Annotated in this window: 53 protein-coding genes and 3 pseudogenes (1 of these 56 cut by a window edge); 26 read left to right on the top strand and 30 right to left on the bottom strand. The window is 61.6% G+C overall.

Annotation, left to right across the window (positions count from 1 at the left end; translation table 11 throughout):
* A protein-coding gene (locus tag AC1Q7Q_RS10180; protein ID WP_492374919.1) for an alkene reductase crosses the window boundary here: on the top strand, positions 1–540 show its 3' portion. 534 nt of this gene lie to the left of the window's left edge; the window shows 540 of its 1,074 coding nt (coding positions 535–1,074); its start codon lies off the left edge, out of view; the stop codon is at positions 538–540.
* A gap of 202 nt (positions 541–742) precedes the next feature.
* On the opposite strand, the gene AC1Q7Q_RS10175 is transcribed toward AC1Q7Q_RS10180, so the two are convergent.
* A complete protein-coding gene (locus AC1Q7Q_RS10175) occupies positions 743–1,249 on the bottom strand; it encodes a GNAT family N-acetyltransferase (RefSeq protein ID WP_492374927.1) in 507 nt (168 codons plus the stop codon).
* A 92-nt stretch (positions 1,250–1,341) separates the two neighbouring features.
* Positions 1,342–2,197: pseudogene (locus tag AC1Q7Q_RS10170) on the bottom strand (IS5 family transposase).
* A 355-nt stretch (positions 2,198–2,552) separates the two neighbouring features.
* Between AC1Q7Q_RS10170 and AC1Q7Q_RS10165 the strand changes: the two are divergent.
* Complete coding sequence (locus tag AC1Q7Q_RS10165; protein ID WP_492374918.1) at positions 2,553–3,494, top strand: LysR substrate-binding domain-containing protein; 942 nt, start codon at positions 2,553–2,555, stop codon at positions 3,492–3,494.
* Between the two features lie 35 nt (positions 3,495–3,529).
* Here AC1Q7Q_RS10165 and AC1Q7Q_RS10160 read toward each other — a convergent pair whose 3' ends face one another.
* The gene (locus AC1Q7Q_RS10160; RefSeq protein WP_492374926.1) at positions 3,530–4,774 is read right to left on the bottom strand and encodes a sensor histidine kinase; all 1,245 of its coding nucleotides are present in this window, start codon (positions 4,772–4,774) and stop codon (positions 3,530–3,532) included.
* Positions 4,775–5,244: 470 nt separating this feature from the next.
* Between AC1Q7Q_RS10160 and AC1Q7Q_RS10155 the strand changes: the two are divergent.
* Positions 5,245–5,539, top strand: a pseudogene (locus tag AC1Q7Q_RS10155) (transposase); the annotation flags it as partial.
* A gap of 982 nt (positions 5,540–6,521) precedes the next feature.
* On the opposite strand, the gene AC1Q7Q_RS10150 reads toward AC1Q7Q_RS10155, so the two are convergent.
* From AC1Q7Q_RS10150 to AC1Q7Q_RS10140, 3 genes and pseudogenes are all read right to left on the bottom strand, one after another.
* Positions 6,522–7,724: an MFS transporter gene (locus AC1Q7Q_RS10150; RefSeq protein ID WP_492374917.1), complete on the bottom strand. Its 1,203-nt coding sequence runs from the start codon at positions 7,722–7,724 to the stop codon at positions 6,522–6,524.
* A 65-nt stretch (positions 7,725–7,789) separates the two neighbouring features.
* Positions 7,790–8,099: pseudogene (locus tag AC1Q7Q_RS10145) on the bottom strand (gluconate 2-dehydrogenase subunit 3 family protein); the annotation flags it as partial.
* 88 nt (positions 8,100–8,187) lie between these two features.
* Entirely contained in the window at positions 8,188–9,066 is an 879-nt protein-coding gene (locus AC1Q7Q_RS10140) for an alpha/beta fold hydrolase (protein ID WP_416046926.1), read from the bottom strand.
* A 560-nt stretch (positions 9,067–9,626) separates the two neighbouring features.
* Here AC1Q7Q_RS10140 and AC1Q7Q_RS10135 point away from each other — a divergent pair.
* Positions 9,627–10,331: an alpha/beta fold hydrolase gene (locus AC1Q7Q_RS10135; protein WP_492374916.1), complete on the top strand. Its 705-nt coding sequence runs from the start codon at positions 9,627–9,629 to the stop codon at positions 10,329–10,331.
* 185 nt (positions 10,332–10,516) lie between these two features.
* Entirely contained in the window at positions 10,517–11,500 is a 984-nt protein-coding gene (locus AC1Q7Q_RS10130; RefSeq protein WP_492374915.1) for an MBL fold metallo-hydrolase, read from the top strand.
* Positions 11,501–11,803: 303 nt separating this feature from the next.
* Here AC1Q7Q_RS10130 and AC1Q7Q_RS10125 read toward each other — a convergent pair whose 3' ends face one another.
* The 4 genes from AC1Q7Q_RS10125 to AC1Q7Q_RS10110 form a co-directional block, all read right to left on the bottom strand.
* A complete protein-coding gene (locus AC1Q7Q_RS10125) occupies positions 11,804–12,367 on the bottom strand; it encodes an RNA 2'-phosphotransferase (RefSeq protein WP_492374914.1) in 564 nt (187 codons plus the stop codon).
* Positions 12,364–12,678 carry a hypothetical protein gene (locus tag AC1Q7Q_RS10120; RefSeq protein ID WP_492374913.1) on the bottom strand — a complete coding sequence of 105 codons (315 nt, stop codon included), beginning with the start codon at positions 12,676–12,678 and terminating at the stop codon, positions 12,364–12,366. The genes AC1Q7Q_RS10125 and AC1Q7Q_RS10120 overlap by 4 nt, the downstream gene beginning before the upstream one ends.
* A 42-nt stretch (positions 12,679–12,720) precedes the next feature.
* Positions 12,721–13,269 carry a hypothetical protein gene (locus AC1Q7Q_RS10115; RefSeq protein WP_492374912.1) on the bottom strand — a complete coding sequence of 183 codons (549 nt, stop codon included), beginning with the start codon at positions 13,267–13,269 and terminating at the stop codon, positions 12,721–12,723.
* Positions 13,270–13,450: 181 nt separating this feature from the next.
* Positions 13,451–14,326, bottom strand: coding sequence for a LysR family transcriptional regulator (locus tag AC1Q7Q_RS10110; protein ID WP_492374911.1), 876 nt, complete (start codon positions 14,324–14,326; stop codon positions 13,451–13,453).
* Positions 14,327–14,423: 97 nt separating this feature from the next.
* On the opposite strand from AC1Q7Q_RS10110, the gene AC1Q7Q_RS10105 reads away from it, so the two are divergent.
* A complete protein-coding gene (locus tag AC1Q7Q_RS10105; protein WP_492374910.1) occupies positions 14,424–15,827 on the top strand; it encodes an MFS transporter in 1,404 nt (467 codons plus the stop codon).
* 44 nt (positions 15,828–15,871) lie between these two features.
* Here AC1Q7Q_RS10105 and AC1Q7Q_RS10100 read toward each other — a convergent pair whose 3' ends face one another.
* Positions 15,872–17,278, bottom strand: coding sequence for a cation:dicarboxylate symporter family transporter (locus tag AC1Q7Q_RS10100; protein ID WP_492374909.1), 1,407 nt, complete (start codon positions 17,276–17,278; stop codon positions 15,872–15,874).
* Between the two features lie 33 nt (positions 17,279–17,311).
* Entirely contained in the window at positions 17,312–18,682 is a 1,371-nt protein-coding gene (locus AC1Q7Q_RS10095) for a class-II fumarase/aspartase family protein (protein WP_492374908.1), read from the bottom strand.
* Positions 18,683–19,474: 792 nt separating this feature from the next.
* On the opposite strand from AC1Q7Q_RS10095, the gene AC1Q7Q_RS10090 reads away from it, so the two are divergent.
* Positions 19,475–19,723, top strand: coding sequence for a Crp/Fnr family transcriptional regulator (locus tag AC1Q7Q_RS10090; protein WP_492374907.1), 249 nt, complete (start codon positions 19,475–19,477; stop codon positions 19,721–19,723).
* Between the two features lie 133 nt (positions 19,724–19,856).
* On the opposite strand, the gene AC1Q7Q_RS10085 is transcribed toward AC1Q7Q_RS10090, so the two are convergent.
* The 5 genes from AC1Q7Q_RS10085 to AC1Q7Q_RS10065 all read right to left on the bottom strand — a co-directional run bounded on the left by AC1Q7Q_RS10085 (position 19,857) and on the right by AC1Q7Q_RS10065 (position 26,803).
* The gene (locus AC1Q7Q_RS10085) at positions 19,857–20,213 is read right to left on the bottom strand and encodes a SpoIIAA family protein (RefSeq protein ID WP_492374906.1); all 357 of its coding nucleotides are present in this window, start codon (positions 20,211–20,213) and stop codon (positions 19,857–19,859) included.
* Between the two features lie 397 nt (positions 20,214–20,610).
* Positions 20,611–21,345: an MgtC/SapB family protein gene (locus AC1Q7Q_RS10080; RefSeq protein WP_492374905.1), complete on the bottom strand. Its 735-nt coding sequence runs from the start codon at positions 21,343–21,345 to the stop codon at positions 20,611–20,613.
* Positions 21,346–21,357: 12 nt separating this feature from the next.
* Entirely contained in the window at positions 21,358–22,713 is a 1,356-nt protein-coding gene (locus AC1Q7Q_RS10075) for a TolC family outer membrane protein (protein ID WP_492374904.1), read from the bottom strand.
* A 38-nt stretch (positions 22,714–22,751) separates the two neighbouring features.
* The gene (locus tag AC1Q7Q_RS10070; RefSeq protein ID WP_492374903.1) at positions 22,752–25,805 is read right to left on the bottom strand and encodes an efflux RND transporter permease subunit; all 3,054 of its coding nucleotides are present in this window, start codon (positions 25,803–25,805) and stop codon (positions 22,752–22,754) included.
* Positions 25,802–26,803, bottom strand: a complete 1,002-nt coding sequence (locus AC1Q7Q_RS10065; RefSeq protein WP_492374902.1) for an efflux RND transporter periplasmic adaptor subunit — start codon at positions 26,801–26,803, stop codon at positions 25,802–25,804. Before AC1Q7Q_RS10065 ends, AC1Q7Q_RS10070 begins: the two co-directional genes overlap by 4 nt.
* A gap of 487 nt (positions 26,804–27,290) precedes the next feature.
* Between AC1Q7Q_RS10065 and AC1Q7Q_RS10060 the strand changes: the two genes are divergently transcribed.
* Complete coding sequence (locus AC1Q7Q_RS10060) at positions 27,291–28,004, top strand: TetR/AcrR family transcriptional regulator (protein ID WP_492374901.1); 714 nt, start codon at positions 27,291–27,293, stop codon at positions 28,002–28,004.
* Positions 28,005–28,010: 6 nt separating this feature from the next.
* Here AC1Q7Q_RS10060 and AC1Q7Q_RS10055 read toward each other — a convergent pair whose 3' ends face one another.
* Complete coding sequence (locus tag AC1Q7Q_RS10055; protein ID WP_492374900.1) at positions 28,011–28,805, bottom strand: TetR/AcrR family transcriptional regulator; 795 nt, start codon at positions 28,803–28,805, stop codon at positions 28,011–28,013.
* 27 nt (positions 28,806–28,832) lie between these two features.
* Positions 28,833–28,967 carry a hypothetical protein gene (locus tag AC1Q7Q_RS10050; RefSeq protein WP_492374899.1) on the bottom strand — a complete coding sequence of 45 codons (135 nt, stop codon included), beginning with the start codon at positions 28,965–28,967 and terminating at the stop codon, positions 28,833–28,835.
* 266 nt (positions 28,968–29,233) lie between these two features.
* Between AC1Q7Q_RS10050 and AC1Q7Q_RS10045 the strand changes: the two genes are divergently transcribed.
* The 4 genes from AC1Q7Q_RS10045 to AC1Q7Q_RS10030 are packed head-to-tail and all read left to right on the top strand — an operon-like array spanning position 29,234 to position 32,763.
* The gene (locus AC1Q7Q_RS10045) at positions 29,234–29,872 is read left to right on the top strand and encodes a paraquat-inducible protein A (protein WP_492374925.1); all 639 of its coding nucleotides are present in this window, start codon (positions 29,234–29,236) and stop codon (positions 29,870–29,872) included.
* Positions 29,869–30,543 carry a paraquat-inducible protein A gene (locus AC1Q7Q_RS10040; protein ID WP_492374898.1) on the top strand — a complete coding sequence of 225 codons (675 nt, stop codon included), beginning with the start codon at positions 29,869–29,871 and terminating at the stop codon, positions 30,541–30,543. The genes AC1Q7Q_RS10045 and AC1Q7Q_RS10040 overlap by 4 nt, the downstream gene beginning before the upstream one ends.
* The gene (locus AC1Q7Q_RS10035; protein ID WP_492374897.1) at positions 30,527–32,158 is read left to right on the top strand and encodes a PqiB family protein; all 1,632 of its coding nucleotides are present in this window, start codon (positions 30,527–30,529) and stop codon (positions 32,156–32,158) included. Before AC1Q7Q_RS10040 ends, AC1Q7Q_RS10035 begins: the two co-directional genes overlap by 17 nt.
* Positions 32,155–32,763, top strand: coding sequence for a PqiC family protein (locus AC1Q7Q_RS10030; RefSeq protein WP_492374896.1), 609 nt, complete (start codon positions 32,155–32,157; stop codon positions 32,761–32,763). The genes AC1Q7Q_RS10035 and AC1Q7Q_RS10030 overlap by 4 nt, the downstream gene beginning before the upstream one ends.
* Before the next feature lie 202 nt (positions 32,764–32,965).
* Here the strand turns inward: AC1Q7Q_RS10030 and AC1Q7Q_RS10025 are convergent, their stop codons facing one another.
* Positions 32,966–33,118: a hypothetical protein gene (locus tag AC1Q7Q_RS10025; protein WP_492374895.1), complete on the bottom strand. Its 153-nt coding sequence runs from the start codon at positions 33,116–33,118 to the stop codon at positions 32,966–32,968.
* Positions 33,119–33,639: 521 nt separating this feature from the next.
* Here AC1Q7Q_RS10025 and AC1Q7Q_RS10020 point away from each other — a divergent pair.
* The 6 genes from AC1Q7Q_RS10020 (at position 33,640) to AC1Q7Q_RS09995 (ending at position 40,604) form a co-directional block, all read left to right on the top strand.
* Positions 33,640–34,779: a VOC family protein gene (locus AC1Q7Q_RS10020; protein ID WP_492374894.1), complete on the top strand. Its 1,140-nt coding sequence runs from the start codon at positions 33,640–33,642 to the stop codon at positions 34,777–34,779.
* A 26-nt stretch (positions 34,780–34,805) separates the two neighbouring features.
* The gene (locus AC1Q7Q_RS10015) at positions 34,806–34,979 is read left to right on the top strand and encodes a hypothetical protein (RefSeq protein WP_492374893.1); all 174 of its coding nucleotides are present in this window, start codon (positions 34,806–34,808) and stop codon (positions 34,977–34,979) included.
* 54 nt (positions 34,980–35,033) lie between these two features.
* Positions 35,034–35,762 (top strand): fumarylacetoacetate hydrolase family protein, encoded by a 729-nt coding sequence (locus AC1Q7Q_RS10010; protein ID WP_492374924.1) that lies wholly within the window; start codon positions 35,034–35,036, stop codon positions 35,760–35,762.
* A gap of 124 nt (positions 35,763–35,886) precedes the next feature.
* Positions 35,887–37,749, top strand: coding sequence for an acyl-CoA synthetase (locus tag AC1Q7Q_RS10005; protein ID WP_492374892.1), 1,863 nt, complete (start codon positions 35,887–35,889; stop codon positions 37,747–37,749).
* Positions 37,746–39,395 (top strand): bifunctional 3-(3-hydroxy-phenyl)propionate/3-hydroxycinnamic acid hydroxylase, encoded by a 1,650-nt coding sequence (locus AC1Q7Q_RS10000; RefSeq protein WP_492374891.1) that lies wholly within the window; start codon positions 37,746–37,748, stop codon positions 39,393–39,395. The genes AC1Q7Q_RS10005 and AC1Q7Q_RS10000 overlap by 4 nt, the downstream gene beginning before the upstream one ends.
* A 114-nt stretch (positions 39,396–39,509) precedes the next feature.
* Positions 39,510–40,604 (top strand): transporter, encoded by a 1,095-nt coding sequence (locus tag AC1Q7Q_RS09995; RefSeq protein ID WP_492374890.1) that lies wholly within the window; start codon positions 39,510–39,512, stop codon positions 40,602–40,604.
* Between the two features lie 83 nt (positions 40,605–40,687).
* Here AC1Q7Q_RS09995 and AC1Q7Q_RS09990 read toward each other — a convergent pair whose 3' ends face one another.
* Positions 40,688–41,155, bottom strand: a complete 468-nt coding sequence (locus AC1Q7Q_RS09990; protein ID WP_492376825.1) for an FMN-dependent NADH-azoreductase — start codon at positions 41,153–41,155, stop codon at positions 40,688–40,690.
* A gap of 455 nt (positions 41,156–41,610) precedes the next feature.
* Between AC1Q7Q_RS09990 and AC1Q7Q_RS09985 the strand changes: the two genes are divergently transcribed.
* The 8 genes from AC1Q7Q_RS09985 (at position 41,611) to AC1Q7Q_RS09950 (ending at position 48,468) form a co-directional block, all read left to right on the top strand.
* Positions 41,611–42,228, top strand: a complete 618-nt coding sequence (locus AC1Q7Q_RS09985; RefSeq protein ID WP_492376826.1) for a GbsR/MarR family transcriptional regulator — start codon at positions 41,611–41,613, stop codon at positions 42,226–42,228.
* A 4-nt stretch (positions 42,229–42,232) separates the two neighbouring features.
* Positions 42,233–43,612 (top strand): cytochrome ubiquinol oxidase subunit I, encoded by a 1,380-nt coding sequence (locus tag AC1Q7Q_RS09980; protein WP_416051818.1) that lies wholly within the window; start codon positions 42,233–42,235, stop codon positions 43,610–43,612.
* Positions 43,609–44,631 (top strand): cytochrome d ubiquinol oxidase subunit II, encoded by a 1,023-nt coding sequence (locus tag AC1Q7Q_RS09975; RefSeq protein ID WP_150986716.1) that lies wholly within the window; start codon positions 43,609–43,611, stop codon positions 44,629–44,631. Before AC1Q7Q_RS09980 ends, AC1Q7Q_RS09975 begins: the two co-directional genes overlap by 4 nt.
* 54 nt (positions 44,632–44,685) lie before the next feature.
* Positions 44,686–45,660 carry an oxygenase MpaB family protein gene (locus AC1Q7Q_RS09970; RefSeq protein ID WP_492387154.1) on the top strand — a complete coding sequence of 325 codons (975 nt, stop codon included), beginning with the start codon at positions 44,686–44,688 and terminating at the stop codon, positions 45,658–45,660.
* A 55-nt stretch (positions 45,661–45,715) separates the two neighbouring features.
* On the top strand, positions 45,716–46,336 hold the full coding sequence (locus tag AC1Q7Q_RS09965) for a 3'-5' exonuclease (RefSeq protein ID WP_253932072.1): 621 nt from the start codon (positions 45,716–45,718) through the stop codon (positions 46,334–46,336).
* A gap of 157 nt (positions 46,337–46,493) precedes the next feature.
* The gene (locus AC1Q7Q_RS09960) at positions 46,494–46,988 is read left to right on the top strand and encodes a hypothetical protein (protein ID WP_492376816.1); all 495 of its coding nucleotides are present in this window, start codon (positions 46,494–46,496) and stop codon (positions 46,986–46,988) included.
* A gap of 85 nt (positions 46,989–47,073) precedes the next feature.
* Positions 47,074–47,871: a YdcF family protein gene (locus tag AC1Q7Q_RS09955; RefSeq protein WP_492376817.1), complete on the top strand. Its 798-nt coding sequence runs from the start codon at positions 47,074–47,076 to the stop codon at positions 47,869–47,871.
* 36 nt (positions 47,872–47,907) lie between these two features.
* Positions 47,908–48,468, top strand: coding sequence for a hypothetical protein (locus AC1Q7Q_RS09950; RefSeq protein ID WP_492376818.1), 561 nt, complete (start codon positions 47,908–47,910; stop codon positions 48,466–48,468).
* On the opposite strand, the gene AC1Q7Q_RS09945 is transcribed toward AC1Q7Q_RS09950, so the two are convergent.
* The 9 genes from AC1Q7Q_RS09945 to AC1Q7Q_RS09905 all read right to left on the bottom strand — a co-directional run bounded on the left by AC1Q7Q_RS09945 (position 48,435) and on the right by AC1Q7Q_RS09905 (position 56,446).
* On the bottom strand, positions 48,435–48,719 hold the full coding sequence (locus AC1Q7Q_RS09945) for a hypothetical protein (RefSeq protein WP_492376819.1): 285 nt from the start codon (positions 48,717–48,719) through the stop codon (positions 48,435–48,437). The genes AC1Q7Q_RS09950 and AC1Q7Q_RS09945 overlap by 34 nt on opposite strands.
* A complete protein-coding gene (locus AC1Q7Q_RS09940; protein ID WP_492387153.1) occupies positions 48,720–49,565 on the bottom strand; it encodes a hypothetical protein in 846 nt (281 codons plus the stop codon).
* Positions 49,566–49,751: 186 nt separating this feature from the next.
* Positions 49,752–50,042 carry a barstar family protein gene (locus AC1Q7Q_RS09935; protein WP_150985393.1) on the bottom strand — a complete coding sequence of 97 codons (291 nt, stop codon included), beginning with the start codon at positions 50,040–50,042 and terminating at the stop codon, positions 49,752–49,754.
* Between the two features lie 122 nt (positions 50,043–50,164).
* Positions 50,165–50,614: a hypothetical protein gene (locus AC1Q7Q_RS09930; RefSeq protein ID WP_492387152.1), complete on the bottom strand. Its 450-nt coding sequence runs from the start codon at positions 50,612–50,614 to the stop codon at positions 50,165–50,167.
* 152 nt (positions 50,615–50,766) lie between these two features.
* Complete coding sequence (locus AC1Q7Q_RS09925; RefSeq protein WP_492387151.1) at positions 50,767–51,261, bottom strand: hypothetical protein; 495 nt, start codon at positions 51,259–51,261, stop codon at positions 50,767–50,769.
* Positions 51,262–51,620: 359 nt separating this feature from the next.
* A complete protein-coding gene (locus tag AC1Q7Q_RS09920) occupies positions 51,621–52,079 on the bottom strand; it encodes a DUF2846 domain-containing protein (protein WP_492387150.1) in 459 nt (152 codons plus the stop codon).
* A complete protein-coding gene (locus tag AC1Q7Q_RS09915; protein ID WP_492387149.1) occupies positions 52,076–52,486 on the bottom strand; it encodes a hypothetical protein in 411 nt (136 codons plus the stop codon). The genes AC1Q7Q_RS09920 and AC1Q7Q_RS09915 overlap by 4 nt, the downstream gene beginning before the upstream one ends.
* Before the next feature lie 91 nt (positions 52,487–52,577).
* Positions 52,578–52,880, bottom strand: coding sequence for a hypothetical protein (locus AC1Q7Q_RS09910; RefSeq protein WP_492376835.1), 303 nt, complete (start codon positions 52,878–52,880; stop codon positions 52,578–52,580).
* Entirely contained in the window at positions 52,880–56,446 is a 3,567-nt protein-coding gene (locus AC1Q7Q_RS09905) for a DUF637 domain-containing protein (protein ID WP_492387148.1), read from the bottom strand. The genes AC1Q7Q_RS09910 and AC1Q7Q_RS09905 overlap by 1 nt, the downstream gene beginning before the upstream one ends.
* Between the last annotated feature and the right edge of the window lie 324 nt (positions 56,447–56,770).

Here is a 56,770-nt window from a genome sequence, read left to right as displayed (position 1 = left end):
TACCTGATCCAGCAGTTCTTCGCACCGAGCGCGAACACGCGCACCGACGTGTACGGCGGTCCGGTCAAGAACCGCGCCCACTTCGCCCTCGAAGTCGCCGCCGCGATTGCCGAGGAAATCGGCGCAGACAGGACCGCGATTCGCCTGTCGCCCGGCACGACGCTTTGGGGTATCGACGAAGGCGCCGAAGGGCCGGATCTGTACCGCTACCTGGTCGCCGAACTCGACAAGCTGGGCCTGGCCTATCTGCACATCCTGCACCAGGGCAACGAGCCGCTGCTGGCCGACATCCGCAAGCTCTGGAATGGCACGCTGATCCTGAACCGGCCGAGCCGCCCGCGTGACCAGATCGGGGCCGACGTGGCATCGGGGCTGGCCGACCTGGAAGCCTACGGCCAGATGGTTCTTGCGAACCCGGATTTCGTCACCCGGCTGAAGACCAATGCGCCGATGAACGAGGTTCAACACAGTGCTTTCTTCGGCGGCACGGCGCAGGGCTACACTGATTACCCGACCTTGAGCGAAGCCCAAGGAGCCTGAGGCCACCACAATGTGCGCCGACCAACATCGGCGCCCACCAACCCGCCTGGGCGCGTATGCCGCCCTCGGAGTCGTCCCTCGCCGGCCCAACCACACATCGAATGGCGGCTAGCTGATCAAGCCAGCCATGGCAATGGCATTCCAACGTCCCGATGAATGGCCGTAGCCGAAAACGGGAATATCGAAGGCCGCTTCGTTGCGATCATCGCAGCTTCAGAAACATGTGCTGTTCGTCGTAGAACCGCCCATCCACCTGCATTGCGCGAGGTTCGACGCCGAAAGCTGCGAATCCCAATGATTCGTACAATTGCTTGGCCGCCGTGTTTTCCGTATTGACGCACAGATTGCACTGCGCGCTATCCCAGTTCTTTGACGCATGGGCCATCGCGGTATTCAACAGATCCCGCGCGATTCCCTTGCCGCGTTGGTTTGGGTCGACAAATACCCCCCAGATGGTCGCCTTGTGGCTCACCTGCGAGAGCGATTCGCGACGTACGCCAGCGATGCCAACCAGGGTTTCGCAAACAAACGCACCAAAAACAGCCTGCGTAGGCGTCGATTGAATTCGCTCTGCGACTGCACTGGCAGAGCGTGCCTCTTCTTCGACGCGGGTTGGCCAGATTGCCGTGGGAGCGTTTTCGATAGCGTGTAGACGGATTGCCTTGAAGATTGCTGCGTCAGCGGCGGTAAGAAGTCGGATTTTAACCAAGGAGGTGGTCATAAAACCTCAAAAATATGTGTTTTCGTCATTTGAACAATGACGTCTTTATTGAATGCTGCGGTTATAGCCCGCTCGATAATTCAAGGATGGGCATTCTGCGGGGCGATTCTACCTAGCGGCAACCCGCCCATTGCGGTATAGACCATGGCTTCGGACACATCAGGACGCCGCTCGTAGTCCCTGACAAGGCGACGCCAGCGAACCATCCAACCGAAGGTATGTTCCACCACCCAACGCCGAAGTAGCACCGCGAAACCAACTTGATCCTCGTGGCGGCGCACCACCTGCACGACGAAGTCGAGCGTCGCGGCTTTGTCCATCAACGTGCGACGACCGTATGCGCCATCTGCAAACAGATGCTTCAGTCCCGGCCAACGCTTCTTTAGGGCCTCCAGAACCGCCAACGCCCCGGCACTATCTGCGATATCTGCCGGCGTCAAGTTCACCATCAGCAACCGGCCATTCGTATCCACGGCAATATGCCGCTTGCGCCCGACGATCTTCTCTCCCGAGTCGTAGCCGCGCTCTTTGGCGGCTGGCGCTTTTACCGACTGGCTATCCACCACGCCCGCGCTTCGGCAAGCGCTGCCTGCCTTCCAACTCCCTGTCGAGCACCAGCACTACATCATGAAGCGTCTGGAACAGGAACCCCCGCATCAGTCAGCGAAACCACCAGTACACCGTTTGCCAGGCCGGAAAGTCCTTGGGTAGCATGCGCCAGCCACACCCCGAGCGCACCAGGTTTCGCAAGGTGTTGATCACCTCCCGCAGATCGGCCTTCCTTCGCCGCCCTCGCTGTGCGGGCCTCGGCAGCAGTTCCTCCATCGCTGGCCACTCCATGTCCGTCAGATCACTCGGATACCGCTTTGTCTTGGCCGCCATGCTTGCCTGCCGCTCTCGATGTTCTTTTATCCACGTCCGAACGTTAGAACACATCTGCGGCGAATTTTCAAACGGGCGCTTACTGACCCTGGAACCCGACCATTGCCAGCGTGACTACGTCTTATCGCAAAGCCTCGATCGCCTGCGGTTAGAATGCCCCATAAAGCACTAACGAGGTGCCTGCGTTTCCCACTGAACTAATCCCTGCCACAGTGCGCGCCTGGGTCCCCGTGTAAGAGGGCGGACTGTGTCCGGCGAGTCAGGGGGGCCGTCTACGTTGTGACACGCCCCTGCAACTCAGGGTTCGCTTCGCAGGTGGCCCCAGGACCCGTCGCCGCGGACCGTGTGGGAGCGATCTCTACCAGATTACCGTCCTCATATTTACAAATGCGTGTATAGGATGTCAGGAATGAAGACGACGATCGACGAAATGCTTGCCTTTACGGCCGTCGTGGACACGGGCTCAATTACGGCTGCCGCTGAACAGCTAGCTTTGACGGTGTCCGCCACCAGCCGAACATTAAGCCGGCTTGAGGAAAAACTACAGACTACGCTGCTGCGGCGAACCACACGACGACTGGAACTGACGGAGGAAGGGGCGGCGTTCCTGGAACACGCCCGTGCCATCCTGACGAGAGTCGATGAAGCGGAAGAGCAAATGGCGGCGAGACGGATGCGTCCGGTCGGGCGGTTACGGATTGACGCAGCGACACCATATATGGTGCACGCAATCGTACCGCTACTGGAAGGCTTCCGAAGCCAGTATCCGGAAGTAGAGCTGGAGTTGAACACGAACGAGGGCATTATTGATCTGCTTGAGAAGCGAACCGATGTGGCATTTCGTATCGGTCCGCTGAGAGACTCCACGCTGCACGCGCGTCCGATTGGTAGCAGTTCCCTTCGCGTGCTCGCGAGTCCTGACTATCTGAAACGCCACGGCACTCCGACCAAACCGGCGCAACTCGCGCAGCATTCCCTGCTAGGCTTTACACAGCCGGAGTCGCTCAATGAATGGCCGCTGCTCAACCATAACCAAACGATCATGCGCATTGAACCGACAATCGCCTCGTCAAGCGGCGAAGTACTTAGGAATTTGGCCTTGGCTGGTCAGGGCATCGTTTGTCTGGCAGACTTCATGACAAGCGATGATCGACAATGCGGGAGACTGGTTCAGTTATTCACGCAGCAAACACTCGATGTGCGACAGTCGATTAACGCAGTCTACTACCGCAATACGGCATTGGCATCCCGCATTATCTGCTTTGTCGATCACGTGGCCAGAGAGCTTTCTGTAAAATCACAGAACATTTTCCATAATATCGGCGCGAGCAAACTAACACATAAAAAATAATGCAATCAATCTGATTTTTAATGCATTAAATTTAATTAACCCGCAGGGAGAGAAGGTATTGAGAAATTAAAAATCGTTCCCGTCGGATTTCCTGAACTACACCAGAGATGTCCGCCATGTGCTTTGATTATTGAATTGCAGATGATCAGGCCCATGCCAAGTCCATTCTCCTTTGTCGTAAAAAATGGTTCAAACATTCGTTCATTTGCCTGTTGAGTAAGGCCCGCCCCGGAATCCTGTACGGAGACGATGACACCTTTCTTGCCGAAATTCCTCGAACGTATATGGAGGATTCGAGGCCGCTCCGTAATGCCTTTTAGGGCATCCAGAGCGTTCAGCGCCAGATTCAGGATCACTTGCAGTAGCTGGACCTTGTTGCCGCTAACAGGCGGAAGGTCTGGGCTTAGATCGGTCGTGATCGCGATCTGCTCTTCCGAAGATTTTCCTCTAACCAGCGTTAACGTCTCTCCAACGAGATCGTTCATCTGCAAGCGAGCAGGAGCGGATGGCGTTGTTTTCCTGAGAAGATCTCGCATCCCGTCTATGATTGCCGCTGCTCGGATCCCCTGAGAAACAATGCTCCCCAAGGACTCGCGTGTCTCATGGAGATTTGGCGGATCATGATCCAGCCAGCGGATCGCTGCGGCGGCGTTGGTTGTTAGTGCTGCTAGTGGCTGACTGAGTTCATGTGCCAGCGAAGATTGCAGAACGCTCAACGTCATGACTCTTGACGCATGTTCCAGATCGACTTGCGCCTTCCGAAGCGACTTTCGCTGCTGATCTACTTCTTCGATTAGTCTGTAGCTTTCAAGGAGGACTGCCAATAGCTGCGCGAAGAATCTGAGCACTGCGATCTCTTCGGGGACGCGATCTGACGTCGATAGCTGGCACTCAATATAAAGAGAACCGACAATTTTCTCATGCCTGATTAGCGGCAGACAAATAATCCGGCGCGTGCGGTGAATGGTTATATAGCGATCGTCTTTAAATGGCGCTACTGATAAAGCATTTGCGAGCACTAGCTCCGCACCCGTGTTCAATACATGGTGGATAACCGACTGAGGAAGTGCGATTTGTTGCGGCGTTGAATCGACAATTTTCGGCGACGGAGAGCCGACGCCCGCCATCACCACTGCAGCTACGCACTGCTCAGTGCCCTGAATGGCTACTACCGCCGCACGCGTCGCACCGGTCAGTTTCAAGCAGGTGTGCAACAGGACGTTTAATATTGCCTGGCTATGCACATCAGATGCCGCTGGCGGAAACGCTGTACACAGCATTGCCAATTTGCTCGCAATACCGATCCGATCACAGTCAGGAATCGGAGAACACGATGGCATCTCGACAAGATCATGTGCGAGGTGCCGGTGCGAGCGGAAGGAGGCTTTAAGGCGAGCAAACTGGTGTCGGCGCCGGGCGCCGAGAGCACTGGGCACCGCGGGCCGATTCTGGCTGCTTCCTGTCAGTGGTTTCATGCTCTTCCTCATACAGCGGCCGACTGGCGGCGCCATAAAAAAGGCGGATTTTCCCTCAGAGGGGGAGTTGCGCAGGCGCCCCCCGGGGCTGGATGACGGATATGCTAGTTGAGCAAGTCGCAAATGATCAAATCAAAACACTATTTACAAGGAATCAAGAATCGATGTCGGTCGCGCAACGTAACGCCAGGGGAAAACCCATTTAGTCCGCGTGGCAGTCATCGTTGAGTGGCTCGTAAGTGTTGTCATGTGTGTGTCCCGGAGATGAGCCAGAGATGAAGCGACAGTTCAGTTTTGCGAAAGCAGAGAAACCACGGCAAGAAGTGCGTGACCCGTCGCCAGCGCCTTCCGAACGAGATGGAACGCGTGGTGGCACGGCGGCGACTGCTGGCGGCGATTGAGCTGCCCTATTCCAAGCGACGATGTGGCCGGCCGCCGATTGGATTGGAACGGATGCGTATTTGCTTCCTGCAGCAGTGGTATGGACTGTCGGACGAAGCACAGGAAGATTCGCTGTACGACAACATAGCGATGTGCACGTTTGCAGGGATAGAGCAAATGACGGAATCTGGCGCGCACTGCAGGCAGGAGCAGATCGCCAAAAGATGAACGTCTCGGCGATTGTGAATGGCGCCTCAAGGTGGGCCGCAGGGATCGCGATCGAGGCGGCAGCGGGACTACGGGACAGGCGGAGTGAGATTGTCTGCCACCAAGGCTGAAAGCCGAAGCGACACAGTGAATTGAAGCCCGCCAACGCCGCCGAGCGGGACAGCAAGGGGAAGATTCCGTTCGCTGAAATGCAAAATCGGAGTACCGATCGCATTGTTCATGACCAGAGCACCTCGTCGGAGTGCTTCCACTCATGCACGATGCGTTGCGTAGAACTCGGTCTTCCGCTTTCGGATCAAGCGGGCTTGATCATATCCCGGGCATATGCGAACCCTGTTCCGTAGCCGCCGCCATGCCCTAGACGCCGACGTCGAGATCACGACTGGCACGCCGAAGGCAACTGCGGTCTTTGCTACCGCCAGGCCGTTACTGCGAAGCAATTGCGGGGCCTGATATCCCGCTGCGAAAGCGAGTCCCGCTTGTTCGTCGACAAGGACGAACGCACATTGAGTTGGTTCGTGCAAAGGTAGTTCCGACATGGGAAGTTGCTCCCGTTTAAGAACGGGATGGTGCCCCCGTAAAGCATCGTGCTCGCGCACAAGGGCATCGCCAGAGGACGACTCAGGCGCCGCTCGCCTCCCGACTTTCCTGGCGCGTTACGACCATAGGAAGGCAATATCATGCCCAACCTTGAGATAGTCTCCAGCCAGCACATCGACATCGCCTCAGCTTCCTGGATGGAGCGTCGCTCATCCTGCATCGCTACGGCCTCCACATGACGCCACTGTGTCGGTGCGGCAGAGTTCAGATGCCTGCGGCGAACTAGCGGGACTTTTGGACTTCGTTCGCCCTCAAGCTCAATTCGCAGGTCAGCGCCATGACATTCAATCTCCGCTCAACGTCTCCCGCATCGATGCGAAACGGACCGCACGCGAGGCATCAGTCATTCCCCTGATACTGCACGTTGTGCGGCCGCACGAACCCCGACGGTCGCGATCAGCGCTGAGCCCGCGCAGAGCATGCCAGCTATCGCCACGCCGTGCCATCCATACCGACCGGCTGCGAACGTCCCAACTGTCGACCCTGCGGCGCCGCCGAGGAAATAGCAAGTCATGAAGATCGTGTTAAGACGCCCGCGCGCCGCCGGAAGCAACGCATATAGCCTTGTCTGGTTCGCGACGAGATTCGCCCGGCTTCCCAGGTCAAGCACGACTATACCGGCGATTAGCCACGCGATTGACCATATCGAGCCAGCGACAAGTCCGAACGCCAGCATCACCAATATTGCGGCCCCGCCGACGACTCGTCGCCCACCGAAGCGATCCGCAATGCGACCGATGGTGGGCGACGCAAACATCCCGACCAGGCCGACAAGCCCGAAGAGCCCGGCCACCTCGCTGCCCCAGCCATAGGGCGGCCCGGCAAGCATCATGGCAAGCGACCCCCACAAGACGTTGAAGGCGCCGAACAAGAGAAAGCCGGTCAGACAGGCCTCGCGCAGAAGCGGCTCTCGTGCGAACAGCTCTACCATTGAACGGAGCAAGCGTACGTATGACAGGTCGCTTTCCGCTCCGGCACGTGGCAAGTGAACCCAGACCATCGCGATCAGGACGAGATCGAGAGCCGCGGCCAACAGGAACATCGAGCGCCAGCCCGCGTGAGCACCGACATAGCCACTGACCGTGCGCGCTAGCAGCGTGCCGGCGAACAGTCCACTCAACAACCGCCCCACCGTCTGTCCTCGTTGCGCGGGGTCTACTTGCCCCGACACTGCAGGAATGATGACCTGCGCACTCATCGCCGTGAGCCCGAGGAGGACACTGGCGGCCAGCAACCAAGGAAGATTCTGGGCGGACGCGCACAACCCAAGCGCGGCCACGTTTGCCAGCAACAGAACGGTAATCAACTTTCGGCGATCGAGTTGATCGCCCAAGGGGCCAAACAGCAGCAAGCCGCTGGCGTAGCCGAGCTGCGTCAGCATGGCGATGGCGCCTTGCGCCTCGGCACCAGCGTCGAAGGCGGCAGCCATCGCTGGAAGCAACGGCTGGCTGTAATACAGGTTCGCCACGGCGAATCCGCACGACGCAGCCAACACCAGCACACTTCGCCCCGACAAGGACGTGCCGTCCTGTGCCCTGTCAATCATCGTTCAAGTCCTCAAAGATACTGGATTGGGAAAATGGTCAACGAGAGTGTGCGTATCGATATTTGCACCTTGCCCGTCTGCAGGTCGGTCAGCACCTTTTCCTGAGTGGCCTTGTCCAGTTCGGCGAATACCTTGCCATGCTCCTTCTTGCACCATGCGTTGCAGGCTGCGATGCCGTGCCGATAGTTGTAGCGTGGCACCAGGCTCAACTGGTAGCCGAACTCCAGCACCCGGTCCGTGTGGAAATGGTCTCCGCATGTACCAGAGCTTGCCGTGGCCGAACGGCGTTTCCATCTGGCGATCGACGAACTCGGGCAGCCTGGCAGCGAGTACCTGGCGCAGGAAGCGCCTGCGAGGCTCTTTGTCTTCCGACATGGCTGTCTCTTATGGGGTGCTTGCGGAGAAGGGTCACGCTGGGATATCGCCACCGGTGTGGCCCTTCGAGGTGGTTTCGTCGCGCCAACTACGCGCCGTTCCAGCCGCGCAAGAAGTCGATCAACAACTCGTTGACATGGGCAGGCTGCTCTTCCTGCGGCAAGTGGCCACACTGGGCGATAGGTTCAGCGCGCAAGTTGCTGGCCATTCCTTCCCAAACGGCCTTCATATCGAACATCCCGCCCACCGCGTAGAAGTCCTCGCCCCAGATCGCCATCGCGGGACACTTGATCTTGACGTCGGCATCGATCAGGTCCTGCGCCACATCTTCGGCGTTCGCCCGATAGTCAGCCATTGCTCCGCGCACTGCGCCGGGCCGCTTGTACGCGCGGACATAGGTGTCGAACGCCTCGCCTTCGATCGTGTGTGGGTTGTAGCACCAGTCGGCGAAGAAATGGTGGAGCCACTCGGCTTCCTTACCTGCGATCAGGGTCTCAGGGAGGTCCGACACCAGATGGAAGAGGAAGAACCAATAGGCGCGCGCGGTCTGTGCGCTCATGTTCTGCGCGACGACTCGTGTCGGCACGTTATCCATCACCACCAATCGGTCCACGCGCTCAGGATGATCCTTCGTCAGTCTCGTCGCCACCCGGGCACCGCGGTCGTGCCCTACCAGCGCCACCTTGCCGATCTTCAGTTCATCGAGCAGGCGGGTGATGTCCAGCGCCATGTTCCGCTTGTCGTACCCCGAGGACGGCTTGTCTGTTTCCCCGTAACCGCGCAGATCGGGAGCGATGACCCGATAGTGCCGGGCCAGCGCCGGAAACTGAAATCGCCACGCGAAACTGGTTTCCGGAAATCCATGCAGAAGCACCACGGGAGGTCCGTCACCGGCTTCGAGAAAATGCTGTCGAATACCATTCGCACGAATCGTATGATGCTTGATCCGAATCTGGCTATTTTCCATGATGTCTTACCTTCTGGCGGGGAACGTTAAATTGTTGTCCTCTCACTGATCGACATTCCGCATGCGGATCGATTTTTCGTTTTTATTAAATTCCCCAAAATTGTGAATGTCATCAATCGGGCAGCTTCGCTTTCTGACTCCCTGGCAAGCTCCCTCCATTCTTCGAAAGAAAGCTGAAATTTTCTACCCGATCCTCGTAGAACCGGCTAACACCAAGGTCGTAGGTCGCATCGCATCAGCCCGCCCCGCACACAAGCCCAACACGTCGCTCCTGCGCCAAGACACCTGTTGATCCAACACGTCGCTAAGACTACCGTCTCGACGATTATCCGTAAGTAGTATTGACCACAGGAATGGCATCCGTTTAACTTACTGGGCTTCATGACACTTTCAGGTCACCAGAATGGTGTCGATCGAGCTTTTTCCCCTGGCCCGAAATAATCGCCGCAGCTAGTAGGCGCGCATCATCCTTCGCCTGTTTTTCGACTGCGCTCGATCAGCGCACTATCCGAACGATAGCCAAACTGAATCCGGTCACATTCCGGTCAAGGAGTTTCCAAATGAATGCTGCATCGCCAAATGGCGTAACTGTCGTGCTCGTCCACGGTGCATGGGCTGATGGGTCAAGTTGGGCACGGGTCATCCCGCACCTGCTGGACAAGAACATTCCCGTGGTAGCAATCCAGAATCCCACCAGCTCGCTCGCCGACGATGTGGCCGCGACCGAGAGGGCGATGGCGTCGATCAAAGGCCCGATTGTGTTGGTTGGGCATAGCTGGGGTGGGACGGTCATCACCGAGGCAGGTAACGATCCCAAGGTGAAGGGGTTGGTGTACGTAGCCGCGCTTGCGCCGGGGGCAGGCGAGTCGACGGGCGACCTGGTCTCGTCACATCCTGCCCCGCCGGCGCTGGGAAAGATTCAGGATGATGGCCGCGGTTACCTTAAGCTCAGCCCCGAGGCCTGGATCGAAGATGTCGCGAACGATCTGCCGGCATCCGAGGTGCGCATCCTCGCAACGGTGCAGCCTCCTTTGCCTACCAGCACGTTCGGCGACAAGATCACCAAAGCCGCGTGGCAGACGCGTCCGAGCTGGTACGTCGTGGCGACGGACGATCGCGCAGTGAGCGTGGAACTTCAGGCGGAACTCGCCAAACGGCTCAAGGCGAAGACGACTGAACTGAAGGCAAGCCATCTTCTGATCCTGTCGAAGCACCGGGAAGTTGCAGACGTCATCATCGACGCGGTTAAGTCGGTTACTGCTTAACCTGGCCTGCGTCTATGCCCGCCAGCGCCGGGGGCCATGCAGTGATTCCACGAGGCGGTAGCATCCGCCCTCACGATGGTCCGGAACGCGTGCGTGACTTCCCGAATCCCTCTGCCGGTTCCCGTCGCGATAGCGCCTCGGTCCGGGGTGCGAGCCCTACCCATCTCCTTGCGGTATCCGAAGTCATGAAGCAAATCCTCAAACGCCTGGCGCTCGCCTGCACACGGCTGTTGTTCACAATAATGCTGGGGGCATCTGTTCTGCCTTCCGCGCAGGCCGCGGCACCACAAGTTCGTACACAGGGGCCCGGCTTTCACCGCGTCATGGTCGGAGACTTTGAGGTGACGGCGCTCCTGGACGGAACGCATGCGTTTCCGATAGATGCGGTTGTTGAAGGGGTGTCCAAGGCACAAATCAAACGCGACCTCGATGAGGATTTCCTGCAAGCTCCCGTCCAGGGTTCCATCAACGCCTTCTTGATCAACACTGGCGCAAAACTCGTCCTGGTCGATGCCGGGGCGGGCGTGCTCTATGGTGACTGCTGCGGACACTTGTTGGCCAACCTGCGAGCGTCTGGCTATCAACCGGAACAAGTTGACGAGATCCTGCTGACGCACCTGCACAAGGACCACGTTGGTGGTGTCGACGCCAGCGGAAAGATGGCGTTTCCAAACGCCATCTTGCGCGTGAACCAGGCCGAAGCAGACTACTGGCTCAATCCAGCCAGCAAATCAAAGGCGCCCGACTTCCTCGCAACGTTCTTTGATGCGGCCATCGCATCGGTCGCACCTTATGTTGCGGCAAACAAGGTCCGCCCGTTTATCGGGGACATCGAACTGGATGCCGGTATTCAGGCAATGGCATTGCCCGGCCACACTCCCGGACACACGGGGTATCTGATCCGCAGCAAAGGGGAGGGAATGTTGGTCTGGGGCGATATTGTCCACGTTGCCTCAATTCAAATGCGAACACCCGAGGCGACGGTCAAGTACGATAGCACCGCGACCGAGGCGCAACGCTCGCGCCGCTCGGTCATGGATATGCTGGCAACCAGTCATTACACGGTAGGTGCGGCCCACATCGCCTTCCCCGGCTTGGGGCACATTCGAAGAGCGGGAAACAAATATGAATGGGTGCCCCTGAACTATGTGGGAGAACCCGGAAAATAGCCCCGCCGTTTGTGGCAGATGATGAGCCGCCGCCTGCTCGTCATGTATTAAGTCGGCCACTGGTCGCGAAGGCAACCTAAGCAAGGGACGTGCCCCCCGCCAGGCGTTCGGAACACGCTCCGGCGCGCAGCGCGATCGGCTGGCTAGCATTCGTTTGGACCGGCGAGGAACATTGGCGCTGCGTTGGACTTCCACGCAATCTCATCGCTCTCATCGTCGCATCAACCAACCAATGTCTGTCAGGTGAGTGCCCGCAATCGATTGCATTCAAACTGCCGTCCTCAAAGGGGGCATTAAGCCACATCATCCAAGAAGCTTGGGCAAGTCGATCGGTTGTATGAACTGAGGCGGCACCGCTTGCGTGAGCCAAACACCGTTCTGTGATTGGAAGAAGGCGTGACCGAGCTCGTACATCTTCGCGGACTCCACCCTCAACACAATAGGACTGCCGTGCCGACGCCCAACGACAAGCGCGGTAGCAATGTCTGCCGACAGATGCACGTGCTGCCGGTTCTGCGGCTTCAAGCCTTGGTCCTGAATGGCAGGAACGAACCTGCTTGCCGTGCCGTGGAAAAGTTGCACAGGCGGCTTTAGCGCTTCGAGACCAAGATTCACATCGATCGAGTGTCCCTGGTTGGCTCGGATCATCAGCCCGTCGTCGCTGATGGCAAACCGCCTCTTGTCGCTGGTCGCCACGATCTTCTCAAGCATCTCACGATCAATTCGCTTGCCGTGCGCGTTGGCTTGCCGCAGAAGCAACTCGACATTCGCCCAACCGGCTTCATTCAGCGAAAGGCCTATCGTTTCCGGAGCGTGTCTGAGCACCAGACTAAGGAATTTACTGCTGGACGTCAGGTCTTCACTCAATTCGCCCACTCCTGATGCTCCGGAAGCATGCATGTCTCGATCCAGTTCTTCATGTCGGTGTAGAAAACGGTGATGGGCCAGGGTAAGCGCCCGCGCGATTTCGACCAGGTTAGATGAACCACCGCAACCCGACCACTACCATCGAGTATTTCAAACAAAGCATCGTCGCCCGGGCCCCTTCCGATAAGTTTTGCAAGCAGCCCGAACATTTCGTGCCCCGGCGGAACCTCCAGCGCGAGCTGTCGCGCGAAGGCTTCGTGAAATTGCTCGTCCATACTTTTAGTGGACCACCACGGTTCAAGCCACTCCATGCATATACCTTTCACAAATAGCCATTCTTGGCCAGTGGCGAATCATCGCTCTTTGGCAAGACTTTCGGCCTGTCGCCGAACCCTGGCAAGCATACGCCGCCGGATTAGCCCACTGACAGGACGGATGATGTACCAGTAGGGAGCAAATCGGCGACGAACCGCCGCGGTTGGACAAAACACCCGGGTCTCCGTGCTCAGCACGGATGCGCCTGACGCATTGGCATCTACGTTGAAGCCCATGACGAGCTGGCAGACGTCCATTCTGACGCTCGCCTTGAAGGCTTCGGGGGACCCAATGTCCAGCAAACCGTAATCTGCCCGCCAGAAAGCTCCGGTCAGCCCGAACGCCAGCCCGGAATCCCCTTCGCGACCAAGAAATGTGAAATCGTCGAGATCTAGCGGGCGTCTGCTCGACCGGTTCATCCATCGCGACGGCAGTTCGCGCAGGCCAATGGCCAGTCGTACCAGCGGATCATCTTGCGCACGTTGGCGAGCAACGCAATCCAGAATAATGTTCGCTGGCGCGTGTACGAGCGCAGCGTGTCGCTCGCGGAAATCATATTGAGGCAGAAAATCGTCAATCAGAGTCATTTATATTTTTCCCACCACACGCGAGATTTTCATCCTATGGTCTGCAGTTCACTCCACGAAGAGAATTGCCTGCCATCCACACGTCGATTGTCGACGATCCAGGCGTCCGTGTCGACCGGCCGATACTGGCGGGCCCGGCCGCGTTAGCCGGCCCCAAGCAGCCGCTTGAGAGCCCATGTGCCTATTCCGAAGCGGATCCAAATGCGCCGTGCGCGGCCACTATCTCGCTAAGAAAGTCCATCACCGCGCGCACAGGGGCCGAGCGCCGCAAGTCCCTGTGCACCACCAGCCAGATATCGCGCGAGAATGCAGCGCCTTCGTGTTCCAGCCGTACCAGGCCCGCGTCGGCATCCCCCAGGAAACAAGGCAGGCCTGCCACGCCCGCCCCTGCGCGGGCAGCGGCGAGATGGCTGCTGATATCGCTGAGTTCGCAGCCCACGGGCCGTGGCCCTGCCAGTTCCAGCAGCCAGCGCTGCTGCGGCATGTCGGCGAACTGCGCATCGTAGGCAATAAAGGTCCAGTCGCGGGGATTGCGCAATGCCGGATAGTCCAGGCTTGCGTACAAGGCGAATGGCATCTGCCCCAGCTTGCGCACCACGCTGCTCGACTCGCTGGGCCGAACCAGGCGTAGCGCTACGTCTGCCTCACGGCGCGTCAGCGACACCGCGCGGGCCTGCGCCGACACGCAGAGCTGGATACCCGGATAAGCCGCGCGGAAATCCGCCAGGCGGCCGGCCAGCAGATGTGTGGTCAGCACCGGTGGCGCACTGAGCGACACCTTGCCGCTCACGGGCTCGTGGCTGGCACGCGTCTGCCGCTCGATAGCGAACGCGGCGGCTTCCATCGTCTTGGCTTGCTCGAAGACCGACACCCCGAGCGGCGTCAGGCGGCACGAGCGCGGCAGGCGTTCAACCAGAAGCGCTTGCAGCCCGGCTTCGAGCGCGGCCAGCCGGCGGCTTACCGTGGCGTGATCCACCTGCAAATCGCGCGCTGCGCCGGACAACGTGCCGGTGCGAGCGACTGCCAGGAAGTGGCGAAGATTTTCCCAATCGAGCATCTGTGCGTTTTCTCCAGGTTCGGTGGAGATTTTAGGGAATTTACGCATACATGTCTGCAGCCTAGCATGCGGAGATCCTATCGTTGGAATCCATGCCATGCCTACCACCACCAATGCGCAACGGGCCACCCTGCTGGCCGCAGCGCTCGGCCTTGTCGTCGTCCTGCTGGACGTCAGCGTCGTCAATGTCGCCCTGGATACCTTGCGGCAAGGATTCGCCACCGATGTGGCGGGGCTGCAATGGGTGATCAACGCCTACACGCTGGTGTTCGCGGCGTTGCTACTGACCAGCGGAGCGCTCGGAGATCGCTTGGGCGCCAGACGGGTGTTCCTGATGGGGCTCGCGCTGTTCACGCTGACGTCGGTGGCGTGCGGCGCGGCGGGCAGCCTGGCGATGCTGGTGGTGGCACGGCTGGGCCAGGGCATTGGTGCGGCGCTGCTGGTGCCGAACTCGCTGTCGATGCTCCAGCGGGCCTTTCCCGAACGCGAACAACGCAGCCGCGCAGTCGGCTGGTGGGGTGCGATCGGCGGCATCTCGCTGGCGGCCGGGCCGGTGCTGGGCGGCCTGCTGGTGACCCACTTCGGCTGGCGCAGCATCTTCCTGATCAACCTGCCGCTGGGCCTGATTGGCCTGTATCTGACGTTGCGCCATGTGGCCGCCGATGGCAGCGGACATCACCGCGGCCTGGATTGGCCCGGGCAAGGCGCGGCCATACTGGCGCTGGCCGCACTCACCGCATCGGTCACCGAAGCCGGCCGTCTCGGCTGGGGACACGCCTGGGTACTGGTGGGGCTGTGGCTAGCCTTGGCGTCGGCGGCCGCCTTTATCCGCATCGAATCACGCAGTGCTGCGCCGATGCTGCCGCTGGCGCTATTGCGCATCCCGGCGTTCAGGGTGGCGTCGCTCGCCGGTGTGATCGTGAATTTTGCCTACTATGGCCAGATCTTTGTCTTCAGCCTGTTCTTCCAGCTTCAGCAGGGACTATCGCCACAGCAGACCGGGCTGGCGTTCCTCCCGATGACGGTGGTACTGATGGCAGTCAACGTGCTCGCCGGCCGCCTGATCACGCGGATGGGCGCGAGATACCTGATGGTGCTGGGATTGCTCCTGGCCGCCCTGGGTTACCTGATGCTGTTGCCGGTGCGCATCGACGGCCCCTACTGGCTGCTTGCCCCGCCGATGCTGCTAGCCGCCAGCGGCATCGCGCTGATGGTGCCGACCATGACCAATGTCACGCTGTCAGCCGTGGATGGCTCCCGCGCGGGCATCGCCTCCGGCGTCCTCAACTCAGCGCGGCAGGTGGGCGGTATGCTAGGCGTGGCGGGGTTCGGTTACCTGGTGCACGACACTGCCCCGCAGGCCTTCATGCGCGGCATGCATCTCTCGCTCTGCCTCGCGGCCGCATTGCTGCTGGTGGGAGCCGTGATGTGCTGGTTTGGCATTCGTGCGGAACGTCCAGCCGCTAGCGACGACGGGCGCCAAGGCGCCACTGGAACCTAATGTTCCTGAATTGGCACCTTCGCTTCCATGGCGGGATGGGCCGATCACACTCCGGATTTCGAGAGCGGGATACCGGCAGTGTGTGGATTGCCTTCCTTGGAGTCCTCAGGCAGAAGGTTGCCATCGTCGAGCGCAGCATCGGCGTTGGCCGTTTCGGGAAAGCGCTCGGGATACAGATGCCGCTGCGCAATCTCGTGGTCAAAGGTGCCGGACCACTTGGCAATGACCACGGTCGCGACGCTGTTGCCGATCGTATTGCAGGTGGAGATCGCCATCGACAGGAAGCGGTAGACGCCAAAAATGACGGCCAGTCCTTCGACCGGCAGCATCCCGGTCGAAGTCACCGTTGCAGCGAAGACCACGAAGGAGCCGCCGGAGACGGTCGCCGCGCCCTTGGAAGTCAGGAGCATCAGCAACAGGATGCCAATCTGCTGATCCAGCGACAGCGGCACGCCGTAGGCATGCGCGATGAACATCACGCCCATGGCCATGAAGAGCGAGGTGCCATCGAGGTTGAATGCGTAGCCGGTTGGCAGCACCAGGCCCACGGTCTGCTTCGCGCAACCTAGCCGCTCCAGCTTGATCAGCAGGCGGGGCAGCGCACTCTCCGACGATGCGGTGCCGAGCACGATAAGGATCTCGTCCTTGATGTAGCGCAGGAAACGCCAGAGACTGAAGCCTGCCAGCCGTGCCACCAGGCCCAGCACCACCACGATAAACACCGCCACCACCGCGTAGAAGCTGAACACCAGTTGGGCCAACGCGATCAGCACCGCGGTGCCGTTGCTGCCGACCGAATAGGCTACTGCGCCGAACGTGCCGATCGGCGCCAGTTTCATCACCAGGTTGATGAAGGAGAACAGTACCTCGGAGATCTGGCCGAGGCCCTCGTTGATCTTCTCGCGCCGGCCTTGCGGAATGGCGAGGATGCCGATGCCGACCATCACCGCAAGCACCACCACCTGCAGCAGCTCGCCCTTGGCAAACGCCCCGACAAAGTTGTCCGGCACGATGTGGGCCATGAACTCCAGGAAGCCGTGCGGCCCGGCCTTGGCCACCACCGGCGGGGCGGCGCCGGTGGCTACGGTGGTCATGCCCTTGCCGATCTGCAAGAGGTTACCCGCCAGCATGCCCACGACCAGGGCAATGGTCGAGAGCACTTCGAAGTAGAAGATGGAGCGCCAGCCAACGCGGCCAGCACTCTTCACATCGCCGGCGGATGCAATGCCGTGGACAATGGTGAGGAACACAAGCGGCGCCACGCCCGCCTTGATCAGCGAGAGGAACATGTCGCCGAGCAGCTTGAGCTGCGAGGCGAACTTCGGGAAGATGAAGCCCACCGCGATGCCAAGCACCAGCGACACCAGCACTTGCATACCCAGCTTGCGATACCAGGGTAATTTTCTCGGGGGCGAGATCAGCGCATCTGCGCTGGATGAATGGTTTTCCATATCTGTCTCCTCGATACTGTTTGATGCTGTTTCTTACACACCGCTCGACAGCGCGACGGCGCGGTCCACCATCTCCGGCGCCAGGCCGAGATAGTTGGCCGGATCCGTCAACCGGTCGATCGCCGCGCGATCGAAGTGTTGCGTGACCTCAGGCAGTGCCATCAGTGCCTCGGCCAGCGTGCCGCCCTTCTCGTTTACGGTGCGGCAGGCGTCGTAGACGATGTCGTGCGCCTGCTGGCGGCCGGTGAAGGGGGCCATGCCCATCATCACCGCTTCGGCCACGATCAGGCCACGGGTGATGCCGAGGTTGTGCTTCATGCGTTCGGTATCGACGATGAGGCCGCCAAGCGCGAACTTCGCCTGGTGAAGGGCACCCGCAGTGAAGATGAAGCTCTCGGGAATCGCAATCCACTCCGCATGCCATGGGCCGGTCGCGCGCTCGAAGTCTTGCACCATGGCATCGACCATCAGGCCGGCGTGCTGGCGCACTGCCTTCGAGGCGGCCAGCATCAGTTCGCTGGAGATCGGGTTGCGCTTTTGCGGCATGGTGCTGGAGGCGCCACGACCCTTGACGAAGGGCTCGTAGACCTCGGCGAACTCGGTCGACGCCATGATCATGATGTCGAGTGCGATCTTGCCAAGGGAACCTGTGATCAGTGCGAGCAGGTTCACCGCCTCGGCGAAGCCGTCCCGTGCCACATGCCAGGTGGTTGCCGGCACGCCCAGCCCAAGTTCCTCGGCCATCGCCTGCTGCACCGCGAAGCCCTTGTCGCCCAGCGAGGCCAGCGTGCCCGCCGCACCGGCAAACTCCACCACGGCCACCCGTGGGCGCAATTCCGCCAGACGCTGCTGGTGGCGGTCGAACATGGCGAGCCAGATCGCGACCTTGTAGCCAAAAGTGACAGGCAGCGCCTGCTGCAGGTGGGTGCGGCCGGCCATGGGCGTATCGCGATGCTTGACCGCCAGGCCGGCCAGGATGCCGCGCAGTTCGCGGACATCGGTGTCGATGCTGTCGAGCGCGTCGCGCACCTGCAGTGCCACCGCGGTGTCCATGATGTCCTGCGTGGTCGCTCCCCAGTGCACGTAGCGGCCGGCATCGCCGCACATGCCCACAAGCTGATGCACCAGCGGCAGGATCGGGTACCCGACGATGTCCGTCTCCTCACGCATATGGTCAAAGTCGATACGCTCGATGCGCGACTCGCGCGCAATCACTTCCGCCGCCTCGGCCGGGATCACGCCGACGCGCGCTTCGGCCTTCGCCAAGGCGATCTCGGCGTCAATGTAACGCTGGATCAGCGCCCGGTCGGAGAAAATCTCGCGCATCTTGGCGGTGCCGAAGGCATCGCGGAACAGAATCGAATCAACAACGGTGCTAGCCATGGGGACGGAAAAAGTGGACATATCGGCCTCTGAGGTAATTGCTGGTTTCGCGAACACGCTCAAATATGTTCGAACATATCCAACTATAATATGTTCAAACATATTCACAACCATGGGTTTACCCTAGCGCCATGAAACCGCCCGCTCCCCTCGCCATGCCGAAGCTCAACTTCGCATCGCCTGGCATCTTGATCAGCGCCTTGATCGAGGCGCGTTACGGCCGCTGCATTGGGGGCGCGTCCGCAGCGCCTCGGATCAGGGCTTGGCAGGCATGCAAGGCATGCGAAATTTCAAATGCGGACGTCGACATGTAGCGGCTGCTTTTTCCGCAAGGCTGGGCAAGCCGCATCGCCTTTCAACACCTTGCCGTCTGCCAACGTCAGCACTGGGACTGGCAGCCCGGCGCCGCCGGTCTCGTCTGTCCCCTTGTCACGCGCATAGATGCGGCTCCGTACTTGGGAGCATGCAATGTCGCACGCTGCTGGCCAACCTGATTCATGCCGACCGGCTGGTCGGCCGGCGGTACGCCATCAGCAACCGCCAGCGAGTATGTCCGGGCGCTGGCATCGCGCTCAGCCCCCGGCAAGAAAGGATTGATGGCGCCAGGCGCCGGTTTGATCAGATAGTCGGCCACCGATTCGACTGGCACGCCGGCGCCGTCATACTGCCGACACGGACGCAAGACTACTTGTCCTTTCGCGGGCGCAGTTCGCGCGGAGCGTCAAGGAAGGACCAACGGCCTACCGCTACTTCGCGCTGCTCATCGCGCAGCGGCATGCCGGCGTCCTTCGCTATATCTCAGATACAAAACTGATGGCCCCGGAGGCTCGCGTACGCGCGAGGCTGGCGGAACTCCTGCTGTTGCAGCGCCCGCTGGTGCCTCAAGGCGGTCCCGTCACCTTGAAGGTTTCGCAGGTCAATCTTGCCGCGATGATTGGTGTGTCCCGCCAGACATTGAATAAGCTCCTGAAGCAATTGGAGAAGCGCGGGCTGATCGAGATCGCATTCCGGAGCATTCGCGTGATGGATCCGGAGCGCTTGCGGGATGAGGACAACACCTGACACGGGCATTTCAGTGCCGGGCCGCTTGGCGGGGTCCATGTCCCCTACCGATCGATCCGTGACCTAGCTCGCAATGCGGGCTGGCCCCAACTCGGCGATAGCCTGGGACGATACGAGATTCGCCGGGCGGCGCTCAGGCGTTGATCCAGGCGCGCGCCTGATCCAGCTCGTTGACGTGGAACACCTTGACTTCGGCCTTCGTGAAGAACCGCGCCAGATGCATCGAGGCGTGGATCCATCCCGCGTCGGCCACCACGGCGGCGCGCGTGATTTTGCGGGCCACGGAAACGCCGAGCGTCAGGTCGGTCCACAGTGCCTTTGGCTCGATGCCGGTGAAATGCTCGATGCGTTCGAGCACGCGGGTCTTGCCGTTCAGTTCGAGATCCCCTCGCAGGCGCTCGATGGCTTCGCGCAGATCGCGGTCAGTGATTTTGCCTTCGACGGAAATCTCGACGACCGGGGAATCGGGGTCAGTGTGATACAGGATCATGGCAGGACCACTTGGCTGGGGAGGCGTAACACGCTCAGGCACGGACGAACCTAGCGCTCGATCACCTCCTGATGGTACGCCTTTTCGCACGGCTCGGACCGCACGGGTTCCTGGTTCGCCAGAACTGGACCCAGGAACTGTGAGACAAAACCCACTAACCGTGAGACGTGACTGTTCCGTCTCAAATCTATTAGGCAACGGGTGTACAAAGGATCAATGACTTAGCTTGCCGAGTTTCAAACAAGCTGAGCAGGATTCTCAAAGTTAGTGGGCGAACGGCACGATTTGTCTCACAGTTAATGCGCATATGGAGACGTGATGCCGTCCAGCGCGGACTGGAAAACGTGCGTCAGATGCGCTGCGCGGTGCGGCGGCGATGGCCAAGACGCTACCCTGCTCAACTGCGCACCGGCACGATACTGAACCGGGAGACACCCTGGGTTGCAGCCATCTCGGCCGCCAGTCCTGCCGGCGATAGTGCGCGCGCCTTGTCCGGCGCGACCAGGCTGATTCGCCACACGGCCTGGTTGTCGGCAAACGTGATAGTCAGGCTGTCGTGCAGCACGCGATAGCCGCGGGACTTTGCCCTGTCGATCAGTAGATCGAGATCCGGCGCTTCACCGGGTTGGAAAGTCAGAGACACATCCAGCGTCGTGCGCCCCGGAAGCCTGGATTCAAGTCGGTGCAACAGAGACATCGAGCTCACGCATAGCACGGCGAGCAGCAACGCGGCGGCATAAAAACCAACGCCGAGCAACACGCCTATGGCCGAGGCAGCCCAGATGGATGCCGCGGTCGTGAGGCCGCGGATGCGCATGCCGTCCTTCATGATGACCCCGGCGCAGAGGAAGCCGACGCCGGTGACCACGCCCTGGATGGTATGGGTCGGGTCTGCCTGGATGTGCGCTGTGGCGCCGCCGTACCAGAGCGGCGCGTGGCCGACGAACACCGTCAGCGCCGTGGACGCCATGCACACGAGGCCGTAGGTGCGCATGCCGGCGGCGCGGCCATTGTACGAGCGCTCGTAGCCTACCAGCATGCCGAGCAGCAGCGCGCCCACCATGTTCAGCCCGATGAACGCGTTGGCGGCGAGAAAGGCGCCGCTCCAATAGTGCTGCAGATCTCCTAGCATAGGATTTCGCGATCAGGCTGCGAGCCAGGCATTCAGCGAGCGCAAGGTTTCCTCGCTCAGTTCCCCCGCCGCGGCGGCAAGCCGCAGACGGCCAAGGAGGTAGTCCAGGCGTGCCTGAACCAGGTCAAGCTCAGCGGCGAACACGCGCTGCTGCGCATCCAGTACGTCGGGTTGCGTACGGGTGCCAACGTCCCGGCCAAGCGTCGTTGCCGCGAGCGCGCTACGCGCCGAAGTCAACGACTGCTCGAGTGCAGCAACGCGCGACACGCCCGTTTTCACTGAGAGGAATCCGTCCTGCACCCTCAAACGCACGTCTCGCCGGGCGGCGGCAATCTCCTGCTCCGCCTGACTCTTCCTCGCGGCCGATTCCCGCTCGCGCGAATCCAATCCGCCGCCCGCGTACAACGGAATGTTGAGCTGCAAGCCGATCGTCGCGGTTCGGGTGTTGCTGCCAGCAATCCAGGGAGCCAGGTTGCCGGTTTGCCCTTGTGCGCCATAACGCGCCACGAGCGCGACGGTCGGGCGACTGCTGAGGCGGTATTTATCGATTTCCGCGCCGGCAATGTCGTGCTCCGACTGCCTGGTCTTGACGAGGTAGCTCTGTTCTTCACCCTTTGCCTGCCACGCCGTGAGATTGTCCGGTTCCGGCGGCCGCGGTGCGAAGCCAGGCGCCAACCCGCTGAGCCGATCGGGCGGCATGCCGACGGTTTCCAGGAATCGCGTGCGTCGCTGTTCGAGCGCAGATTGTGCCGTGACCTCGCGACTCTCCACCCCATCCAGGCGCGCCTGGGCTTCATGAAGATCGGTGATCTTGCCCTGGCCGATGTCAAAGCGTGCCTTCGCGCGGTCGCGTTGCTGTCGCAACGCCGCCTTCTCGGCCTGCACCACGCGGAGCGTCTCCTCGCCCAACACCACGCCGAAGTATGCCTCGGCCACCCGCAAAGCCAAGTCCTGGCGAGACTGGTCGAATTGCGTTTGCGCCAGGTTGGATTGCTCGTGCAACTGCCGTCTCGTGGCCACAGCGCTCCTGTCGTACAGCGGCTGCACGAGCATCACCCCGGCCTGGCGAGCAGTGCCCGAACTATCAGCGGAGACCAACGGCGCGAGCTCGGCAGGCGGGTTGGCGGACGACCGATTGTTGATCCGGTCCAGCGCCGCCTGGAGGCTTACGCGGGGACGCAGCAAGGCGTCGCCTTGCACAGCCTTCTCCCGTCCCGCCGTGAGCGCATCATTTGCGGCGAGGCTCGTCGGATCATGCGCCAATGCCTGCTGATAGGCCCCCACGAGATCGATAGCGCTCGACGCTCCAGCGTTCATGAAAAGCATGCAGCCCAAAGCCACCTGCCCGGCCCGCAAGGCCATACTCATTCTATTCATCGCATTTACTCTTAACGTCACATCTGCGATCAAACGGTCGCAGGGCGCTTGGCCCGGTACCAGGTCGCATACAGAGCGGGAAGGAAGACGAGCGTCAGCACCGTGGCAACGGCGAGCCCTCCCATGATTGCCCACGCCATGGGGCCCCAGAACACGGAGTGTGTAAGCGGCACCATCGCCAGAATTGCCGCCAAAGCAGTCAGCACGATCGGACGCAGCCGCCGCACCGCCGCCTCGACGATGGCCGTCCACAGTGCGACGCCCGCGCCCACGTCCTGATCGATCTGTACGACCAGGATCACCGAGTTGCGGATGATCATTCCAGCGAGGGCAATAACGCCCAACATGGCGACAAAGCCGAATGGAATCCGGAACGCGGCCATGATCGCGCTGACACCGATCAGCCCGAGCGGTGCCGTCAGCAGGACCATCGCCATCTTCTTCATGTCCTGCAGTTGAATCATCAGCAGCACGAGCACCGCGATGATCGTCACAGGCATCACCGCGAAAACGGAATGCTGGGCCTTCGCACTCGATTCGTAAGCGCCGCCGATCTCGATGCCATAGCCGAGCGGTAGCGCCTTTTCCAGTGCGTCGATCTTCGGTTGTAGTGCACGCGTGACGTCAGGTGCCTGCGCCCCTGCGATATCGGCGCGAACGGTCAACGTTGGCACGCGGTTACGCCGCCACAGCTCGCTGTCCTCGCTGTCAAGCGTGAGCCGGGCCACTTGCGAGACCGGCACAAACTTGCCGTCGCGCACATAGATCTTGGCGTCCTTCAGGTTGTTCAGGTCCGTGCGCTCCGCCGCGACGAGGCGCGAGACCACGTCGATTCCTTGGTCCTCCTCACGGTACTGCGTGATTGGCGTGCCCGACAACGAGGCCTCGAGGGCTTCCTTGATCTGGCCTGAACTGATGCCCAGTGCACGCGCCTTATCCTGGTCCACATCGACCTGCACGCGCTTGATGCGTTCGCCCCAGTCCTGGTTGACCTGCCGCACATGGGGCTCTTCACGCATGATGTCCGCCACCTGCTGACCGATCGCACGAACCTTGACGTTGTCCTGCCCGTACACGCGAAACTGCACCGGGTATCCGACAGGCGGACCGTTCTCCAGCCGATTGACGCGGCCCCGCACATTCGGGAATCTCTCGCCGAGCAGATTCTCGATCCTCTCCTTCGCCCGCTCCCGTGCCTCACCGCCCTTCGTCATCACCAGCATCTCGCCGAGGTTCAGATTAGGCGTCTGCGCATCGAGAGGCAGGTAGAACCGTGGCGCACCGTTGCCAACAAAGCTGGTCACCGCCGCAATGTCCGGATCGCCCTTGAGCAGGCCTTCCAGCGTCTGTACCTCGCGCTGGCTCGCCTCGAAGGTCGACGCCCTCGGCATCCACAGGTCAACAATCAGTTCGGCCCGGTCGGATGCCGGAAAGAATTGCTGGGGTACTGCCTTGAACAGCACCAGTGCGCCCACGAACGCAGCGAGCGTGATGCCGATCACCCACACTCGATGCTCCAGGCAGAAATTGATGAAGCGGCGGAACTTGACGTAGAAGCCGCGCTGGTAGACCGCCTCCTCATCATGCGACGCGTGCGCATGCTCTTTCAACAGCTTGAAGCCGATGTAAGGTGTAAAGAGGACGGCCACGATCCATGACAGCACCAGCGAAATGCCCACCACCTGGAACAAGGAGTACACATATTCGCCCGTGCCCGACTTCGCAAAGCCGACGGGAAGAAAGCCCGCAGCTGTGATCAACGTGCCCGTGAGCATCGGGAAGGCGGTGGCCGTGTACGCATATGTGGCGGCGCGGAACTTGTCCCAGCCCTGCTCGAGCTTCAGCGACATCATTTCGACGGCAATAATGGCATCGTCCACCAACAGTCCGAGCGCAATGATCAGCGCACCGAGCGAGATGCGCTGCAAGTCGATGCCCATCACGTACATCGCCAGGAATGTCATGGCCAGAACGAGCGGGATGCTGAGCGCAACGACCAGTCCGGTCCGCAAGCCTAGCGACAGGAAACTCACGACGAGCACAATGACCACAGCCTCGGCCAGACTCTTCTTGAACTCGAAGACAGAATGCTCGACGATACGTGGCTGGTCGCTGACCGCATGGATCTGCACGCCCACCGGCAGGTTGGACTCGATGCGTTTTACCGTTTCTTCCAGCTTTGTTCCAAGGCGGATCACGTCACCGCCCTTGCGCATGCTCACCGCAAGTCCAATCGCCTCGCGGCCGTTGAAGTGCATCCTCGACGTGGCAGGCTCCACAAAGCCGCGACGGACGTCTGCGATATCGCCAAGACGGAAGGTACGTTGGCCAGCACGGATGCCGATGGCGCGAATCCCTTCGACAGAGTCAAACTCGCCACTGACGGCCAGCCGCACTTGTTCCGCGGTGGTTTGCACAGTCCCGCCTGATGTCACGGCATTGGTTTGTGCGAGCGTCGACGCGATCAACGCCGGGTCGATCCCCAGCGAGGCGAGCTTGGCGGTGGAGACTTCCACATAGATCTTCTGTTCCTGCTTGCCTACGAGGTCGACCTTGTTGACGTCGCCGACACGAAGGAACTCATTTCGTGCGGCGTCCGCGATCCGTCTCAGGTCGTCATAGTCGAAGCCATCACCTGTGATGGCATAGAGGTTGCCGAACGTGTCTCCGAACTCGTCGTTGAAGAATGGGCCCTGCGTGCCCTGTGGCAAGGTATGCCGGATGTCCTCCATCTTCTTCCGGACCTGGTACCACACATCCGGCACGGCGCCCGGTGGTACGTCCTCGCGCAGGTTGACCTTGACCTGAGTTTCGCCCGGCTTCACGTAGGTGGACGTATAGTCGATCTCCGCCACCTCTTGCAGCTTGCGCTCGATCTTGTCGGTCACCTGATCGGCCATCTGCTGCGCGGAGCTCCCCGGCCAGTACGCCTGCACGACCATGGTCTTGATCGTGAACTCGGGGTCCTCCTTCTGACCCAGGCTGCTGTAAGCCAGTACGCCGGCCACGGACAACAGCAACAGCAGGAACCCGATCATCTGCTGGTGCTTCAGCGCCCATTCGGACAGGTTGATGCCTTTCACTTAACACCTCCCGCCCTGGCGACAGACACCGTCTCGGCCACTTTCACCTGCTGGCCAGGCTGCAGCATATGCACGCCGGCACTCACAACGGTCTCTCCGCCCGCCAGTCCCCCAACCACGATGACGCTGTCGTTCTGCGCGGCGCCCAGCTTGACTTCACGCGCGATCACCCGCGACGTCTTCGGGTCAACCACCCACACCTGCCGGCCATGTTCATGATCGACAATGGCGGTCAGCGGCACGCGGACAACGCCGTTGCCGTCCACGTCGGGTGCTAGGACAGACGCGGTCATGCCTAGCCGCAGGAGATCCGAATCCGCGTCCTGAATGGAAATGCGGGCCGAGTACGTCCGCGTGACGCTGTCCGCGTCCGGCGCAAGCTCCCGGAGCTTGCCCGTCCAGGACTTGCCCGGATGCGCCCAGACCGTGATCTTCAGCATCGACGCCTTACGCAGTTCGTCGACTCGCGACTCCGGAATACTGATCGAGACCTCGCGTTCGCCGTCAGCCGCAACGGTAGCGATCGACTGCCCGGCCGCGACCACCTGCCCGGCTTCCGCGTTGATGGCACTGACCACGCCATCGCGGTCGGCCACGAGCGTGGTAAAGCCGCGCAGGTTGGCATTCAGCTGCTGGCGCGCCTGGGCAGAGCGCAGTTGTGCCTCCGCCTGGTTGAGCGCCAGCCGCTGCTGGTCCAGCTCGGCTTGCGAGGCAAAGTTCTGCGCGAGCAATTGCTCGGTACGCCGAACATCCACCCGCGCCTGGGCTACCCGGCCCCTTGCCGCATCAGCCTCCGCACCCGCCGCAGCCACCTGCAACGTCTCCTGGGTGGGGTCGAGCTGGAACAACGGCTGGCCGCGCTTGACGTGGCTGCCCACTTCCACCATGCGCGCGACGATCTTGCCGGCTGTGCGGAATCCAAGTTGACTTTCGTAACGCGCGCGAATCTCGCCTGAATAGGTCGCGCCGACCGACCCGGCGGTACGTCCGGCGACCACTGTCCGCACCGGCCTTACGTCCGCGTGTCCGGATGTGGGGTGCGGTGTACAGGCGGCTAGCAGATGTGCCGCGATGATGATAAGAGCTGCCGCTCGATAGTTCCTGTTCAATTTCTGCCCTCCAGTAAGGTCCGTCGCTCCCCTGCGAGTCATCAGAGATCCACGCCACCGAGGCGCTCCACGGACTCGTGCTGGCGTCAGCGACGGCAGGCCTGTTAGGGATTTCTCCCTTCCCGATAGCCCGGAATATACATCATACTGACTTGAATGTCATGATGACGTACAATTTATTTTATGAGTGGAACGGGACGACTATGACGTACCGGATTCCACATCAGACGAAGAAGGTGCGTGGCGACCACAAGCAAGTGGACGCGCAGAGACAAGCACTGGACGCGAAGTGACGTGACGGGCATAGACCGAAGGCGCAGGAAGTGCTGCGCGCGCGGCTATGCCGACTCATTGACCATAAGGAAAAAACAGATCAATGACCCCGATACAGAAGAGATTGGCAGCTGAAACAGAACCGTCGGAGACTCGCGACCACCGTCAGCGAGTTGCGGCAAAGCGGCGGCAGCGTATGCGCTCGCTATTGCTGAACAGTGCGATGCGCTTGATGGTAGAGAACAGCGCCGAGACGCCTTCCATCGACGACATCATTTCGGCCGCACGGGTGTCACGTGGCACGTTCTACAAGTACTTTCCGTCGTCCGACGCGATCGTGCGGGAGCTTGTCGGGAAGGTTGCTGAACAATGGGAGCGGGCCGCCGACCCCATTGTGCGCAGCCATGACGACCCGGCCGAGCACATCGCCAGGGGAATACGGCTTGCGTCGATACTTACGATACGCCAGCCGGGTGTGGCTGCAATCCTGGGCCGGCTGGGCTGGGCTGGCTACCAGGCACCCAATATGCTGGAGTTTGTCCGCAGGGACATAGAGGAAGGTGTTCGACGCAAGCGCTTCAAGCGCATGCCGATCGCCCTGGGGTTCAATATCGTTGCCGGCGCGGCAATGAGCGCAATGCACCGCATGCTTGAAACCGAATGTCGCGAAGATTTCTCGGAGCTCGCCGCCGCCGTGGCATTGCGCGCCTTAGGCGTGGAAGAAGCGGTGGCTGATGCGATATCCAAGTCGCCGCTGGATGCGAGTGAGGTGCTTTTCGATGGCTTGCTCGCCCAAGCGAGCGGCGAAGCACCGTAGTGTTGGCTACGCGCGCAGGTTGGAGGGCTCGGCCATTTCGGCGAGCTTCTCCTGTGCCTTTTCGAGCAGTGACTCAGGCGAAACGACCAGCTTTGGCAAAGGCGCAGAGGTCAACTTTGTGGCACTCGATGCAGACACGCCGAGCGACCGCAACACCGCCCGCACAATCCGCTCGGGATAATCCTTGGTCGTTTTTCCCTGGGCCATACGGTGAACGGCGATTACCCCTGCGCCTGCCACCATGTCCAATGCAACATCGGCCGAGGCCTCGTCAAACGTGCCCGTCTTCAGGCCTTCCTTGATATCCGAGGGCAGGTACTCGTACACGGCACTCTTCTTGCCGACCAAGGTCAGGCCTGTGCCGGAAAGAAACTGCGCCACCACAGGATAGGATCGCGCAAGGTGCAGATACAAGCGAATACCCGTTGCAACACGCAACGCCGGGTCTTCGATATTGCCGACCACGCTCTCGATCATTTGCACCATGTCGTGACTGAGCGCTTCGCTGACAGCCGCCAGCAGATCGTCGTTAGTACGGAAGTAGTTGTAGAAGGAACCTTGTGAGACGCCAGCTGCCGCGATGACTTCCGGAATCACGCTGACTCCGATACCTCTTTGCGCAAAGACGATCATCGCGCTTTCAATGAGACGCATGCGCATCCGTGCACGCCGTTCGGCTGCAACGCGAGGGCGATGGTCTTTAAGATCAGGGGCGGCAGGCATCTTCAATTTGAGGACCTTATGTGATTGGATGATTATATCAATACGCCGCTGCAACGCCGACACCATGGCGTAGGCCACGTCCCGCCCTCCTTGATACGAACAAGCTCAGTGCCGTCCTCGGCTGCGCACCGAGTGCGCAGCGTTGTGCAGTGTCTGTGCCACGACGACCAGCCGTTCGGCCACGGCAAAGATGTCATGCGGCAGGCCATCGCGAATTTCGACTTCGCAGACAACTTTCATGGACAGCGTTCTGAGGAAAGAAAGAGCCTGCATACAGCTGGAAACGGTGGGACAAGGAGGTGTTTTTCAGAAAAAGTGCCCGTTGCATTCCCTATAAGATACTTATTGTCATGATGACACGCAAGTCATTTTGTAGCAGAATGCGGGAATCTCGAAAGATTCCGGTGCGCTCGACGCACTGCTTGCCTCATGCAACGAGGCCGATAACCATCCCAGGACACGTCGTGCATCAGAACCACCTCCCGCCGCCAGATCCACCACAGGACATGCACCGGCTGGTTGCGTGCGAGCATTGCGACGCACTCCATATGCGCGTGACACTGCAACCGGGCGAACGTGCCACCTGCCTGCGCTGCGGCGGTGCGCTCTATCGCAACAGTTCACTTGCCTATCGCCGCCTGCTGCCGCTCGTTGTGACCGCTCTGATCCTGTTCATGATCTCGAACGCGTACCCGATTGTCGCTATGGAACTCAAGGGCTCGCGCGTGGAGACCACGCTATGGGGCGCCGTGCAAGCACTCTACGCGCATGACATGTCGCCGGTGGCGATGCTCGTGTTCGCCACGACGATCCTGCTTCCGCTGGCCGAGTTACTCATGATGTGCTACCTGCTCGTGCCAATGGCGCAGCACCGCATGCCCCCCGGATTCGACCGCCTTGTGCGCGGCATTCTCCTGACGCGGCCGTGGGGCATGATCGAGGTATTCATGATCGGCGTGCTGGTGACGGTGGTAAAGCTGTCGACCATAGCGCAGGTGCTTGCTGGCGTCGCGCTCTGGTCATTCGGTGCCCTCGTGGTCGTACTTGCCGCCATCCTGTCCTTTGATCCGCGCGACCTGTGGCATCACCTCGATGCGAACGGTGCAGATGACATACAAACCTGCTCGCCGGACGCCGCAACATGACCGCGACTCAATTGCCTTACGCTACCGCTGCTTCGCGCGGACTGCTGTCATGCCACGCTTGCGACCGGCTCAGCCCGATGACGCTCGAGGCCGGACCGTGTCCCCGCTGCGGCGCCGTACTACATCATCGCAAGCCAGCCAGCGCGTCGCGCACCTTGGCTTTCCTGTTGGCCGCTTACCTTCTGTATATCCCAGCCAATCTGCTCCCGGTGATGGTGACGCAGTCAATTCTCGGTACACAGCGCGACACCATCATGTCCGGCGTGATCTATCTATGGCTGTCCGGCTCGCACATGCTGGCGCTCGTGGTGCTGATCGCCAGCATTGTTGTCCCGCTGCTGAAGATGATGATCCTGACATTGCTGCTGGTATCGGTGCGCCGCAGATCGACCTGGCGCATCCGAGAACAGACCCGGCTCTACGCGCTGGTCGAGGTCATCGGCCGATGGTCCATGCTCGACATCTTCGTCGTGGCACTGCTGGCCTCGCTGGTGCAGGTCGGGGCGCTGGCCACGATTACGCCCGGGGGCGGGGCCCTGGCCTTTGCCTCGGTTGTCGTACTGACCATGCTCGCGTCACTGAGCTTTGATCCCCGTCTGCTGTGGGATGCGCTTGAGACGTCGCCTCCCCCCATCGAATTTCCGCACTCCGATCATGCCAGAACACACTAATCATCCCCCACCTCATGATGTACCGCCGCCCGGGCGCAAGCCTCGCGCGCGTTGGCTACCCTCGCTCGTCTGGCTGATCCCCCTCGTTGCGGCGGTAGTCGGGCTTTCGTTGTTGATCAACACGCTAGCATCGCGCGGGCCCGAGATCACCGTCACATTTCGCACCGCCGAAGGCCTGACGCCGGGCAAGACCCCCGTGCGCTACAAGGACGTCGATATCGGATTGGTCAAGACGGCACGGCTGGCAGCGGACCGTTCGCATGTGATCGCGACGATTGCGTTGACCAAGGACGCGGAGACCTTCGCCGTGGCCGACACACGCTTCTGGGTGGTGCGGCCTCGCTTTGCAACCAGCGGCGTGTCGGGGCTCGAGACGCTGCTATCGGGCGCATATATCGGCGTGGATGCCGGCAAGTCAGGCGAGACGACGCGTAGCTTCACCGGGCTCGAAGTCCCGCCGACTGTCACTGCCGACGCCTCAGGCAGGCAGTTCGTGCTGCGTGCGCAAGACCTGGGCTCGCTCGACATCGGCTCACCGGTCTACTATCGTCGCGTGCAGGTCGGCCATGTCGTAGCGTATCAACTCGAGCCGAACGGCCACGACATCACGCTGCGGATCTTCGTCAACAAGCCCTATGACAAGCTCGTCTGCGCCGATACGCGCTTCTGGCATGCCAGCGGCGTCGACCTCAAGCTCGATGCGAACGGGCTGAAGTTGTCCACGCAGTCGCTGGTCACCGTGATGCTTGGTGGCCTGGCCTTCCAGGCGCCGGAGCACTCGACTGCGCACGCCACAGCCGCCGAGAACACCGAGTTCCTGCTAGCGGCGGACCAATCGGAAGCCATGAAAGAGCCGGAGGAACTCGCCCCCGCACTGGCAGTGCTCAACTTCGATCAGTCCGTGCGCGGCCTGTCTCCAGGTGCGCCAGTCGATTTCCGCGGTGTGACCGTCGGGCAAGTGCGCTCGATCGGTATCGAATACCAGCGTGACAAGAAGGCCTTCCGCATGCCCGTGGTGGTGGAACTCTATCCGTCTCGCATGGGTCTGCACGAGAAAGACGTGGCTGACGACGCGCGCAAGCTCGCCATCGTGCATAGCCTCGTACAGCGCGGCATGCGTGCGCAGTTGCGCACAGGCAACCTGCTGACAGGCCAGCTCTATGTGGCACTCGATTTCTTTCCGAAGGCAACTCTGCCGGCTGATCTGGACCTGAACGGGTCGCTGCCTGAGTTCCCCACCACGCCGGGCACCTTCGACGAACTGCAAGCCAAGCTTGGCGACATTGTGACCAAGATCGGCAAAGTGCCGTTCGACCAGATCGGGCAGGACGCGCGCACGGCGATGGTGTCTATGAACAAAATGCTCGTCAACGCGGACAAGCTCGTGGCACAGGTCAATGGCGATGTGGCACCAGAAGTGCTCGCCGCGCTCAAGGATGTGCGCCGCACGCTCGCCACGGCCAATGGCGCGCTGGCGCCCGACGCATCGCTGCAGCAGGATACGCGTCGGATGATGCAGGAACTCACGCAAACGGCAGTCTCGCTGCGCACGCTGACCGATTATCTCGAGCGGCATCCCGAAGCACTGCTGCAAGGCAAGAGGGAAGAGAAATGATGAAACGTATGACGCTGTTTGTTACGCTGGCCGCCGCGGCCACGACCATGATGTGCGGCTGCGCGTCACCCGAGGCGCGCTACTACACGCTGGCTGCCAATCGCTCCGACGCCGCGCCGGCCGTGACAGGGCGAGCCAGCCGTCGCAGCGAACCGTTATGGATCGAGGTCACGCCGGTGCGCGTGCCCGAGCGGTTGAACCGCATTCAGCTGGTGGTGCGTGACGGCACCAGCGGGGAGGTGAAGCTGCTCGACACATCGCGCTGGACGTCCCCATTGCCCGACGAGCTACGCGATGCACTGTCGCAGCAACTGCAATCGACGCTTGACGCGTTGGATGTCTACCAGCACGGCCTGTCGGCGACGCAGCCGGCCTTTCGGGTAACGACCGAGGTGGTAAACCTCGACGCCAATGTGGGCAAGTGGGCAGCGGCGACCATCACCTGGACCGTGCGGCGACTGCCGGACGGCAAGGTTCTGAGCGGCCGCACCAAAACAGAGGTGCCCGCGCCCGGGCAGATGGAGGGCGTGGTGAATGCGTATCGGGAAATCCTCGCAGCAACCGCTGCCGATATAGCAGTCGGCGTGGAGTCGCTTAGTCGCTAAATGTGTGCCGTTACCCACCTTTAGCGGAGTGGCGCGGCGACCAACCCGGCATATCGACCGATCAGGCGTTAGCGACATAGCCAGATTTGTGAAGGGCATCGCCTGACCAAGAGCGTGACCAGGCTGACTCGCCACACCGCCTGGTTGTCGGCAAACGTGATGGTCAGGCTGCCGTGCTGCAAGCGATCGCAGCGGTCAAGTCCTACAGCGGCTGAATCAGCATCACGCCGGCCTGCCGCGCAGTTCCCGAACAATCGTTGGATACCAACGGCGCGAGGTCGGCCAGCGGGTTGCCGGACGAACAATCGTTGATCCAGTCAAGTGCCGCCTGGAGGCTTACGCGGAGACGCAGCAAGGCGTCGCCCTCCGCACAGCCATCTCCCGTCCCGCCGTGAGTGCATCACTTGCAGCGAGGCTCGGCAGATCATGCGCCAATGCCAGCTGATAGGCCGCCGTGAGATAGATAGCGCCCGACTCTCCCGCGTTCAGGAAAAGCATGCAGCCCAGAGCCAAGGTCCTGAGCGGCCGCACCGAAACAAAGGTGCCAGCGCCCGGGCAGTTGGGGGGCGTGGCGAATGTGTATCGGGAAACTGCGGCTCATATTGCAAGCGGAGTGCACCCCTTGGCGGCTAGACGTGAAACGCCCCGCACCTTGCGCACGGCGGGGCGCTGCAACCAACCCACCTTGTCACACCATCTAGGTGTTAACGAGATATTAGTCATCCTGACAAATAGACTATTATCACGACCATGAACGACGTCGCTTGACACCGCATTCCGACGTCGCAAGCGCCGTGGCACCTCCTTGGCAGCACCTGCAGGCACGGCGTCGATCCAAAACAATCACAAACGGACCGCTCAGCGGTTGGAGACCTCATGCCCAAATCGACCGTCATGCTCCGCCAGCCGGAGTCTTACCCGGAGAGCCGGCTGCCACCTGGCGTGCAACGGCTCACTCGCCCAAAGCCGTTCGGTAGAGCCGTGGAACTGGCGTTCCTTCGCTGGGAAAAGAAAGACCTGGCGGCGACTGAACGCTTCTGGCGCGATTTCGGCATGCATGTGGCCAGCGACTCGCCTGAGCGGCTCACGGCCCGTGGCGTCGGGACGGCCCCCTGCATTGCGGTGGCCGAACGTTCGGCGGCGAGCCGCTTCGTTGGGCCTGCCTTTCGCATGTCCGACGATACCGACTTGCATCGGTATTCCGATCGCTTTGGCGCCATGTGGTTGTCCGACCAGCAGATTCCCGGAGGCGGGCGCGGTGTCGAGCTATTCGATCCTTCCGGGCGCAGTGTCTGGCTCGTGCAAGGCCAGCAGCGTGTCGAAGCGCTGCCCATGCGCCCACCCATGACATTGACCAACACGGCGCAACATGCGCCGCGAGTCAACCGCACTGTTCGCACCCCGATTGAGCCGGCCAGTATTGTCCGGCTGGGTCATGTTGTATTTCAAACCGTGGACTTTGCCGCCATGGCGGCGTGGTACATGACCGTACTGGGTGTCATTCCGACCGATGTGCAGTACCTCGCGGATGGCAGTCCCAACCTGGCCTTCTGCCGGCTCGACCTTGGCCAGGCGCCAGCCGACCACCACACCCTCGTACTGGTGGGTGGCATCGAAGAGAAATACGAGCACAGCGCGTACGAAGTCATCGATCTCGATGCGCTCGGGCAAGGTCAACAGGTGCTGCGTGCGCAAGGCCATTCGCATATGTGGGGCATCGGGCGGCATTTGCTGGGAAGCCAGTTGTTCGACTACTGGCGCGATCCGGACGGCTTCGAACTGGAGCACTACACCGATGGTGACCTGTTCACCGCGGATTTCGAAACCGCTTACTCGCCGCTTGATTTCGGCGGCATCTGGGCCTGGGGCGCCGACGCACCGGCTTCCATGAAGCCAAGAAAGACTTTGCGCAATGTGCTGAAGGTGCTGAGGCTGGTACGGCGCAAGGCGATAGCGCCGGCGCGGCTCAAGCTGATCGAAACGGCGCTGGGTGCACCCGCCAGACCCTGGCTTTAGAACTAAGCAATTCCCTAGGAAGCATCATGTCTCGTACCGTAATTCGCTATATCCATACGGATGGCCCGCAATGGGGCATTCTCTTTGGCGCACGCATCGCGCCGTTGCAGGCCAACGCCGCGACCACAGGCGAGTTGCTTGCCAAACACTGGCAAAGCATCTGGCAAGTGCCAGCGGCGCAGGCAACGATTCCGCGCTAGGCCGTCCAGCTTCTCGCACCCGTCACGCAGAACCAGCAATTCCTCTGCCAAGGCATCAACTACCGCAGCCACGTCATGGAATCCGGTCTGCGTGTCGAGAATTTTCCCTTCAACACCATCTTCACGAAGGCATCCTCATGCATCACGGCCGCGGATGCTCCGGTTGCCTCCCCAGCCCACGTCAAGCTGCTCGACTACGAGATCGAGCTCGGGCTGGTGCTGCGGCGGGATTTGCAACCTGGCGTGAAGGTCAGCCCCGACGCTCTCGGTGATTGGCTTGGCGGCGTGACCATCGTCAATGACCTGTCTGCGCGTGACGTGCAATTGCCGCAGGGTCAGTTCTACAAGGGAAAGAGCTATCGCGGCTTCGGGCCTGTTGGCCCTGGGCTCATATTGCTGACACCGGAAGAGTGGCAACGTTGGCCGGAATTGCGGATGCGCCTGGATGTCAACGGACAGCCCCGGCAGGACGCCTACTGCGCCGATATGATCCACGCGCCGGCTTCAACCTTGACGGAACTGGCATCCATGCACGACGTTCACACAGGCGACCTGATCGCCACCGGTACGCCTGCCGGTTGCGCGGCGCGCGCGCCGGGAAAGCTCGCCATGTTCTTGGCGAAACACTTTCTCAGCGACGCCGGCAAATGGCGCATGTTTGTGCGCCGCGGCATGACGAATCCCGCCTACCTTCGGCCCGGCGATAGCATCCGGGCCTCGATTCGCACGGATGACGGCACCATCGACCTGGGCGAGCAGACCACCGTTATCGCCCCAGCATGACGACTACGCCAGTTGGCGACGAAACATGTGGCACATCCCATCGCAGTATTTGGAATGAGAGTGAAGTCTTATGAGTAGCCTTGCAATCAGCGCCATGCCAGAGGTCGTCAGGCGACTGGAGGACGTGGAACAGATCGAACGGATGCCCTGGCAGTACGTAATCCGCGCCACAAACACTTACGATGTACTACGGACCGCCTGCGAGCGCTGGCCGGAACGCGTGGCCCTGCGGCTACTACTGGATGGCAGCGCCTCCGCGCCGACGCGTGACGCCCGTTATGCAGAATTGCTGGAAGGCATCCATCGCGCCGCTAATGCACTCCACCGCCTCGGCGTGAGGTCGGGCGTGCCGGTTGCCATCCTGTTACCGAACTTGATCGAGAGCCACCTGGCACTATGGGGCGCCGAGGCTGCCGGCATTGCCAGCCCGATCAACCCGATGCTGGAGTCCAGCTACATTGCCCGGATCTGCGAAGAGACGGGAGCCAAGGTTGTCATCGCCCTGGGGCCCACCACGGAAGGGGGTATCTGGGAAAAAGCCGTGGAAGTCGCGGACAGGCTGCCTCGGGTCGAGACGATCCTGCAGGTCGACCCGACGGCCGCGATGGGGCGGCGTACCGGATCCGGCGGTCACATCCCGTGCGGCAAGATGCCGACCCGCCCCGGCGTGCAGGTGCTTGACTTCCATGACGCGCTGGCCGAATCCGACAGTACGCGGCTGATCAGCGGGCGGCGATTCACGCCCACCGAGCCGTGCGCCTATTTTCATACGGGTGGCACCACCGGGTATCCCAAGGTGGCCGTGCACAGTCACCTGAACGAAGCCGTGATGGCATGGATCCTTCAAAGGATTGACGACCGGCATAACGTGATGCTGGCGGGGTTGCCCCTTTTCCACGTGAATGGCGCCATGGTGACCGGACTCGGTGCGCTTCACAGCGGTTCGGAAATCGTCATGCTGACAGCAGGCGGGTATCGGACGCCGGGCATGCTGGACGCCTTCTGGGAGATTGCCAACCGATTTGGGGCCACCACGTTTTCCGCCGTGCCAACCATCCTGACGGCACTGCTTTCCAGGCCGCTGCCTGCGGACGGGATCCCGACCTTGCGCCACGTCCTCTGTGGTGCCGCGCCGCTACCCAGTCAGGTTGCACACGAGTTTGAAACGCTCACTGGTGTTCGCATCCACGAGGGATATGGCCTGACGGAAGGTAGTTGCGTATCGACCGTCAACCCGCCACAAGCCGCGCCCAAGGCGGGTACGGTTGGCATCCGCATTCCGTATCAGGAATTGAAGCTGTTCAAGCTACATGCAGACGGCAGGCCCGCCGAGCTTGCCGAAGCCGGTACGACCGGCGTGATCGGCATACGCGGCCCCAATGTGTTTCCCGGCTACCTAAGGGAAGCCGACAACCGTGGCATCTGGATCGAGGGCGGATGGTTCAACACGGGCGACCTGGGCCGCTTTGACGCGGATGGATCTCTAACGCTGTGCGGCCGCGCGAAAGACCTGATTATCCGTGGCGGCCACAACATCGATCCGTCGATGATCGAGGATACGATCGCCGCACACCCCGAAGTCGCCATGGTCGCTGCGGTCGGACAGCCTGACACCCATGCGGGTGAATTGCCGGTAGCCTTCGCGGTACTCAGGCCAGGCGCACAAGCTTGCACCGAAGCATTGATGGCATACGCGCGGGAGAGGATTCCTGAGCGTGCGGCGGTGCCAGTGCGCATCGAAATCATGCCAGCACTGCCCCTTACCGCCGTCGGCAAGGTCTCCAAGCCGGACCTGCGGCTGCTCACCATCGAGCACGTCATCCAGGCGGCGCTTGCCGAGCATGGTATGTCCGACACCCGCGTCAAGGCCCGCCTCTGCCCCGAGCGCGGTGCCATAGCCGATATCTCCGGTCCGGTCGCGTCACGTGAGGCGGCGATAGCACTGGTAGCCCGCTATCCCGTGATTCCCGCATGGCAGGAGCAATGATGACGGACACCACGAAGACCCCGCAGGGGAACATGCTCGATACGGATGTCCTGCTTGTTGGACTGGGGCCGGTGGGGGCAGCGCTGGCCAACCTGCTTGGCCGCTACGGGATCCGCGTCCTGGCCATCGACCGCGCCACGGAGATTTTTGCCAAACCGCGCGCAATCGCGCTGGACAACGAGGCCCTGCGCATTCTGCAGCTCGTGGGCGTAGCGGAGGGAGAATTCGCCACGGTGGCGATTCCGAAGGTGCAATACCGCTCGCCACTGTTCGGCCGCTTTGCGCGCATCAACAGCGCGAGAATTGTCGACGGCCATCCGACGCTCGTCACGTTCTACCAGCCAGAGCTGGAGGCCGTGCTGCGCAAGAAGCTGTCAGCGCACCCCACCGTCGACGTTCGCCTCGGGACTGAACTCCAGTCCTTCGTCGATGACGGTCATTGTGTGCATGCCGTCGTGAAATCAGCTGGCGCCTCCGACCAGCAGATCAGGGCCAAGTACATGGTGGGCATCGATGGCGCAGGTTCACTGGTCCGGCGTGAGCTGGGGCTTGATTTCGAGGGCCGCACATTCCAGCAGGACTGGCTGATTGTCGACGCGCTTGGCGTGCCGAATCCCATTGACCATTGCGAGTTCGTCTGCGACCCGGCACGGCCAACGCCGCATATGGTCGCCCCAGGAGGCCGCCAGCGCTGGGAGTTCATGTTGAAGCCGGGCGAAAGCGCTGCTGAAATGGAGCGGCCTGAATCGGTGCGCAAGCTGCTCGCGCCGTGGTGCGATGTAGACAAGATCCAGATAGAACGCACCGCCGTGTATCGGTTTCACGCACGTGAAGCCAAATCGTTCTCGAAAGGCCGATGTTTCCTGGCCGGTGATGCCGCTCACATTACGCCTCCTTTTGCCGGGCAAGGATTGGTGGCCGGCCTGCGAGACGTGGCAAACCTTGGGTGGAAGCTGGCGTGGGTGCTACGCGGTCAGGCGAGCGAGCAGATTCTCGACAGCTATGATCAGGAACGCCGGCCTCACGCAAGGAAGATCATCAACCTGGCGCGCTTTCTTGGAGCACTTGTCATGCCACGCAACAGAGCTGCCGCACTCGCCATACACGGATGCATGAGCGCGATAAGGTTGTTGCCGCGCGGCCGTGCCCTGTTCGAAGACCTGAAAGTGAAGCCCGCAAACACGTTCGACAAAGGCCTGTTTTTGCGCGTGCGCGGCACCGAGAAGCTGCGTGCCGGTTCGAGCTTTCCACAGGGGTGGGTCCGACCGGCAGAATGCGGAATCCCGACACTTAGCGACGATTGCCTGGGGCTTGAGTGTGCAGTCATCGGATTTGGCTTTGACCCCGCGACGCGCCTCTCGTCCGAGCTCATGGTCCGCTGGTCCCTCGCCGGCGGCAAGGTGTGGCAATGGTGCCAACGTGCCCAGGCGCAGCATCTCGCGCCCAAAGGCCGGCGCCTTGAAGCATTGGACGAGGTCGTGTTGCCCCGCGTGGCCCCGCTCGACTGGATGGTGGTGGTCCGCCCGGACCGATGCGTGCTCGCCGAAGGCCCGGCCTCTCAAGCCGAGCACATCCTCCAGCGCGCCCTTGATTTGATCGATCCGCCGCAGGTACGCCTCGACATACGCCTCCCCAAGGCTGCCTGAAGGCACCCGTCGCCCCACAGACAGATAACAAACAACAAACCTTCTGGCGCCAGTTCATGGCGCCTGCGGGCGGGGCTTCTTTTACGCCGCTTCAATAACAAGGAGGAGACCCTTGTGTTGCAGACTTCTGCTTATTGCCTTTCCATCGCGGCAATCACTTGCCTTGCAAGCATGACCGCACATGCCGGAGAAGACTTTCAGGTGCGGTACAACGTCGCAGGCAGCATCGGAGGGGAAATGTTCACCCCCCCGGATGCCGCCGGGCTCGCAGTTGGTGTCGCAGCGACTTACATCGACATCAGGAAGGTGACCGGCAACGATGGCAACACACTGACGAAGCCGATCCCCGGTGGCGCCATTCCACTTCCATCCCCTACCCCCGTGACGGCGTATCCCACGTATGGCGCCAATACCGCCCAGATCCCTGCCTCAGGCACTTTCAAGCTGTTCAACCTCGGCATTGGCTACATTACCAACGCGGACTATGGCGGCGGTCGCTTCGCATTCGGCGGCGTTCTGCCGTATGGCGTCAAGTCCCAATCGGTCAGGGCTACTGCCGCAACGCCAGCCGTGCAGGCGAACCCCGCGGTCCCCGCGGCCGCACAGCAGGCCATCGCCAGCCAGTTCGGCGCGACATATCAGTCAAGCCTCGCCGGCGAAGCAGCCAGTTCCAGTGGCGACGTATCGGGCATCGGCGACCTGGAGTTGCAAGGCGGCTGGCTCTATACGACCGAACAGCTGCGCGTATTGCTGGGCGCATCCCTCGTCATTCCGACAGGGCGCTACAACGCATCGCCTGCACCCGACATAGGCACCGGTAATTTCTACACGCTGCGGCCGTCGGTGCAAGTGGCCTACCTGCCGACGCCGGACATCGCCATCGCGGCAAAGGCGACCTTGGGCCTGAATACGAAGAATCGGGACAATGACCTCCGCAGCGGAAACTGGATTGGATTGGAAGGCGCGGCGGCATACAAGACCGGGATTGGCGTGCTCGGACTGCACACTGTCTTCGTTCAACAATACCAGGACGACTCGAACAACCCCTGGGGCCCAAGCCGCTACCGATCCCTCAATGCCGGTGCGTTCTATACCGCGATGGTGCCCGGCATTGACGCTGCGTTGACGTTGCAATACATGGCGACAACCAGTTCGCGCAATGCAAAGGTCGGGAGCATGACCCAGATCCGTTTGATCAAGCTATTCTGACGACGATGGCGAGACAACTGCCATCGTGTCTCGTCGTTTCCCCTGGCCCCCCTGCCCCCCCCGGCCCGACGACTTGGTTGCACTCAGGTCGGGAGCAGATCGCCTATCTTTCGCTGTGCCTGCTCGATAGCGACTTGCCTTTGTTCAGCACCGGCAGATACCCCCTCGGCGGCGACCACTTCGAGCTGGGACACGCCAACGAACGAGAATACGCTCCGGAGATAGGCTTCCGCGTGCTCCAGTGCCGCGTTGCGCGAACCGGGGCCATAGTACCCGCCACGTGCAACGGCCAGGATGATGCGCTTGCCGGTCACGAGCCCTTCTGGACCTCTGTCCGTATAGCGAAAGGGCTTTCCCGCGACGGCGATGCGGTCGATCCAAGCCTTCAGTTGGCTGGCGATACTGAAATTGTAAAATGCGACACCAATGACCACCACGTCGACCGCCAGGAATTCTTCCAGGATGGCGCGTCCCAACTCAATATCCCACAGAAGCGCTGCGTCGTTCGGCGCCTTGGGATCACGGGATGCGGCGAAGTATGCGCCGGACAAGTGAGGAATGCATTGACCTCCCTCGGCCACTCGCTAAGGACACCTGTGGAAGCACTCGGCCTATGGGCCATCGCGCATCTCCCGGCCATTGAAAAGGCGAGACAGGCGTTCGACCTCAGCAAAAGGAATTCCGAATCTGAGCAGCCCTAGTCAAGGAGACAGCGAATTTTCCGGGATATCGCCGCTCCGTCTGCGGAGAAGATTGCACGGATAAGGCCAGCATCGGTGAACTATCAATACTCCTGCGCGGCGCATATTTGGAATGCGGGACGGACACATCCTAAGCCCCGCCTATGCGTGGCGCAACCTACATCGCCAGCGCTTCTTACCCACTAACTTTGACACGTGACAGTGACGCCAGACAGCAGCGACCCGTTGTCGCACCCCGCACCGCAGCATAGATCGCCTTTTCGTACTAAACTTTCACAACTTCCTAAAAATTCAAAACAAACAAGATGCATCTGTCGCCCCTGATCCAGCGCTTCGTGCTTCACTTCGGTGAAATGGGCAGCCGCTGGGGCATCAACCGCACGGTTGGGCAAATCTATGCCTTGCTGTTTACCGCCTCCCGCCCGCTCAACGCCGACGAAATCGCCGAGGCGCTGGGCTTCTCGCGCTCCAATGTCAGCATCGGGCTGAAGGAGCTGGAGTCGTGGAACCTGGTCAAGCTATCTCACCAGCCGGGCGACCGCCGCGAGTATTTCTCGGCACCTGACGATGTCTGGGCGATTTTCCGCACCCTGGCGGAGGAACGCCGCCGGCGCGAGATCGACCCCACGTTGTCCATGCTGCGCGAAGTCCAGCTGGAGACCGTGAGCGATCCGGACGATCGCCATGCGCAGGAGCGGATGAAGGAGATGTACGGGCTGATCCTACTGGTGACGAGCTGGTTCGGCGAGATCCAGAAGCTGGATGTGGCCACGCTGGAGAAGCTGATGAAGCTCGGCTCCAAGGTCAACAAGCTGCTGGACGTGAAGGACAAGCTCAGCCTTGCCATCGGCGGAAAAGCCCGCGCCGGCACGCCCCCTGCCAGTGCCGTGAAAGCCAAGACGACCCGCACCCGGAAGGAGTAGTTGCATGTTCTCGTCGCTCGACCCGGTGGTGCTTGCGCGCGTGCAGTTTGCCGCCAACATCACGTTCCACATCTTGTTTCCCACCATCAGCATCTCGCTGGGCTGGGTGTTGCTGTTTTTCAAGCTGCGCTTCAATAAAACCGGCGATGAACGCTGGATGGCGGCGTACCGTTTCTGGGTGAAGATCTTTGCGCTGACCTTTGCGCTGGGCGTGGTCAGCGGCATCACCATGAGTTTCCAGTTTGGCACCAACTGGCCGGGCTATATGGAGACCGTGGGCAACGTGGCCGGTCCGCTGCTGGCCTATGAGGTGCTGACGGCGTTCTTCCTGGAGGCGACCTTCCTCGGCATCATGCTGTTCGGCATGCGCCGGGTGAGCAACCGCACGCATACCATCGCCACCTTGCTGGTGGCGGGCGGCACCACGTTGTCGGCGTTCTGGATCCTGGCGCTGAATTCGTGGATGCAAACCCCGGCGGGCTTCGAGATGATCGATGGCCGCGCGCACGTGACGAGCTGGCTGGCGGTGATCTTCAACCCGTCGTTCCCGTACCGCTTCGTGCATATGCTGCTGGCGTCGGGGCTGACCGTGGCGTTCCTGCTGGCAGGCATTTCGGCCTATCGCTGGCTGCGTGGCGACCGCGCGCCGGAGGTGCTGTCGTCGCTGCGCACCGGCGTGACCATTGCCGCGGTGCTGATCCCGCTGCAGATCGTGGCGGGCGACCTGCATGGCCTGAATACGCTGCACCACCAGCCGGCCAAGATCGCCGCAATGGAGGGGATCTGGAAGACGGAGAAGGGCGCGCCCGCCGTGTTGTTCGGCGTGCCCAACGCAAGCACGCAAAGCAATGATTTCGAGATCGCCATTCCCAAGCTGGCCTCGCTCTACCTGACGCATCACATGGATGGCGAGATCAAGGGCATCGATGCCTTTGGCGACAAGCACCCGCCGGTGGCGCCGCTGTTCTTCGCCTTTCGGATCATGGTGGGCGTGGGCCTGCTGATGCTGGCGGCATCTTGGGTGGCGGCGTGGCAGTTGCGCCGTGGCGGCCAGCCCGCGCCGTGGATGGCGCGCGTGCTGATTGCCATGACCTTCTCCGGCTGGGTGGCCTTGGTGGCTGGCTGGTACGTGACCGAGATTGGCCGCCAGCCTTACCTGGTGTACGGCGTGCTGACCACAGCGCAGGCCGCGTCCAAGGTGCCGGCGGCGATGATCGCCTCCACGCTGGCGATGTACCTGGCACTCTACCTGGCGCTGATCGCGGCCTATGTCTCGGTGGTGTTCCACCTGGCGCGCAAGGCCGGGACCGACCCGAAGGCGGATAACCCGCGGACCGAACCCCCTCAAGCCGTGTTGCCTGGCGAACTGCGGAGCGCAGAATGACCGACCTGACCCAACCCGCCGGCTGGATGCCGCTGGTGTTCCTGGCCCTGATGGGCATCTCCATGCTGGTCTACGTGATCCTGGACGGCTACGACTTGGGCGTGGGCGTGCTGCTGCGCCGCGCGGACGATGCCGACAAGGACACCATGATCGCCTCAATCGGCCCGTTCTGGGATGCCAACGAGACCTGGCTGGTGCTGGGCGTGGGCCTGCTGCTGGTGGCCTTTCCCATTGCGCACGGCGTGATCCTGACCCAGCTCTACCTGCCGGTGGCGCTGATGCTGGCGGGGCTGATCCTGCGCGGCGTGGCGTTCGACTTCCGCGTGAAGGCACGCGCGCACCACAAGCCGTGGTGGAACCGCGCGTTCTACGCCGGCTCGCTGCTGGCCGCGTTCTCGCAGGGCCTGATGCTCGGCCTGTATATCACGGGATTCCAGCACGGCTGGCTCGACCTGGCCTTTGCGGTAGTGGTGGGCTTGTGCCTGGTGGCGGGCTACTGCCTGCTGGGCGCGGGCTGGCTGATCATGAAGACCAGCGGCAGCCTGCAGCGGCGCGCCATGTACTGGGCGCGCCGCAGCCTGTGGCTGACGGGCATTGGCGTGGCGGCAATCTCGCTGGTCACGCCGATGGTGAGCCAGCGCATCTTCGACAAATGGTTCTCGCTGCCCAACATCATCCTGCTGGCGCCGATCCCACTGGTCACGGTGGCGCTGTTCATCCTCATCGACCGCCTGCTGCGGCGCCTGCCGGCCATGCACGACCGCGGCAACGACCGCTGGTGCTGGGTGCCCTTCGCCGGCACGGCGGTGATTTTCCTGATGGCGTTCAACGGCTTGGCCTACAGCATCTTCCCCTACCTGGTGGTGGACAAGATCGATATCTGGCAAGCTGCGAGCGCGCCGGAGTCGCTGGGGGTGATCCTGGTGGGCGCGGCAGTGGTGCTGCCGACCATCCTGGGTTACACGGTGTATGCCTACCGTGTATTCTGGGGGAAGGCGACCGACCTGCATTACTACTGAGCATTGACTGAGCGGCGCTCGATCAACCTCGCATATCTCGCACCCCAGGCACCTATGAGCGGCTCACAAGGCCAACAACCCGGCACCCCACCCTCCACGCCCCAGGCCGTCCCCCTCCCCCGGCGGCTGCTCGACCGCCTGCGCGCCCGTGCCGGCGCGCAGGTGCGGGGCTTGACCCGCAGCAATTCCGGCCTCAGCCTCGACTACGACAACCCGCCCGGGGATTCCGGCCTGTTCGGGCCGGACGCAGTCTGCTGGCGCGTGCACGCGGATTTCCCCGCGATGCTGGCCGGCGGCGTCAGCGCCCTGCTGATGCAGACCATGCATCCGCTGGCGCTGGCCGGAGTATGGGATCATTCCACCTTTCGTACCGATATGCAGGGCCGCCTGGGCCGCACCGCGCAGTTCATCGCCGGCACCACCTACGGCAACCGCGCCGATGCGCTGGCGCTGATTGACCGGGTCAGGCGCATCCACGCGGCGATCAAGGGCACGGCGCCAGATGGCCGCCCCTACGCGGCCGACGATCCGGCGTTGCTGACCTGGGTGCATGTGGCGGAGGTGTCGAGCTTTCTCACCGCCTACCTGCGCTATGTCGGCCCGCTCTCGGTCACCGAGCAGGACCGCTACTACGCGGAAGTGGCACAGATCGCCGAGCGCCTGGGCGCCACCGGCGTGCCACGCAGCGCCGACGCCATCGCCGGCTACCTGGAGCGCATGCGCCCTCAACTGGTAGTGAGCGAGCGCACCCGCGAAGTGGTGCGGTTGGTCATGGCCATGCCGGTGGCCAGCCCGCTGCTGGTGCCGGCGGTGCGGGTCATGGGAGACGCTGGCATTGCGCTATTGCCGCGCTGGGCGCAGCGCGAGCTCGGGCTGCATGGCAGCACCGCGATCCGCCGTCCGGTCTCGCTGGCCGGAATGCGCGTGCTGGCGCCCACGTTGCGCTGGGCATTGGGCAGCGGCCTGGCGGCGCGCGCGCGGCGGCGGGCGATGCAGCCCGCACCGGCAGCGCAGACGCAGTCGTCCTGACCCGCCACCCCGGGGCGGGCGATTCACTAACCATAGGAAACAGGAAAAGAACACCATGCAGACCGTTGCGGTTCTGGATTTTGAAACGACAGGACTGTCACCGCGTCAAGGCGACCGTGCCACGGAAATCGCAGTCATGCTGCTGCGCGACGGGGAAGTCGTCGACCAGTATCAAAGCCTGATGAACGCGGGCAGACGCATTCCCTCGGACGTCGTGCACCTTACCGGCATCACCAACGACATGATTGCATCGGCACCCGCAGCGTCGAAGGTGATGCGGGAGGTGGCCCAGTTCGTCGGCAAGCATCCCGTGGTAGCCCACAACGCGGGGTTCGACCGCAGGTTCTGGCAAGCCGAGCTCTCGCTGCTGGGCATGCCGGCCGATCAGACCTTTGCCTGTACGATGCTCGTTTCGCGGCGCGTCTACCCGCATGCGCAGAACCACAGGTTGTCGACGCTGGTGGATATGCTGCGCCTGCCGAAGGCCGGGCGCGCCCACCGGGCCATGGCCGACGCGCAGATGACCTGCCACCTCTGGCACCGCCTGCAGCACGATATCGCCGAGACTTACGGCATGCGCCGGGTGGATTACGATCTCATCACCCGCGTGCAGGCCACCAGCAGCGCCAAGGTGCCGGCCCTCCTGCGTTCGCTGGGCGAGAGCCAGGCTCGATGATGCGTGGGCCGAACGCCGGCAATGCACCCGTGACGCAATGACGCATCCTGTGCCCAAGCGGTGGTTATGGCTGGACACCGCGCTGAGCTGGATTGCCCTTCTGGGCATCCTGACGTGTCTTGGCCTGATCGACTTCCATGGGATGCGGCCACTGGACGTGGGCGGCACCCTGTTCGGCGGTAGTTTCAATCAAATGATGTATGCCGGCGCCTGGATCGCGGCGATGGCGGGCTTGCTCCTGGCAACGGCATTTCGTCTGGACGGGCACCGCGCAGCCTGGTGCATGGCCGGGATCGTGCAGACAGGCGCGGGGGCCTGGTGGCTGGTGCACTATCCCGCAACGCACGATGGCAACCTGTTGCTATCGCCAGAGCGGGAAGAGATTGCCGCGGCGATGCTGGTCGGCGTGGCGCTACTGATTGGCGGGGTATTCCTGCATGTCAGAGCGGCCCGCGCACAGCGCCATCGCCCGATATCAAGCACAAGGATGCTCGCGCGGTCCGTGGTTGCCGGCTCATTGATCCTGATCTTCGTCGCCATCCCCCTCGCCAACGCGCTGCGCGCGCCGCTACCGCATTGCGCCTTCAGCAAAGCAGGCTCGCAACTGACCGTTTGCCTGGATGCAGGTGACACGCCCGTCATTGTCGATTGATCTGAAGGCCGCATGGCCAGGCAGCCAGCGCCTGGCCTTGCATCACGCTTAAACATACTGACTAACGATATGGGTCCAAACAACAATGCATGACTTGAAGACTGGCGCATTCTGGCGGCGCGCCTGCCTTGCCCTGCTTGGCGCACTGCTGGTGGCCGATGCCATCGCCCTGATGCTGATGGGGCTGTTCAACTTCGGGGTCGTCCTCCCTCTGGCGATCGGCGCGGCCTTTCTCGCGCTCTCATGGCGCTGGGAGCGGGTAGCGCGATGGCGCGCGGCCAGCCCACGGCATCGATGGATCTGGGCGCTGGGCCGCACAGCATTTGCCGTGTGGCTGGTGACGCTCGGGATGTTCTTCTATTTCATCAGCGCCAGCAACGCGAACTTCCCGGCAACGGGACCGACGGCAAACACCATCCTCATACTGGGCTCCGGCACGCCACGTTGCGCCGCGTCGCCCACCCTGGCTGCACGGCTGGACAAAGGGCTGGCGCTGGCGCGGCAATGGCCGGCAGCGCGAGTCGTGGTGAGCGGCGGCCAGGATTTCGGGCTGCGGTGCAGTGAGGCGGACATCATGGCGGACTACCTGATCGCGCACGGCCTGGCACCGCAGCGCCTGATCCGGGAGGACCGGAGCACCAGCACGGAGGAAAACCTGCTCTTCAGCCACCGGTTGCTTGCGCAACAGGGCGTGAGCGCCGCAGATCCGCTGGTGCTGGTGACCAGTGATTTTCATCTGGTGCGCGCAAAGCGGATCGCGCGTAAGGCTGGGTTCCAGGCAGTGTCTGGCGCAGGAGCGCCAACGCCGCTTTACTTGCGTTACAACGCCTGGCTGCGCGAGTATTTTGCGTTTATCAGTGGCTGGGTATTGCGTGAATTCTGACCGGAAAGAGGCAAGGAAAACGATGAAAGGAAAACGATGAAAGACCGAGGTGACGAAGTGCGTGCCGGAATCAGTCGGGAGACGCGCCCAGGTGAGGCCGCACGTTACCAGAGATGGATTGGTGCCCTCACCATGATGCTCGGGCTTGCGCTTGCTTCGCCGCCTGCCGCAGCCGATACCCTGCCCCGGGCGCAAGTCGCAAGCGCGTGCGCCCCATTTCTCATGGCGTATTTCATTGGAGAAGAGCGCGAAGACCTGCTTCATATTGAACGCAACAGCGGCGGCGAGTACGTGCTCCGGATGGATGCCCAATCGGCAGAGCTCCATGTTATTTCCGGGAAGGAAGAGCTCTCCGAGCTTGCCCGGCTTCTCCATGTCGATGCGATCGGCGAGTGTGTTCTGCAAAGCCCTGGCGGCCTCTACGTAAAGCTTCCGATCGGCAGCCGCGTCAACAAGACCGAGGTTGTGAAAACGGGCTATGTATTCGTCGAGATCGGCATCCAATTTGGCGCAAAGGGCCTGAATTCCGCTGGCAAAGCCTTCATTGCCTCAATCAGCACCGTCTACCCCGTGAACCGCGAGCAGGCAGTCAAATAAGGAGATCCGCCCGTCAATGTGGCGGCCGGTACCGCGCCGCCGAGGGCTGCCACGGGACCCAGCGGAATGACTTGCTGCGTGCCGGTTGCGTGCGGCGTGGCATTGGTCAGGTCGCCGGTGCCGGTGAGATTCAGGTTGCCTCCGGCGATGATCTGGCCGGCTTTGCCGAGCTGGTAGCTGGTGGTTACCTGGCTGGGCGCGGCGACAGCCGCGCCAGTGGCAGGCTGGCGTATCGCGCCGCCGGACCACAATTATTGCCTGGACACTGCCTTTCGGGGAATGTCGACCTGTCCGAAGGAGCGATACTCCATCACCCCGTCTCGGACAACGATCAACGCACCAACCAGCGCGGCGGAATCTGCAGGCATGCAGGCCGCATCGAGCACGAGGCGCGCTGCGATGGCCGCACCCGGGCGCAGCGTAAGTAGCTGCGTCGGGAGATCCGTGCCAGCGGTAATCGGCAAATCTGCAGAGCTGAGATCCCTGCAGAGCCCGGTGTGCAGGTCCTTGCCTGATAGTGCAATCTCTAATACATCGGTGCCAGGGTTGGATATGGACACACGGAGATAGCCAGGATCGTCGTCATCAACGGCCTCCAGCGCACCGACAGAGATTTTGACGGGCGTCTGTAGCGCTTCAGATGGCCAGTGGCTCACAACATCGCCAGCAAGCGCTTGCGTTAATGCATCGATTTGTCGGCGCATACCCGCTTGCCACTCCAGCATCGCAGGCGTCCCACAGCCATTCGTCATGTTCAGCAGCGCCTGAATGTCTTTGCCGAGGATGGATTGCCACGCGGAACTCTTAATCAGCTCCTCCGCATATCGTCGGGCAGAGAACCTATGGGACGGGGCAACCGCCTGATCGATGCGATCGAGTCGCCAACGCTCATCGGGCCCCCCCGGACATTCGCTTTGGATCTTTTGCAGGATAGTCCAGCTCCGCACGACCGCCATCGCGCCGTCAGGCTGGCCGGATGCCGCATTGGCACGCGGGATTCCTTGCGTGCCACCCAGCATTGCGGCTACCACCAACAGATTGGCAAGGCGCTTGAATTGCCCCTTCGTCGAAGGCAGGAAATGATCCGTCCAGTACATAAATGCACAATCTCCAGTCGCAATTTGATCTGCCGGCCGATTGGCGAGCCAAATGCCGGAGGGCCGGAATAGCTGCCAGGCCCCTGGCCGTTTAGGCGAAGGTCCGGTTGGATCGCCGCGCCGAACATGGAGGCCGAGCGTAAGAAGTACATGTAACAAAATTGAGATGATCAGTATTTTCTCGCCCTAAAAATCGATCTTATAAGTAAATTTTTCAACCCAACCGAATCCCTCATCCTGCATTTTCACTCTCTCCAGGATGTTTAAAATATCAAAATACGATTTACCCATGATTTTTTTTGAGACACCTGCATTCACCCATCTTAAAAAAATGGGCCTCCCCACACCTGAACTAAGCAGGTCCCATAACGCGTCCGTATTGAAGCCGTAGGATGACTCAACCCCAAGGATGGAAGCTAGTTCTCGATGAAAATCCACCTCGCTTCTCACCACTTCGCCATTTATCTGAATATTCATTGCGCACCTTACAGCCATCCCCCGCCGCCACGGCGGCTCCACGCCGAGCCGTGCGGCCCTAAATCCAGGGAAAATCGCTCCCTCACACACACAGGATTGCCCGTCCGGTCACGTCGTGGTGTTCACTTGCCCGGCGCTTCACAAGTCTTCAGAAATCTGGCGTCTACCGGACGCTTAAGAGCAACGCCATCAGGCCCGCCTGCCTCTACCTTGGAAACGGTCAATTGGCACGCGCTGCCCGTCCAGTGAAGCACCGCCTCATAGGCTGCCCCGGACTCCGGGCTCCACAATGCGGCGACACGACATTGATATGAATTTTGAACGTTGGCGCCTATGACAAATGCATCGAGCAGGAAAGGCCTGCCTGCATGAATGTAGGCTTCCGAGAAACGCTGGCTAGCCTGGGCGTCATTGCCGGGAATCCCAAGGCTGGCGTTGTAATGAGCCAATGGGTTGTCAAACAGAGCGATACGCTGCTCGCCAAGCTCCACGCCCTGCTTGATACAGTCTCCCGCCGGCATGTTGGAAAAAGTGTGGAAGCTTGTGCTTGCCGACGGACCTGTCTTCACCATCCGGATCCTGGCACGGTCGCCCGACGTGGGCTCCGGATATCTCGTCACGCAAGCGGTCAGGACGAGTGCACAAGCGCTCAAAATCAAGGTTCTCATCATTCCTGGCATGGAGGTTGGCTTTCACTCATATCAATGTTGCTCATTTCGCGAAGTTAGCGCTCGGCCACCGCCCGGGGCCGCAGCATGAACGGCACGCGGTTGTCCGGGCCTGCGCCAGGCTTGAGCTCATAAGCGAGCAGTCCGCATCGTCCATTGCCGCCAATCGACGTCCCTTGCAGCAGAACGACGAGCTCGTAATCGTGCCCTGCTTCAGGTGTCATCACTGCCGCCGCGCGACACACAAGACTGCCGTCAAGCGTGGCCGTAAACATTAGCGAGAGCGGCTGTCCCGCGCTCACGTAGCGCTCGAGCACGGGCATGTTGGTATCCTGATCTGTCGAGGCCGGCATGCCGATGCGCTCGCTTTCCTTCGGGGTCTTGCCGATCCCTGCCCATCCCTTCGAAAAGACGGCAAGCAACTGCCGCTTGGGTTCGTTGTCCTGCTCGACGGTCCCAAGAATGATGGCGGGATACGCGTACATATCCATCGCTTTGATGCGCAGGCGTGCCTGCGTGTCAGGGGCGCCTTTTGGCGCGTATTCGGGCATTACGGCACATCCGGTGAGCAAAAGCGGTAGCGCTATCAGCGCACCCAACAATGACCGGCGGGGCAAGAAAGACGTCATGGGAGAACTTTGAACAATTGGGAATTTGGACGTCGCGTGCAGCGCGAGACGACGCCCGTTGGGCCGGCGGCGGCATCCTCATCCGCCGCGCACTGGCTGTCGCCGTAGGTGCCACCGGGATTGCAGCCTCCAGCCACCGGGCGATCGCGACGAAGGACGCGGCGGAAGGTCACCCGTAAAGCGGAGGGAAGTGGACGGCGCTAAAAAAACTGTTCGCCCACCCTTGTTCCTCGATCAATCGAGCGATGCCAGCATGACGTCGCCCAGCCTGAGTTTCCAGCTCACTTTGCCGACGCCTTCACCACGTCCCCGGTATAGCTCAAGGACGACAGCTCCTCCTTGGCTTTGTCGGGCGTTTCCAGCTCCAGCACCACGCGGCCCACCATCAGGCCCATTGACGGCGAACTGCGCACATACTTCGTTTCCCCACCGTCCAGGGCGAAGCTGAGCGTCTTCTCCGTTTCCGTCGCCGCCGAGGCCACATATTTGCCGGCAGGCCGGTCCACGAAGAAGAAGCCGCCTGGCTTGGATTCCCCCACAACCTGGCCGTTTAGGCGAAGGTCCGGTTGGATCGCGGCGCCGAACATGGACGCCGAGCGCAGGAAGTAGATACGCCCCTCGCCCGGCTTGATCGTCGGGATCGAGGCCGCCATATCGGAATGCTTCACACCCGATGCGCAACCCGCCATCAGCAACGACATCGCCATCCCACCCATTGCCATACGTACAACTCGTTTCATTCGGTTTCTCCAAAGGTCAGAGGTACTACGGTTGAAAGCGGGGAGTAGTTCTGCTCCCCCGGCAAATAGAAGCCCACCAGTTTTTTGTCTTTGAGGACAAGGTAGGCTTCGTGGACCTGACGGCCCTCGATCGTGAAGATCGTTCCGACCGGCCGGTAGACGGCCCCTTGCGGCACGCGTCCCACCGGCTTCCATACGGATTTGGCAGCCAATGTTCGCGAGTACCCCGTATCGAGCTGGATCACTGCTGGTGCCTGGATCGTGATGGATCGCGCCGTGGTCCCATCCTGTGCAAGTTCGACGGATGACGGTGTTGTTGCGATCATCGGGGCGCAACCGGACAAGGCCACGCCGCAGGCAAATAGCACCCAGAGGCGGCGCAGACGCATCAGAGCTAAGGTGTTCATAGGAGCGTATGTTTGGATTTAGTTTCTGAAAGCCATCAACCATCGTAGCGGGCAGCGAGCCATGCTACCAATCATTGGTCTCATAGCGAACTCACCGGGTGTCACGTATCAAACGAATGAATTTTCGCCACCCGTATCGGGATACTGCATAAATATTTAACAAAATAAATCCGAGAAAAATAAATATTTCACCATTTAATAGATATTTAACGTAGAACCACTGCCATCCATCGCCACGGTACACCCTGACAATCGCAACAAACAACCATCCAACCGGATACATCAGAAGCAATCCGATAAATCTATTTACCCCCCACATAATCCCCGGATCGCGATCATCACGTTTGGGTTGACAGTACAATTCTGCGAAAATTTTTCGAATATGTTTATCCACTATGGTTTCCTCCCATTAGCTGCAGGCGTTTCCGGTAGATGCACGCCCCCGCCGGCGGCAGGCAACAGCATGCCATTCATATCGCGTAGGATACTTGGCAAACTACTTTGAACGGGGTTGACTATCAACCGCCCTCCTGCTGGCTGAAGCAATACACCAAGAGAAGGGTCGTATTGTCTCGTGTAGTTCAGTACGCGGCCCGCAAATAGTCCTGTGGTATCCCCGAGAAATTTGGCTCCGGCTCCGAAGGTCATGCCTACTGCTCCGGCCGCCAAGATTGAATCATTCGAACCAGATTGACTATTGTTATAAGCCGTGGCAGCCGCATTGGCGCCGCCACCAAGCAGTGCGGTGCCAGCATAGCCGGAAAAGACGCCGGCGAACGGCGCCGTCGCGGCGCCAATGATTGACGCATTAACTATGCGCTCATAGTTGAATGAGCCGTCGCCAAACAGAAATTGATTTAGCGCTTCGCCGCTGCCAGCACCAAATCCGGTCGCTAGGCCAACTGTGGGGTTGGCAAGCCCTAAGCGAATCAACGCCGCTGCAGTAATGGGATCTGCCGTCGGCACCACAGCTCCGCTACCCGCTCCAGGCAGCTTGGCCGCGACCCCCGAAAGCTCCTGCGCACTTGGCTGATAGGCTGCCAGACAATCAACCACCCCACCACCACAATCTTTCACGTCTCCCTTCGCGATCTTGTTCAAAAGCGACACCGCCGATTGTGCGGTTTGGCATGCAACTGCGCTTCCGTTCGCGCAAGCGTCCGCCAACGCATTCAATTGCTTGCGTGAAGTCGCGTCCAGCGACAATAGCTGATCCCGCAGAGTACACTGGGACGCGTCACCTGCGGCGCATTGCGCCTTGGCTCGCTCTAGCGCGCCGGCTTGCTTTGGCGACAGGTAGTTGTTTGCGGCCTCGTTCTGGGCAGCACCTGCCGCCGATATGCCATTCTGCCCAAGCGCGTTGGCAAGGGCACCGCCGGCCAACATCGAAGCACCGATCACGACAACCTGATTCAACATATTGGACCGGTCAGCGTTCGTCTCGATTCCCAGCGCCCCGCCAACCAGCGGCGACATGACCGCACCGGTAGCCCCACCAATGGCGCCGGCCGCGCAATCGCCGCTTCCGGCCACGCCCGCGACGCATCCAAGCGCCGCATGGCTGGCGATGCTCTCGAAGGAACCCGCTTCGGTATTCGCGCCGATGCTGTTGGCACCCAACGCCCCCGCCTGCGCCACCAGGCTGCCCTTGAGCGCATTCCCAAAGCTGCCCCCGTTGAACACCGTGCTGACCCCGGCATTGATCAAGCCCGTGCCAACGAAGCCCACGGCCTGCTGTGCCAGCGTGCCGGTCGCGCCGTTCTGGGCCGCCTGCACCACGCCACCGACGTTGTTCGTGCCCGCCAGGTTTGCCAGGGTATTCGTTCCCTCCAGGGGCTTCCCCCATTCACTCACCCCGAAGCTGCTGCCGTCAAAGGTGATGCCCTTGGTCAAGCCCGCCGTGATCGCGCCAATCGCGCCGGCCGTCGCCAGCTTCCCGAAGTTCAACCCTTGGCCGGAAACGAGTTGGGTGAAAGCGCTACTGGCCATGCTGGAGAGGGCGGCCACGATCATCGCCTGCGCCAGCGTCATCTGCGCCAAGGCCACGCCCATGACCGCCGCAGCAGCCCCCGCAGTCACGATCGAGATGGCAACCGCCGCCACCATCATCACAATCTGACCAAGCGGTCCGAACCCCTTCTTCTCCTTAATAAACTGCGTATGAATATCGTCAGCGACCGTGCCTTCGGTGTAGTTCAACCCCAGGTTGGCCTTCAACTGATTCACCAGCGCCACCGTCGCGGCCTCGTCGACCGTGCCGTCGGCGTTGCGGATCAGGAACGCGTTGTTGACCGCGTGGATACTGTCGGCCTCGATGTTCATGCGCATGGCGCTCATGAACCCGCCGGGCTGCACCACGGTGCCGGTGATCACGTTCCAGCCGCCCTGGGCCTTGTAGGCCGAGGTGCCGATGTCCACCACGTTGGGGCCGGCGTCGATGCTGCCGGCTTTCACGTTGAGCGTGTCGGCGGCCGTGATGGCGCCGCTGTTGCGCAGCTGGCCGGCGATGTCCAGCGAGACCTTGTCGCCGGCGATGGTGCCGCCGGTGGGCTTGGTCAGCGCCTGTGCGTAGCCCTCGGGCAGGTACACCTGCGGCACCAGCGCGTTCACCGTGGGGCACGCGGTGCTGGCGACCGTGTTGCAGTTCGGGTCGGGTACGGCTTGCTGCACGTACCAGAGCAGGGGCTTGTCGAGTTCGTTGACCTGCGTCTGCGTCAGCGCCGTGCCCAGCGCGATGTTGTGCGCCTTGGCGTAGTCCGCCGCGTTCTTGTAGAGGCTGAGCTTTTCCTGGTCGGTGACCGAGAGCTGGTTCTGGCTGTCCCAGGCCAGGCCGCTCACAAAGCTGGCTTGGCCGGTCTGTTGCAGCGCGGCTTGCTGGAGCCTTTGTCCTTCGGTGTAGGGGTCGTAATAGAAGCTGACCTTGCCCGGGCGCAGTTCGGCGGGCAGCTGCGCCAGCAGGCTGTCGGGCGTGACGCCGGCCAGCACGGCGGTGGCCGGGCTGTTGTTCAGGTACTGCGCGCGGTCTGTGGTGCCGCTGGGTGCGGTGACCGGGTTGCCGCCGAGGTTGGCGTTGAAGTGCCAGTCGATGGTCGGGCTGCTGCCGGTGGTGGGCGCTGCCGGTGTGGCCACGATGACCGGGTTGAACTGCCAGGGGGTGGTCGGGTTGTTCACCGGCGTGGCGGCCGGTACCGCGCCGCCGGGTGCTGTCACCGGCCCCAGCGGGATGACTTGCTGCGCGCCGGTTGCGGGCGGCGTGGGTTGCGTGGGGCTGGTGTAGCCGTTTACCAGCGCGGCGCCGGTGACGTCGACCTGGCTGCCCATCAGGTTGCCGGTGTTGAGCACCTGGCCGCCGGCCGTCACCGACAGCGCGTTGCTGGCCTGGATGCCGGATTCCAGGCTGCCGAGCGTGGCGCGCCCGCCGGTGTCGTGCCAGCGGTCGCCGCCGCTGTGGTCTTCCTGCCAGCGTCCTACCCAGTCGGCGTTGAGCGGGATGCTGTTGTTGTCGATGCTGCCGGCCATGCCGACCGTGACGTTGCGCCCGCCGGTGATGAGGGCGCCCTTGTTGGTCAGGTTCGTGCCGGACAGCTGGACGTCGCGCGCGGCGGAGATGACGCCGGCTGGGCCGGCGGCGGCGTCCTCATTCGCCGCGCACTGGCTGTTGCCGTAGGTGCCACCGGGATTGCAGCCGCCGGCGTAAGGTGGGTTCTGGCCGCCGTAGCTCTTGTACAGCCGCGCGGTATCCATGGTGGTGTTGACCAGCGTCGGCGCGGTGATCGAGACATCGCCGGTCAGTGATTGAATGGCGCCGGAGCGGTTGGTCACGCTGCTGGTGGCGTTCAGGGTGATATCGCCCTGCGCGGCCAGCGTTGCGTTCAGGTTCTGGATGTCGGCCGCGCTGATCGTGAGCGTCTGGCCAGCGGCCACCGTGCCGGGCGTCTGCTGCCAGGCAAGGGAATCCACGCGGGGATTGCTGTCGCCCGGGCAGTCCGGCGCGCCCGCCACGCAGCCGGGCGTTGTGGTGATCTTGCTGTCGTAGACGCCCTTGTTGGTGAAGGTGCCTGGTGTCTTGATGGCGACCTTGCCCGCCGCGGCCAGGTCGCCGGCATTGGTCAGGTCGCCGGTGCCGGTGAGATTCAGGTTGCCACCGGCGGTGATCTGGCCCGCTTTGCCGAGCTGGTAGCTGGTAGTGACCTGGCTGGGCGCGGCGGCAGCCGCGCCAGTGGCAGTCTTGCCTTGCGCGACCGGCGACCATGGCGGCGGCGCGAAGCAGCTGTCGCAGGCACT

Source organism: Cupriavidus sp. GW823-FHT07A04 (genome assembly GCF_058794615.1).
Note: the sequence above shows the minus strand (reverse complement) of the source record. Positions and strands in the feature narration are given on the sequence as shown.

What these genes read in the sequence shown, in the direction of transcription:
- AC1Q7Q_RS10075 (WP_492374904.1), bottom strand. Translation starts at nt 22,713, where the DNA reads ATGAGTATGGCCTTGCGGGCCGGGCAGGTGGCTTTGGGCTGCATGCTT.
- AC1Q7Q_RS09925 (WP_492387151.1), bottom strand. Translation starts at nt 51,261, where the DNA reads ATGCCCGAATACGCGCCAAAAGGCGCCCCTGACACGCAGGCACGCCTG.
- AC1Q7Q_RS09915 (WP_492387149.1), bottom strand. Translation starts at nt 52,486, where the DNA reads ATGAACACCTTAGCTCTGATGCGTCTGCGCCGCCTCTGGGTGCTATTT.
- AC1Q7Q_RS10110 (WP_492374911.1), bottom strand. Translation starts at nt 14,326, where the DNA reads ATGCTCGATTGGGAAAATCTTCGCCACTTCCTGGCAGTCGCTCGCACC.
- AC1Q7Q_RS10050 (WP_492374899.1), bottom strand. Translation starts at nt 28,967, where the DNA reads ATGAAAGTTGTCTGCGAAGTCGAAATTCGCGATGGCCTGCCGCATGAC.
- AC1Q7Q_RS10060 (WP_492374901.1), top strand. Translation starts at nt 27,291, where the DNA reads ATGACCCCGATACAGAAGAGATTGGCAGCTGAAACAGAACCGTCGGAG.
- AC1Q7Q_RS09955 (WP_492376817.1), top strand. Translation starts at nt 47,074, where the DNA reads ATGCATGACTTGAAGACTGGCGCATTCTGGCGGCGCGCCTGCCTTGCC.
- AC1Q7Q_RS10150 (WP_492374917.1), bottom strand. Translation starts at nt 7,724, where the DNA reads ATGATTGACAGGGCACAGGACGGCACGTCCTTGTCGGGGCGAAGTGTG.
- AC1Q7Q_RS09970 (WP_492387154.1), top strand. Translation starts at nt 44,686, where the DNA reads ATGAGCGGCTCACAAGGCCAACAACCCGGCACCCCACCCTCCACGCCC.
- AC1Q7Q_RS09950 (WP_492376818.1), top strand. Translation starts at nt 47,908, where the DNA reads ATGAAAGACCGAGGTGACGAAGTGCGTGCCGGAATCAGTCGGGAGACG.
- AC1Q7Q_RS09940 (WP_492387153.1), bottom strand. Translation starts at nt 49,565, where the DNA reads ATGTACTGGACGGATCATTTCCTGCCTTCGACGAAGGGGCAATTCAAG.
- AC1Q7Q_RS10105 (WP_492374910.1), top strand. Translation starts at nt 14,424, where the DNA reads ATGCCTACCACCACCAATGCGCAACGGGCCACCCTGCTGGCCGCAGCG.
- AC1Q7Q_RS09985 (WP_492376826.1), top strand. Translation starts at nt 41,611, where the DNA reads ATGCATCTGTCGCCCCTGATCCAGCGCTTCGTGCTTCACTTCGGTGAA.
- AC1Q7Q_RS10085 (WP_492374906.1), bottom strand. Translation starts at nt 20,213, where the DNA reads ATGATCCTGTATCACACTGACCCCGATTCCCCGGTCGTCGAGATTTCC.
- AC1Q7Q_RS10160 (WP_492374926.1), bottom strand. Translation starts at nt 4,774, where the DNA reads ATGCTGTGTACAGCGTTTCCGCCAGCGGCATCTGATGTGCATAGCCAG.
- AC1Q7Q_RS09980 (WP_416051818.1), top strand. Translation starts at nt 42,233, where the DNA reads ATGTTCTCGTCGCTCGACCCGGTGGTGCTTGCGCGCGTGCAGTTTGCC.
- AC1Q7Q_RS10090 (WP_492374907.1), top strand. Translation starts at nt 19,475, where the DNA reads ATGGCCCCGGAGGCTCGCGTACGCGCGAGGCTGGCGGAACTCCTGCTG.
- AC1Q7Q_RS10080 (WP_492374905.1), bottom strand. Translation starts at nt 21,345, where the DNA reads ATGCTAGGAGATCTGCAGCACTATTGGAGCGGCGCCTTTCTCGCCGCC.
- AC1Q7Q_RS10135 (WP_492374916.1), top strand. Translation starts at nt 9,627, where the DNA reads ATGAATGCTGCATCGCCAAATGGCGTAACTGTCGTGCTCGTCCACGGT.
- AC1Q7Q_RS09920 (WP_492387150.1), bottom strand. Translation starts at nt 52,079, where the DNA reads ATGAAACGAGTTGTACGTATGGCAATGGGTGGGATGGCGATGTCGTTG.
- AC1Q7Q_RS10095 (WP_492374908.1), bottom strand. Translation starts at nt 18,682, where the DNA reads ATGTCCACTTTTTCCGTCCCCATGGCTAGCACCGTTGTTGATTCGATT.
- AC1Q7Q_RS10015 (WP_492374893.1), top strand. Translation starts at nt 34,806, where the DNA reads ATGTCTCGTACCGTAATTCGCTATATCCATACGGATGGCCCGCAATGG.
- AC1Q7Q_RS10030 (WP_492374896.1), top strand. Translation starts at nt 32,155, where the DNA reads ATGATGAAACGTATGACGCTGTTTGTTACGCTGGCCGCCGCGGCCACG.
- AC1Q7Q_RS10045 (WP_492374925.1), top strand. Translation starts at nt 29,234, where the DNA reads ATGCACCGGCTGGTTGCGTGCGAGCATTGCGACGCACTCCATATGCGC.
- AC1Q7Q_RS09930 (WP_492387152.1), bottom strand. Translation starts at nt 50,614, where the DNA reads ATGGTGAAGACAGGTCCGTCGGCAAGCACAAGCTTCCACACTTTTTCC.
- AC1Q7Q_RS10140 (WP_416046926.1), bottom strand. Translation starts at nt 9,066, where the DNA reads ATGGAAAATAGCCAGATTCGGATCAAGCATCATACGATTCGTGCGAAT.
- AC1Q7Q_RS10040 (WP_492374898.1), top strand. Translation starts at nt 29,869, where the DNA reads ATGACCGCGACTCAATTGCCTTACGCTACCGCTGCTTCGCGCGGACTG.
- AC1Q7Q_RS10165 (WP_492374918.1), top strand. Translation starts at nt 2,553, where the DNA reads ATGAAGACGACGATCGACGAAATGCTTGCCTTTACGGCCGTCGTGGAC.
- AC1Q7Q_RS09965 (WP_253932072.1), top strand. Translation starts at nt 45,716, where the DNA reads ATGCAGACCGTTGCGGTTCTGGATTTTGAAACGACAGGACTGTCACCG.
- AC1Q7Q_RS10020 (WP_492374894.1), top strand. Translation starts at nt 33,640, where the DNA reads ATGCCCAAATCGACCGTCATGCTCCGCCAGCCGGAGTCTTACCCGGAG.
- AC1Q7Q_RS10115 (WP_492374912.1), bottom strand. Translation starts at nt 13,269, where the DNA reads ATGACTCTGATTGACGATTTTCTGCCTCAATATGATTTCCGCGAGCGA.
- AC1Q7Q_RS10130 (WP_492374915.1), top strand. Translation starts at nt 10,517, where the DNA reads ATGAAGCAAATCCTCAAACGCCTGGCGCTCGCCTGCACACGGCTGTTG.
- AC1Q7Q_RS10120 (WP_492374913.1), bottom strand. Translation starts at nt 12,678, where the DNA reads ATGGAGTGGCTTGAACCGTGGTGGTCCACTAAAAGTATGGACGAGCAA.
- AC1Q7Q_RS09975 (WP_150986716.1), top strand. Translation starts at nt 43,609, where the DNA reads ATGACCGACCTGACCCAACCCGCCGGCTGGATGCCGCTGGTGTTCCTG.
- AC1Q7Q_RS10035 (WP_492374897.1), top strand. Translation starts at nt 30,527, where the DNA reads ATGCCAGAACACACTAATCATCCCCCACCTCATGATGTACCGCCGCCC.
- AC1Q7Q_RS10000 (WP_492374891.1), top strand. Translation starts at nt 37,746, where the DNA reads ATGATGACGGACACCACGAAGACCCCGCAGGGGAACATGCTCGATACG.
- AC1Q7Q_RS09935 (WP_150985393.1), bottom strand. Translation starts at nt 50,042, where the DNA reads ATGAATATTCAGATAAATGGCGAAGTGGTGAGAAGCGAGGTGGATTTT.
- AC1Q7Q_RS10100 (WP_492374909.1), bottom strand. Translation starts at nt 17,278, where the DNA reads ATGGAAAACCATTCATCCAGCGCAGATGCGCTGATCTCGCCCCCGAGA.